This window comes from Adonisia turfae CCMR0081 (assembly GCF_011009555.1).
In the GTDB taxonomy this organism is placed as follows: Bacteria; Cyanobacteriota; Cyanobacteriia; order Phormidesmidales; family Phormidesmidaceae; genus Leptothoe; species Leptothoe turfae.
The window spans coordinates 6,204,574-6,262,244 of sequence record NZ_QXHD01000004.1; the positions used below are offsets into that span (position 1 = coordinate 6,204,574).

The window sequence follows — 57,671 nt, forward strand, 5'->3', positions numbered from 1 at the left end:
AGATGTGATTTCTCAAATCCATGATTTGGGGTGGAAGGCTCACTTTATTAAAACAGATGTGGCAAATTCTGATGAGATTCAATCACTGATCGAAAAAATAGCCGACCATCACGGTCGCCTGGATTTTGCCTTCAACAACGCTGGAACAGAAGGTAAATTTGCCCCCATCACTGAATTAACAGAAAGCGACTGGGAACACACAATCACGATCAACCTGAAGGCAGTTTGGCTCTGCATGAAGTATGAAATTGAACAAATGCTCCAACAGAAAAGCGGAGGCGCGATTGTCAATACATCGTCTTGGCTAGCAAAAGGTGGGTTAGTCGGTTCTACGATCTATTCAGCCAGTAAGGGTGGATTGGATGGCATGGTCAGACCTGCCGCCTTGACGTACGCAAGTCACAACATTCGCATCAATAATATCAATCCCGGCATCATTGATACGGCGATGTTTCGTCGCTTTGGCAATCCCGACGATCCAAATGATGCCGTTGTGCAAGCCTTCACTCACCACATTCCACTCAAACGGTTAGGTAGTTCTCAAGAAGTGGCAGAAACCGTATTGTGGCTCTGTTCTGATGCCGCCTCATACATCACTGGACAAACCATCTCTGTGGATGGTGGATATGCCATTCCCGGACATCGCGTCGCTTAAAACGGAGTAATAAGATGAAACGACGAGAATTTCTTTTGGGGTTGGGATGTGCGGGTACGATCGTGCTGTCCTCCAACCAACCGATTGCCACGTCTTCAAGAGAACTAGAGCCGATCGAACTACCTGCTAGTTTTCAGTATCCCAATGGTATTTCCCATGGCAGTGACGGCACACTCTATATTGGCTCCATTACCAGTGGACAGATTTTGCGAATCACGCCTGATGGCAAAACCGAGATAGTTTTCCCCGGTAATGGTGAAGTATTTGCCGCCACCGCATTACGACTAGATGAACCACGCGGTATTCTCTGGGGCAGTTCACCTGATTTCCTGGGAACCCGTAGCGCCAATGGGGAGACCGTTCATCGCCCACCGCGTATCTTTGCCATCGATGTTCGTTCTGGTAATGTGCTACAGGTCATTTTGATGCCGGAGGGTGGTTTCGGCAATGATCTGGCCATTGATCCAGACGGCGGCGTTTACGTCACCGACAGCACCCTGGCTCGGATTCACTACCTGGCTCCGGGAACAAGCCAGTTGCAGACTTGGGCAGTCGATGAGCGGTTTCGGGCCGAGCGCATTGGACTGGCTGGCATTGCACGGCGATCCGATGGTGTCTTAATTGTGGGACATTATTCTAACGGTACTCTCTTCAAAGTGATGCCTCAACTTGACGGATCTGCAACGGTTGAAGAGATTTCTTTGGAAAGATCGCTAGAGAATCCAGATGGCATGCAATTTGCCCCCGATGGTTCGTTGATTCTCACCGAAGGCGCAGCTACCAGCGGTAATGGTCATCTTTTACGTATCCATAGTTTTGCACCTGGCACAAATCCAACGCCAATTGAGACATTAGCCTCTGATCTTAAGTCACCCGTCAATCTGACGCTGGTTGGACCAGAGATTTGGGTTACTGAGTCCCAGATCCGTCATCGTCTGAGGCCGGGGCAAGAAACCCAAGTTCCCGATCGTTTCTTCGTGCATCGATTTAAGCTGTTGTAGAGATAGGCAATCGCCGCAGCACAATCGTAATCTATCGACGGCGATAACAGTCTGCGCGATCATCGTCCATTCAACCCATCAGTTCGCCACTGCCGCCACTGCAGTAGCAACCAAACTCGATGCTGTTTGAACAGCGTATAAAAGTAGATTGCCAGAATCGCAACAAGGCAGACTGTGCCCAACGTGTTATATGTGTTGATAATTTGCTGGTGGCTCCAGCCATGGCCATAGGCGAGCCTTTCCATGTCGCCATCACCGCCCCACATTGAGCCCCACGGAATCTCCTGCAAACCACGTCGCACTTGCCGCCAGTCCCATAGGCTGCCAAAAAATGTAAACGATGCACCAACAACAACAGGGTAGCGGTACAGTCCCCACTGAAAATACTGCGGGAGTGGAAAATAGTAGCCCACAATTAGCAGAGCACAAATCAAAAACTCGCCACCAATGCCACCGAAGTACAACAACATATCAAACGTATTGGCCGACATTAGCCAGGTCATGCCAAACTGTATGACTGCAAGAGAGATAGCTAACAGCCTGGGCCAGCGCTTCTGTTCCCGCTGCCCAGCCCAAAACAGCAATCCCAACAGGAGCAACACACCAACATACACAAAGAAAGATCGCTCCGGATTGACTGGCGTAAACCCAATGGGCAAGGGAATAGCACGCCGTCCAGACATCCAGGCTACGACCGCATGACCGAACTCGTGAAACCAGATATCAATGCCTTGCAACAGCCCTCCGATGGGCGCAAAGGCTTTCAGAAAAATACCGGTCAGTACCATTAATGGAAAATAAAACACCGCGCTAAAGCGGTTGTCAAAGGACATTAGATCAGTATCAGCCTTGGTCAGTGGCGCGATCGCAAACTTCTGTTGCCAGGCTGCCTGCTTTGGTGCCGTCAAACCATAAACATGCACCACCCGCACATCCGCCAGTCCCAGTTCAGCTAAGTCTATACGGTAAAGCAAAGTCCGTAGGGTATTGGTCGCAGGCTCCGGCATTGGCGCATCGGCTATCGTCAGACCGATATATAAATGCTCTCCGCGTACACTGACCTGGGCCGAGAGCCCAACCTGCGCGATCTCAGCTACCAAAGCATTGAAGCTATCCGGCTGCATAGGCTATTTCACCGTATGAAACTAATGCTAGCGTTCCCATTCTTGCAAGTTGGGCAGGGTGCAATAGACATCAAACTTATCGGTCTGATCATCAAGTAACTGGTACAAGTTTATCAGAATCAACCTGAATATGTTCCTTGGAAAACGTCCCGATTTGATTTGATACCCTATATTTCTTCTATTTTGTTTGGAGCACGACAGTGCGCATACTAGCCATTGAACCCCATCCTCAACTGCGACCCTATGTGCTGAGTTATAGGATGGTTGAAGACAAGCTGGGAGAAGTTGCAGGGACACCTATTTGGACCTGCCCGGAACCCATTGGTGTGTTGAGCGCAAACTTTGGGAAACGTTCGTACCATGAATCGGGCAAGATTCACCCTAAGGTTGGTTTGCTAGGGGTACAAACGCGCACTCGTAAATGGATCTCCCAGCCAGAGACTTTGTTTGTCATGGCCATCCTGACCGTCCCCGGCATGATGATCTTGTTTCCAGATATCGGCCAAGATTGTGCGGATAACCTGCTTGATGTGGCAGATTTGTGGGGTGAGCGAAAAGCAGGAGAATTTTGGCGCTGCCTTCCCCACGAATTGCCACCCGATGATGTCAAAAGTGCACTGGATGGGTGGCTCCTAAACTTGTTCAGGGCAGTGCCGGTTTCTGTTGTGCAGCGTCGTTTGCAGTTACATCAGGTGCTGACGTCCAATAGGCGCATTGATACAGCCTGTGAACAACTGGGAATAACTCCGAGATCGCTACAGCGTGAATTTCAACGCCATCTTGGCATCAGCCCCAAGCAAGTGATGAACCTGTATCGATTACAACGCAGCGTCAGGGCCAATGTGGAGACTATAGCCCAAAGGCCGCTGCAAGACTTTGCAGATCAAGCCCACGAAATACGCGCGTGGCGTCGATATCTGAGCCGAACGCCTGGCCGATATAGCACTGAGAATAGATCGATGCTGGCTGAAACGTTTGCGTCTTCAGCCCAGGGAGTCAGCCTGGATCCAACTATTTTCTACCTATAGATGCCGCATCTATAGATGTCGCATCGATGTCGCAAATGTTCAATACACTCAACAGTGATTGCTTGCCTTTATAACTGTCCCTTGGCTTTTACCTGCTCATACAACGTCTCCATTGCTTCAATAAACGAATTATCCCGATCCCAAAAGCCCGGAAAATCTCCTTGTTTTTTCACTGGAATGCCTGACACTGGATTATCGGGTAAAACCTCCATTGTTTGAGGCAAACGCTTGGCTCCATGCCAAAAGTCTCGCAACTCAGTTTTTGCAGGTACTTTGATTGTCTCTAGTGGCGCGTAGTAAGAGTCTACTGGTTTAGGAGGTTGCTGTTCTAACTGTAATTCCGCTGACAGCGCCTGTCCTAAGGGAGATTTTGCCAGTTCCTGTAATAATTCCTCCCGTGACAAGCCCCGCAGTTCAAACAATAAAAACGGATCTTGATCGAGTTCTGCCGCGACCAAATAGTAAACACCGGCAATATGTTTGCATGGATTACTGTAGTCTGGACAAGAACAGCTGGTTTTGAAGTCTCTGGCACTTGCTGGTAGCAGATTGAGGTTTAGCTGCTTAAATGTATCCTCAATATTGTCTGGAATCTCGTTGAGCAATAAACGAGAAATCAAACTTGCTTTGGAGGCAATCAGTGCGATCGCAGCTGACCACTTGGCCTTACTCAAAGGCTGGAACTCAATCGTGGTGAAATACAGTGGTTCCTTATACACCCCAAAGTAAGGATTCACTGAACCTCGGACCTGTGCAGTGACTCGCCCACCCTCAATATCAAAGCTTTTAACCTTATTGCCCCTGGCATAGGAGCGCCCACGACTGAGGCGTCCTGGGTCGGTTAGCTTTTCAATGGCTTGGATGAATTGTTGTCCCCACCAGCTGCGACTAAATTGGCTCATGATGCTTCCCTCCTACTCCATGATCGCACTCTTGTTCAATGAAATCAGCTGCCTAAACGCATCGTTATCCAGCTCCGTTAACCAGGATTCATCGGCCCCAACAATTGAACCCGCCAGCTTCTTCTTATCCTCGATCATTTCGTCTATGCGCTCTTCCAGGGTGCCCATGGCTACAAACTTGTGGACAAACACATTTTTCTTCTGACCAATTCGAAAAGCCCGATCTGTGGCCTGATCTTCCACCGATGGATTCCACCAACGGTCAAAATGGAAAACATGGTTAGCTTTGGTCAGGGTAATGCCTACACCACCAGCCTTGAGCGAAAGCACAAATACCGACGGTTCTGTTTCCGGATCTTGGAATTCAGCAATCATTGCTTCGCGTTTTTTTCGTGAGGTGCCGCCATGGAGATAGTAGGTATTACAGTGAAAGGTGTGACGCAGGTATTTCTCCAAGGCTGACCCTAGCTCGGTGAATTGGGTAAATACCAAAAGGCTATCCCGCTCCTCCATGGCCTCTTCCACCATTTCGGTAAGGCGGGTGAGCTTATGGGAGCGCACCGCCGTAAACTCACTATCATCCTGTAAAAACTGCCTTGGATGATTGCACACCTGCTTCAACTTTGTCAGCGTTGCTAAGATCAATCCCTTGCGGTGAATGCCTTCCGCGGCCTGTAGCTGAGTCTCCACATCTTTGACCACGGCTTCATAGAGCGATGCCTGTTCTTTCGTCAGGTTACAGAACAGTTTTTGTTCCACCTTATCCGGCAGGTCTTTGATGATTGATTGGTCTGTTTTTACCCGCCGCAGAATAAAGGGCTCCACCAGTTTTTTCAGGGTGGCCGACTGACGCGGATTGTTACTTTTCTGAATCGGTACCTCAAAGCTTTTACGAAACTGGGCCTGGGTGCCTAAATAGCCGGGATTTAAGAAGTTAAAAATGGACCAGAGATCCAATAGACGGTTTTCAATTGGGGTGCCGGTGAGGGCCAATCTGTGAGGCGCAGAGAATTTACAAATGGCTTTGGTTAACGCTGCTTTAGGGTTTTTGATGTTTTGCGCCTCATCTAGCACAATGCGGTGCCACTCGACACCATTAAACAGCTTGGCATCTTTGCGAGCTAGTGCAAAAGAGGTGATCAAGATGTCATGCTCTCGACAGGCTTTTTTGAAGGTTTTAGCATCCTTGGCACGGTCGCTACCGTGATGCACGGCGGCCTTAATTTGGGGAGCAAACTTTTGGATTTCCCGGAGCCAGTTGCCGACCACAGAGGTGGGGGCAATCAGCAGCGTAGGCGGTACTTTGATGGCTTCTGTTGTTTTCTTTTTACGGCCTTTTTTAGGTTTAGGGGGTTGCCGTTCTTGCACCATGCGGGCAATCACCTGGACGGTTTTACCCAACCCCATATCGTCGGCCAGACAGCCATTGAGACCCAGCTGTTCTAGATACTGTAACCAGGAAACGCCTCGCTTTTGGTATTCCCGCAGCTGACCTTGGAATGTATCGGGGTTATCCACGGGTTGGAGCTTATTTTTGTCGCCCAGTTTAGTGAGCATGTCGGCGAGGGTATCTTTGCGATCGCACTCCACCTCCAAATCATCCTCACCCGCCGCCGTTAGCTTCATAAAGTCCAACAGTGACAGCTCTGGATTCTCCTGCTGATGAGTTTTCCAAAACTCCAGCATCTGCTGCATCTTGTCCTGGTCCAGCTCCATCCATTGACCGCGAAACTGCACCAATGGCGTCTTAGCAGTGACCAGCTGGTTCCACTCCTGTTCCGTGATCTTTTCTTCGCCAATGGCTAGTTCATATTGGTACTCCACCAGGCTCGCAAAGGAGAAATAACTCTTGGATTTATCGTCACCTCCTGACAGGGACTTTCCTTTAGCCTTTAGCCGCACCTTCGCCCGCTGTCGTCCCTTGGGGGTCCACCATGCGGGCACAATCACCTTATAGCCCGCATTTTCTAACACCCAGGCCGACTCTTTGAGAAAGTTAAAGGCTCCATCCAGAGTGAGCTGAATGCCAACGGGCTGGTCGGTTTCCATGCCCTGCCAGAGATCGGGATAAATCCGAGCAGCATAGCCTAAGTTTAGCAACAGGTTTTGCTCAAACTCTCCCCCCAATTGGTCTTTTATCTGTTTCTGTTGCTTAGGTCCCATGCGCCAATAGTTATCTAAGGCTAGCTTGAGGGAGGGATCATCTTTAGGCGCAACCTGAAACTGTAGCTGCCAGGGGTCGTCTGGTTTGAATGGGTCTTGGAGATGAAAGTACAGATAAAAGGGCTGATCGGTCTGGGTACGGACAATGCGATCGCGCCAGGCCTGCCATTGTTGATATTGCTCTAACCCTTCAGCCTGGGGCCACACATCTAGATCTAAACAGTCCGTCAGCACTGAATCTTTGATGGTGTTTTCAAATGCTTTTGTAAACTGAGTATGGGCCACAATTTCAGTCAGTAAGCATTCTGAGAAATGCCGCAGGAGAGACAACCGATCGTAAAACTGAGGTGTTGTAAACGGTTCCGCAAATCCTGCTGCACACATCAGGGGCATGTGCTCCACAAATTCCTCCAGGGTAGTCCCATAGTCTTCACCAATAAACTCCCACCCTGAATAAATTTCAAAGTTGTCTGACCGCTTAGATGACTGACGTTTCTTGATGGGGTCTAGCGAACGGTATTTGAGGGCAGGAACGTAGTGATCTTTCCAAATAATCCGTTTTAACGCTTGGGTAAAATGGAACCAAAATAGCAGGTCTGCCCCTAGCTGGATCTCACTCAAATTGTGTAGGGCAAGAAAATGAAGCTCATTGAGTAAAGGAATAACAGAATTTGGACCTGCTTTACTTTTAACAGCGGCGGCAGCTGGGATAGAACAACAATCAATTTGCCAATATTCAAATTTAAACCGATCGGGTAAGTCAATCTCCAGGTAGCGCGATAGCTCTAAAGACGGCAGTGGCTGATTGTCAACCGTCGGCAATAGGAAGTAGCAGGGAGTGATCAGCTCCTCCAACGGATATCGATCGGGGGACTGAATCTTCAACTCATTCGCTAGTAGGTCAACTAAATCTGCCGCCACTAAGTGTCTAGGATGGCATGGCTCTGCCTCCCGAAACGCTGTTTCTGCAATAGTTTCAACCCATAGGTAAAATTCACCCGATAGAATAAAGTCAGTCCCAGATTCAGGAATCCAGGTACCGTGAAGGATTTGCATGGCAAGTCACGGAATAGAACGTAGATATGGCCCAAGTTAGCGCCCATACTATCGCGTTTGGCTTTGCTGTTACAGCTAATTGCTTGATGTAACGTAACACTATCTCCACATAAGCGTGTTCTTTGTTACATCATTTTTATGGATACTTAGGAAATACTGTTATGAGCGTTATTCCTTAATATCTAAGTCCCATGACCACCTATGAATGTCCTGACTCTGAGCTTTTGGCTAAACAGTAAACCAACATCACAGTTCACCATTTAAAATCCAATCAACCAGCTCTTCTACACCAGCACCGCGATATTGGGTGGTGACGCGGTCAGCCATATCCTTAACGGCTGGCAGAGCATTGGCGACGGCGACGCCCAAACCACAGCTCTTAAGTAAGTCAAAGTCGTTTTCCGCATCACCGATCCCGACAACTTGATTAGCCGTCAGCCCCAGCTCAGTCAATGCCACGTTGAGCCCCGTCGCTTTGGTAACGTTGGCAGGCAACACCATGACAGCCCGCTTATTCATAATCACTCGGGATGCTAATCCCATGGATTGAATGGTTTGCTGCACCACGGCTCCATGGGGTTGCCAGGTGGATACAATTACCTGTCCTGTGTTGATCGGGCTAACGTGCTGAGCCTTGAGGGTGGCGATAAATGCGTCAGGGGGTGGGTCCGCCAACAGTTGAAGCCGCTCACTGGCGGGGTGGTAGAAAACCGCACCATTCTCAACAACGACACCATCAAAAATGGCCAGGGCTGAAAAAGCGTTTTGTAGATCTGTCAACTCTCGCCCAGTTACCATTAATAGCAAGCCCCCTGCTTGCTGATAACGCTTTAGAGCCGCCAACGTGGTGTCGGCAACACGCCCCTCGGTGGCTAATGTGCCATCATAGTCGGTTGCGATCGCACGATATTTCATACCCCTCCTCCAAAAAAATATTCTCGTCAGTTGTCAGCCTATGTGCAAGCAATTCCAAGTTATTGGTGTAACATCCCTCAGCAACTGTGCCTTAGAACACGTCGCTAGATATCATCTATTGGTACCTGTTGGTATCTGTCATTTATCCTATTTTAAGAACACTTTTATAGGCTAACCCATTAAACTTCTAGGAAACATTCCCTGAAGTCAATTGAATACGTTATCATCCTAGTAATTGAAAACAAGCGTTATTCGTCCAATTTCACCTCTAAATTGACTGTTTCTGCGTGTGTTTGACCTCAACTGTTAGAGTGAATAGTCAAATGTCTAGTATTCTTCTATCTTTAGAACATTCCTGGCATTTGAGTCAAAATGTTGAGCGGTGGAATATTTAGTGGCAAACGCTAGAGTAGTGTAAGAGTGAACTCATCAATGAATAGAGTCTTGTGAAACTCTTTTCATTGCTTATGTCTACAAGGACATGTACAACTAAAAATAGCCAGTATTAACGATGTCAAGGCAATAGTTTCAATAAACTTTGAACTATTGCCAGGTACTCAATGGCACTGGGGGCATCTATGTTGTTGTTGTTTAGGTTTGTCTACTAGTAGGTTCAGCCTGCGTATTTTTGATGGATATATCCCTCTTTCGTTCACTTGCAGGGCAATACGACACCCTGCGCTTTACGCGCTCGGTTGCAATGATGAACGTGATCAGTCAGCAGATTGAAGATCAGATTCTTCAGCATCAATTGGCGGTTGATTTTTACGCAGGTTTCCAGCGCTTTTCAAATTTTCCCGAACAAATGCGCCGTTATAGCCGGTTAGGCTCAGTTTGTCGACGGGTCTATGTGTTCGGTGTGCCAGATTGTCAGCCACCTTCAATCCAAGGGGTAGAATTTATTGAGCTGAGTCCTACGTCAGCTCTGGCACAGGAATGGTTTTTGTTTGTTGACACGTCTGAGTTTTGGGCGACCTTAGTGGCTCAAGAAACTGAAAACCAGCCTGGTACCAGTGGGCGTCAATACGATGCGCTATGGTCCTATGACGAAGCTGTGGTAGATCGCATTGCCTTGCTCATGTCCCAGGTAATGGAATCCATGTATCGCCCCGTGAAGGAACGCCTCTACAGTCAGCAGTATATGCACATTGCTGAGATCAACAGTCGCATGCTGGAGTTGATTGAGCAAACTGACAAGGTGAGCCAGCGACGCTGGCAACAGCTTCGTACTGTGCACAATATTGCAGAAATGTCATCTAACAGCCCATCAAAACTGTTGCAGAATACAGCTATTATTTTGCAATCTGTCTTTGGGGCAGCTGGCGTAGCCATTTCGTTCAAACTTGATAACGATTACTACACCGTTCCGGTGCTTGTGGGTGAGGCCAATGGTAAGGGTCGCAAAATTTCCTTGGCTAAGGGTATCAGCGGACAGGTCATGTGCCAGGGACGTCTGGTGCAGATTCGAGATACTAATCAACGAACGGACGTAGACGTGGTGATGCCCACAGCCCAATCATTAATTGCGGCACCGCTCGTCTGTCGTAAAATTTCAGGGGCAATTTCCATTGGTGCACCTGAATCAAATCATTGGAATGATGAGGATGCTAAAACGCTGATGGCCATTGCCAAGGTTGTTGCGTTGCAATTTGAGCAGCTATTAGTTAAAAAAAATCAGCCTAATAGTACAAAAAACTCCAACTCAGCTCCTGTCCATGGGGTGCCGCACCGCATAGATATGGCTATTTAACGATTGACGCTGCTCATATCGGGATAACGTTTGGTGCCGGGAATGGGAACAATGGCATCGCCGTTTTCGAGTTTTCATGGGTTTATTCTCCAGTTAGGTGGATATTGCGCTCTGCAAAGACCTGCTTAACGGCGGTAATGCCATTGAGAGCAGCGGGGAATCCTGCATATACGGCCATCTGCATCACAACTTCAACAATCTCTTGGGCGGTACAGCCGACATTCAGGGCGGCGTGAATGTGAACTTTGAGCTGCGGTTGGGCATTCCCTAACGTTGTGAGGGCGGCGAGGGTGGCAATTTCTCGGGATTTTAGATCTAAACCCGGACGGGTATAGATATCGCCAAAGGGAAATTCGATGACGTAGCGGGCTAGATCGGGGGCGATGGATTGCAGACTATCGATTACTTTTTCTCCGGCTTCGCCGTCAATGGTTTTGAGCATTTGCCAGCCTTGCTGGTAACGCTCAGAGGGTGCAGACTGGGCAACGGAATTCATAATGTTCTCTGGGGTGATGTTTGCACAGGTGTTTCGGACAGTTTGGTTTCAATCTCTTTATAGTGTTGAATTTTCCAGTCGATTACGGTGAGGTTTTCTTGTAGCTCCTGTAGTTGTTGCACAACGGTTTGGCGATGGGCTTCTAGCAAGGCGCGCCGTTCTTGTACGGCGTCAGGATGTTGGCGTAGCAGTGTGGCATATTGCAGAATTTGACGAATGGGCATGCCGGTCATGCGCAGTTTGGTGAGAAACTGAATCCAGCGGATATCCTGCGCTGAGTAACGACGGTGACCGTTGCTGGCCCGATGGATGGGGGCAATTAGGTCACAGCGTTCGTAGTAGCGCAGGGTGTGGGTGCTCAGGCCGGTGGCTTGGGCGACTTGTTGGATGGTGAGTGCCTGGTCCATAAGCCTAGGTTAGGAGTTAGAGTGGGCTCTAAGTCAAGGGGGTATTTTGGGGGTATTGGTAGAGGGTTAGAGGGGGGCTCAGGGCTTTCCTCCTTTCCAGAAATTTCTAAGCTAGTCTACCTAGGCATACTGGGGTTTACCCTCCTAATGTGGGGGCCTAAACTCCCTTGTTCGAAGCCACATCAGCTACACCACTTAAGCAAGCTGGGGTTTCCCCCGACAGGGTGATCGCTTAGCGCAAACATTCTGGTGAAGGTTGGGTTACGGCGAGGTCCGGGTAAAAGGTATCTCTGTTGTACGAGATCTTCTTTGGTGTCAAGAATCTTTAGGTTCTCAGGTTGTTTCCAACATCTCTAACACCAAATGTGAATTATTCCCCTTCGTTTAAAGGAGATATCTCGTAGGGGCTGTGCCTTGTGCCAGCCCCTGCATCAAAGGCTAATCACTAACGGCTACACCAGAACACCATCACTCAAAACTTACATACGCCCCAATAACCAATCACCAATCACCAATCACCAATCACTCCCCCTTCCTTTAGCCGCCTACCCTGGCTCTAACCGAATAAGCCGCCCGTTGGGTTCATCGGTCAAAATATAAATCAGCCCGTCCGGCCCCTGGCGCACATCCCGCACACGCTGGCCAATGGGGATAGGTGTTTCACTGACAACCATGTCAAGATCGTCCAGGGCAATGTGTCGCACATCTTGCGAAACCAGACCGCCAGCGAATAGGTCACCTTGCCAATCAGGGAAGCGATCGCCCTGGTAAATGAGTAGACCAGACGGTGCGATCGCAGGTGTCCAAACCACCAGAGGATCGATCATGCCCGGTCGCGATCGCTCCGATGAAATTTCGCCACCGGTATACTCACGACTGTGGGTCACCACTGGCCAACCATAGTTCTCCCCTGGGTCCACCCGATTCAGCTCGTCGCCACCCCGTGAGCCATGCTCTGTGGCCCAAGCCTGACCAGTGATGGGGTCTACCATCAGTCCTTGAATATTTCGATGGCCATAGCTCCAAACAGCGGGATCAGCTTCTGGCGTATTGGCAAAGGGATTATCCTCTGGCACGGACCCATCGTCGTTAAGGCGAAGAACTTTACCCAAATGACTATCCAGCTTTTGCGCCTGATGCCGAATCAGCTCACCCTCTAGCTGTAGCGGTGGATTACCGCCATCGCCAATGGAAATCAGCATTGTATTATCCGGCAACCAGCTAATGCGCGAGCCAAAATGCTGGCTACCCTGTTTGGTCCGATTCACCTCAAAGATGACGGTCCAATCAGAGAGGGTATCACCATCAAATTGTGCTCGGGCTACACGGGTCTGATTTGCCCCCGAAGAACCAGCGGCATAGGTAAAATAGACCCACTGATTTTCAGCGAACTGAGGATGCACTGACACATCCATTAAACCGCCCTGGCCAGCGGCAAATACATCAGGCACACCCGATACGGGGGTGGGATCCAGAAAACCACCTGCCTTAATGAGCCGCACCCGTCCTGGACGTTCGGTCACCATCAGGGTGCCATCCGGTAGCCAAGCCATTCCCCAGGGATGCTCTAAGGGTTCTACCAGAATGGTTTGTTGTAGGCTCTCTGCCTGGACCTGGCTGGAAGGATCTGAGTTATTAGACAATGCAGCCTCTGCCGGAGCATCAGGTGAGGTCGCTGACTGCTCTGGATTAGACGTCGCACAGCTCAACACCATGGCCCCAGCCATGACAGCTCCAACGATGGAACTTAATCTATATCGGAGCATTGCCATCTCTCCTGTTTGTAATTACCTCAACGATAGACAAACATCTGCCGATTGTGTGTTTATTTGCGAGCCGCAAGTGCCATCTCAGGTGTCGCTTCTGTAGAAACCTCTGGTGGCATCGGTGATAGGTCACGACAGTTATCCTTAAACCGGCAAAAGAAACTGACAATGACGATATAGAGCACTGGCACAACAAACAGGCTCAACACTGTGGAGACGATCATGCCACCAAAAACAGCAGTGCCTAGAGATTGACGACTAGCGGATCCGGCTCCTGTGGCAATGACTAGAGGAAAAATCCCCAACAGGGTGGAAATGGCAGTCATGATAATGGGTCGCAACCGTTGCTGAGCAGCTTCTACAGCTGCACGTACAATGGATAAACCTTCATCTCTTAGCTGATTAGCAAATTCCACAATCAGAATTGCGTTTTTACTGGCTAAACCAATCAGCATTACCAGACCCACCTGGCAATAGACATCGTTTGGCAATCCCCGCATAGAAATCGCCAGCAGTGCACCCAACATGGCCAGCGGTACCGCCAACAAAATAATCACTGGGTCAATAAAGTTCTCATATTGGGCCGCCAGCACCAAGAAAACAAAAATAATGCCCAAACCAAAGATAATCGGAGCCTGGCCACCGGATTCTAGTTCTTCTAAAGAGATACCGGACCATTCAAACCCCATGGATGTGGGCAGGATTTCACTGGCGATGCGTTCCATAGCTGCGATCGCTTGTCCAGAACTGTAGCCTGCTGCTGGCGAACCATTGATTTCAATAGAACGAAACAGATTGTAATGATTGATGGTTTGGGGTCCCGTAGTGGGTGAAATAGTCACCAAAGTATCCAGAGGGATCATCTCCCCAGTCTCAGACCTTACATAGAGATTGCCAATATCGCTAGGATTCGAACGAAACTGGGCATCGGCCTGCATGTAAACCCGATAAGTACGGCCAAAGGCATTGAAATCGTTAACATAGCGCGACCCCAAAAAGCCCTGTAACGTATTGAGAATCTCATCAATATTCACCTGCATCGCTTTTGCCAAACTGCGGTCAATATCCACATCTAACTGCGGTGCATTGGCCGTGTAGGTAGTAAAAACATTCTGCAATTCTGGAGCTGCATTGGCTGCTGCCACAAGTTCATCCTTAGCCTGCATAAATGTTTGCAGATCGTTATTGCCCTGGTCCTGTAGCTGAAAGACAAAACCGCTAATGCTGCCTAATCCCTGAATAGTCGGGGGATTAAAGGCAATCACATTGGCTTCCTTAATCTGACCAAACTGTGGCCACACCTGACCCAGTACAGCCTGGGCCGATTGCCCTTCCCTCGGGCGCTCACCCCAGGGAATCAGGGGAGAAAAAATCACACCGTTGTTGGGAATATTACCGCTAAAACCAAACCCGCCTAAGGAGAAGGTACCCTCCACTTCAGGAATACCAAGATACGTTTGATCTACCTGTTCAATGATGTCACTGGTGTAGTCTACCGAAGAGCCTTCGGGTCCCTGCACCAGGCTAATTAAATAACCCTGGTCTTCCTCTGGCAAAAACGCTGTCGGTACTGAGGTATAAAGCCAGGCTGCCACACCCAGGGCGGCAACAAACAAAATCAGCACTGTTGTTTTTAGGCGAGTGAGGCGTCCCAAACTCACTTGATAGCCACGACGCATAGCATCAATACCGCTATTTACCCAACCAAAAAATCGCCCCAGCCAACCACCAGGCTGTTGCCCTGAACGAATTAACAGCGCCGATAGGGCAGGGGTCAAACTCAGAGCATTAAACGTGGAAATAGTAACAGCAAAAGCAATGGTTAGAGCAAATTGGCGATAAAGCTGTCCTGTCGTCCCCGGAAAAAAGGCCACTGGAATAAATACAGCTAACAGCACTAGCGAGGTGGCAATCACCGCCCCTGTCAGCTCACGCATGGCTTCAATCGCAGCCAGGTGGGGCCGCATACCCTTATCCTGGATTTTGCCAGCAATGTCTTCTACTACAACGATGGCATCGTCCACCACCATCCCTGTCGCCAGAATTAAACCAAACAGGGTGAGACTGTTGATGGAGAAATTAAACACTTTAATAAAGGCAAAGGTGCCGATTAAGGCCACCGGAATCACCACCGCAGGAACAATGGTGGCGCGCCAGTTTTGAAGAAACAAAAACAGTACCAGCACCACCAAAATAATTGCCTGAAGCAGGGTACTGACGACCTCTTTTCTAGATTCCACTACAAATAACGAAGGGTCGTAGGGGACTGCATAGCTCAACCCTGGTGGAAAGTCTTCTGCCAGATCAGCCATGGTGGCTTTAACCGCATTGGCAGCTTCTAGAGCATTGGTGCCGGGTGTTTGTACAATCTGATAGCCAATCGCCCCCTGCTGTCGATAGCGGGCAAACGTGTTGTAGCTTTCTGCCCCTAGCTCGGCTCGACCAATATCGCGAAAGTAGACTAGATTGCCATCATCTTCAGTTTTGATGACCAAGTTTTCAAACTCGCTCACCTCTTCTAAACGACCCTGGGTGCGCAGGGTTAGCTGATAGCTGAGGCCATCTTCCGTCGGCGGTTGACCAATACTGCCTGCCCCCACCTGCAGGTTTTGTTCTTGAATAACATCCACCACGTCCTCGGTGGTAATATCACGAGCCGCCATCCTAGCTGGGTCAAGCCACAGTCGCATAGCATAGCGCCGTTCACCAAACGGCTGTATCTGAGCCACACCTGGAATGCGTCGTAGGGCATCTAGCACGTAGAGATCAGCGTAGTTACTAATAAAGTTGTCGTCGTAAAGACCTTCCTCTTCGCTGTAGATGGCCATCCCCACTACCACGCTGCTGGATTGTTTACGCACCGTAACCCCGGTCCGCTGTACTTCCTGAGGTAGCTGGGGGGTGACAATGGAAACCCGATTGAGAACGTCGACAGCTGCAATATCGAGGTCGTAGCCCTGACGAAATGTGATGGTAATTGAACTCGTGCCATCATCACTGCTGGTGGAGTTCATATAGCGCATACCGCTAACGCCGTTAATCTCACGCTCCAGTGTGGTGGTTACGGTTTCTTCCACCACTTCGGAGCTGGCACCAATGTAGTTAGCGCTGACAACCACCTGCACCGGACTAATGTCAGGATACTGTTCCACAGGCAGCGTCGGAATCACGATGGCCCCCACCATAAAGATGATGATAGAGAGCACCATGGTGAGCACAGGGCGGCGAATAAAAGTTTCGACAAACATGGGGCGATCAGGGGAGGGGGGAGAAGGGGAAAAATCTTGTAGGGGCTGTGCCTTGTGCCTGCCCCGCTATGCCGAAATTTTCTTCTACATATCGCAGGTAATTAAACGATTGAGAAAGTAATTTGTCATCCGAGACCCGTAGGGAGAATTCCACCAGCGAGATGGATGGCACCCCTTAGGTGCGTTGAGAGAAAAATCCAATTCATCACATTTGCGCCAGCGATTCCCGGTAGGAGTTTGTTCACTAACGCCTTCACGCCAGCCCAAAGCAGCACCCCAGCGCTGGGTAAGCTGCAGGTCTTCACCGATGGTGCTTTCCAGGCTACCGCCTAACTCCTGGTAAATTTGCAGCTGCACACTAAAGCCAAAGTGTCCCTCGCTGTAGGTGGACCATAGACGGTCAATTACTTGCAGCTCACCACAGGAGAAGCTACGAATTTCGCGGGGGCTGAGGTCTTCTAAGTCGGAGACACCAGCAATATCGGCAATCAGCCGAACAGTTTCTTTGTCAGCAGCAAACCATTCCTGATTGGATAGCTGTTTGTGCAGGGTTTCGTATCGGTAGAGATCGCCCACCACCATTAAGCGACGTTCGATCTGGCGCACCTGTTGGGGCAGCTGGGATAGCTGACTGATTTCTTCACGCAGCGCTGAGATCTCACCCATCATTTTCTGAATGGCGAGGAGTTCTGGACTGGGTGAGCTGTCAACGGGGGTGGTTTGGGAGGGATCCTGTTGGGATTTGGGGGAGGTCATGGGGAGTGGGGGAGAGTTTTGAATTGTGAACGGGGGCTCCAGGCTAAGTGCCTATTAGTTGGCTGAGGTGGAGTTGTCCGCAGTGACGGGTGCGCCGTCGGATAGGCGTAAAATGCCGGCGGTGATAATGGTTTCTCCTGTGTCTACACCGCTGATGATGTGATAGCGATTGTTATCTATGGTGCCAAGCTGGACCGGGCGTTGAACGGCAACAAATTCGCTATCACCTTCTGTGGCCGACTCCATCACGAATACAAAGCTTTGGCCACCGACACGGGAGATGGCGGTGGTGGGCACCATAACGCCGGGAGATTCGTCCCAGATAACATTGGCGCGAACAAACTGTTCATCCCGCAGTTGTCCATCGGGGTTAGGGAAACTTGCCTTAGCCAGGATGGACTGGGCTCCTGCTTCCACCCGCTCGGAGACAAAGCTGATGCGCCCTGTTACTAAGGGGTCTAAACCTTCCTGGGTACGAAGTTCTACGGGTAAACCTGCTCGCAGTTCGCTGCTACGTTCTACCGGAATCGAGAGACGCAGATCCATAGTTTGATTGCTGGTCAGGGTTGTGATCATCTGTCCGATGTTGACGTAGTCACCGACTTTGACGGGTAAGTCACCAACAACTCCATTGATGGGGGCGACAACCTGATAGTCGGATAGGTCTTCAGTGGCAACAGCAGCATTGGATTCTGCTCGACTTAAAGAGGCACGGGCTTCTGCCAGGTTGGCACGGGCGGTTTGAATACGACGCTCGGCTGCTGCTAGGGCTGCGATCGCAACATCCCGATTTCGCGCCACCTGGTCCAACGACTGCTGCGCCAGAGCCCCCGCATCTACTAAAGATTGTGTACGCTGATATTCAGTGTCCTGCAACGCCCGTTCAGCGATAGCACTATCCCGATCCGCTTCTGCCTCTAAAATTTCTGCCTGGGCTGCACTGCGTGAGGCGCGAGCCACTTCAATGTCAGCAATAGCTCCACTGACAACCGCTGCGGGACGGTCTGGGCTGAGCTGCAAAATCGGCGTCCCCGCTGACACCCGATCACCTGCCACCACCAGTATTTGAGTAATACGGCCCTCGACTTCAGGCCGCAGCATTACCCGTTCCTGAGCTTCCAGCGCGCCAACAAATTCTGAGAATTCTTTTACGGGGGCAGAGCGCGCTGTTTCGGTTTCAACGGTGGTGGATTGGGCTGCGATCGCGCCAGGTACTACATCCTGCTGAAATCGGCTCCATAAAAACCATCCACCCGCCAGTCCTAGAAATCCTACTAATAACCAGAGCCATCCTCGATGACGGTTACGGCCAAGACCAGACGATGCGGTTGGTGTAATCGCAGATTGTGTTTCCATGACTGTCTTTGCTCTGAAAGGGTGGATAAAATTGCAATAATTTTGTTGTGAATGCAAAAAACACTTTCTTTGACAATTTTCGACAATTAGACAATTAAAGGATCTTAAACAACCTAAAGTAACGTTAGCAGATCTGAAGCAACTGTGGAGGAATCCCTCAATACATAGGTTACGTCCCTGACTGTAACCAGTAAGTGTGCAGTGTTACCAAGTTTTTATTACAAGAAAAGAAATATAAATTTGGCCAGATTTTTGACTATCACTCAAAACTGAGTCAGATCATTTCCATCTAAGTCATTACCAACTCAAGATACTAAGCGTTCTCGATCATGGATAGAAGATTCTTCCATAATTGCAATAAATGATGCGAGTGGTTGAGCCAAGAGCTTGGCATCGTGCTCAAACAGAAAGGCTTAGCTCTGACCCACACAATATCGAAGAATATCAAACCCTAACATCGAAGTCTTGAACATTCTTGCGGTTTTTGATCATTTTTGTCGCAAATAGCGGCCTGGCGTCACCTGCAAGAATCGCTTGAACTGCCGTGTCAGGTGACTTTGATCGGAAAAACCAGCATCTTCGGCCACTTGCCTGAGTGACAAGCCTTGGTGTAGCAACTGTTTCGCGCGGTTAACCCGAGCCTGGATCTGATATTGATGTGGGGCCATACCCACCTCTTGCTGAAAGATATGGTGCAGGTGGTAAGGACTGAGCCCAACCAGCTGGGCCAGTTGATCAAGCGATACATTTTCAGTTAGATGGGCCATCAGATAGTCCTGCACTTGCTGAACACGGTGGCGATCTCGCTTAGGTATCTGGGGTACAACGCGTTGTTCTGCATGCCGTTGGATCAGCTGATTGAGACATATCGATAGTAGGGTCGTGCGTTCAAGGGTGCTAGTCTGTTGTTGAAAGGTGCCAAAAAACTGCAAAAATTGGGTGGCTAAGGTGGGATCATAAATGACTGGGTTATCAAAAAAAGGTAAACCAGTAGAAGACCCTGATAAGGCCGTAAAAACCTCAGACAACCGATCAGGATGAATGTAAAGCATCCAATAGGTACGATATTGTTCGAGCCAGGTCTGTTTACGAGTGGTGGCATGTACCTCCCCCGAATGCAGGAGACTAAAGTGCCCCATCGGTACCGGATGTCCCTCGCCTCGATAGAAGTACCCTCCGTTGGTATCCTGACTAAACCCCAGTTGATACTCTGGATGACAATGTTTGGGAATGGGGCCAGCGGGTCCGGGCACCAAGTGATACCATTCCAGCAAAACTCCCTCAAACTGCCATGTTTTAATGGTGTGTTTCGCATTGGTAAGATTGGTTTCAAAATGGTTTTGATGCATACATAAATTTTCGAGAAGGGCATGTATATCATTCATCAAACCTAGCGTTGGGGAAATGTTCTAGACAGGAGTACCATGTTTTTACCTTTGCAGAATCGGGCAATCTGATGGCAAGCCAATGCTTGGCCAACTATTGTGATCTGAACAAAACCAATCTGTGGGTATGCAACATCTTTTAATTATCGAAGACGACCAGGGAAAGCGTGCCGTCAATTTATATGCTGATTCTGGATCCATTGGTCGCGATGTCAGCAACTCAATTGTTCTCCATTCTAAAGAAGTCTCGCGTCAGCATGCCATTTTATTGCGAGTGCCCCATCCTGGTGAAGATGACTACGGGTTTCAGATTATTGATGGCAATTTACAGGGAAAACCTAGCACTAACGGTTTGTTTATCAATGGCCGACGCTGCGATTCTCGTAATCTGCGCCACGGTGATGAAATTGTATTTGGGGCCAATGTGAAGGTGCGGTACCACACGGCTGCTGATAGTGAGGATGTGCAGTGGCTGCTCTCAGGCAGTGATGAAGCAGAAAAGTACATGGCCACACTCATTGCCGCCCCTGTGGATTCATCGCTCATGGCTGAATCAGATCGCCCCCAAGATGCTGTTATTGCTCGCCTGGCGTCGTTTCCTCAACTGTTCTCCCATCCAATTATTGAGCTTGCTCTAACAGGGGAGTTGACGTACCTCAACCCGGCTGCCGTTAGCCAGTTTCCTACCATTAGTTTGGCCAAACTCAGCCATCCGATTTTAGAGGGAGTGATTGATGCCGTTCAGGCCGAGGAAAAACAACAATTTGTCCGCCATATAGCGGTCGGCGATCGGATTTTTGAACAGGCATTTCACTATATTCCCCAGAGCGATCTAATTCGCTGTTATTTAGTTGATATTACTGAGCGTAAACGGGCCGAAGCTGAGCTTCAAGCACTCCACGATGGCTTAGAAGCTCAGGTCAAGGAGCGTACCAGCCAGTTATGGGCAACCGCTGAGCATCTAAAACAAGAACAAAAAGCTCTACAGGCCAGCTATGCCACTAATCGAGCCTTACTCAATGCCATTCCAGATCCCATGTTTCGCATTAGCGACAAGGGTCAGATTGTGAACTTTAGTGAACCCAAACACCATACGTTGCCCTTTTCTCCCAGTGCTTGCTTAAAGCATTATTTAGCTGATGTGCTGCCCCAGCCAGTGGCCGCAGCTATGCAGCAATGTATTACTCGGGCATTAGCAACTGAAGAAATTGAGGTACTGGAGTTTCAGCTAGCCCTTGACAGTGAAAATCGTGATTTCGAGGCACGTATTGTTAACAGCTCCCCGCAAGAAGTCATGGCAATTATTCGTGACATTACGAAGCGAAAACAGATTGAAACAGAAATTCGCCACACCCTGGAGCGAGAACGAGAACTCAATGAGATGAAAACCCGATTTGTGTCGATGACATCCCATGAGTTTCGCACACCTCTGACAACAATTTTGTCATCGGCAGAACTATTGAAATATTATGGTGAACAGTGGGAGATTACCAAGCAACATCAGTATTTACAAAAAATTCAAACAGCTGCCACCCATATGACTGAGCTATTAAATGATGTGCTATTAATCAACAAAGTGGAGGCTGGTCGGATGGAGTTTAATCCGCAGCCGCTGGTGCTTAGTGAGTTTTGTCAGGAAATTATTGAAGAATTGCAAATTACGACGGATCGCCACAGTTTGGTGTTGCGATCGCACCTGCCCAACACATCCCATCACATTGACCGTAAACTCATGCGCCATATTCTGACTAATTTGTTGAGTAATGCCATCAATTACTCCCCTAGCGGTGGTGAAATTCTGGTTACCCTGGAGACCACAGACCATGATCTGACCCTATCGGTGCAAGACCACGGCATTGGTATTCCAGAAGCAGCGCGTCCGACACTATTTGAATCATTTGTCCGGGGGCCTAACGTTGGCACAATTTCAGGGACCGGTCTGGGGTTGGCCATCATCCAAAAATCCGTAGAATTGCACCATGGACAGATCACCTTTGACAGTACCGTTGGTCAAGGAACGACGTTCGTGATTACGCTGCCTGTGATTTCTCTGAGTAACCCAACCACATTCTCGGGCAACCTAATAAATGCCTAGGGCTCTGTATTTATCTATCCATCAGTCGAACATATTAGGTCTACCCGAGAAAACGTAATGATTAAAATTTTAGTAATCGAAGACGAAGTAGAAATTCGTTCAAACCTTTTAGAATTACTGACATTAGAAGGCTACAATGTTGTTGGAGCAGACAATGGCATGACTGGCTTACTAGGAGCCTTTGAGCATTTGCCAGATTTAATTATCTGTGATGTCATGATGCCTGAACTTGATGGCTATGACGTGCTACGGGCCCTACGTCAGGAACCTAAAACCATAGCAACTCCCTTTATTTTTCTGACCGCCCTGGCAAACAAAGGAGATGTGCGTCAGGGGATGGTGCTGGGGGCAGATGATTATTTGACCAAGCCCTTTACCCGTGCAGATGTGTTAACTGCCATTAAAAGTCGTTTGCAAAAGCAGGCTGCTTCACAAGCTCAATTGTTAAAGTTGCAGCAAGAGATTCAGCTATTCCGTGAAGGTCTTAGTGGCAATCAGGTAGAATTACTGACCAATATACGGCAACACATGAAGGAGGCAGCCACCAAATTAGAGATTGTTGTCAATATCCTGAAGGCATTACCCCCTAGTGAGCAACGAGAGCGTAGCATTGCCCTTGTCCAGAATGTCTGTGCTTCCGACATTAAAATATTGTCTCAAATTCCAAATTTTGAATATTTATTAGAGACAACATCAATGTAATGTACATCAACAATGTGTTGATCCCTGTAGTTAAAATATTCAGCTAAACTTAGCTCCAATAATAGCAACAACAACAATAACAATGATTAATGCAGCTATCATCAAAAATGCAGTTGTATACATAGGACATTAAAAGATAAACTGTATCGGATCACACACTTTATCACCATATCAGTATTTTGTTCGATTTTCAGGAAAGGTGGTAAAGTTCACCTTTTTTTGACAGTTCAGAGTTTTGAGTTCCCTTGAGGTCGCAGACAACTAGGTATTCTCTTCTCCAAAAGAGGCAAAATGCTCAAGCAAGAGTCGATGCATAAATATATACCCACCCCCCACTTTTTGGAGAAAAATGCTATCAGCAGCGTAATCCAGGAACTTACGGTAGTTCCAGGGAGTCGTGCCACTCAGTGTCAGAATTATTCGGAGCAGGGTGTGTTTGATCAAGGCTTCACCGCCACCCGCAGCAAAGCCAAAAGCCAAACCGGTCGCAGCCCAAAATGAAGCTTTGGTATTGCCAATTAGAACACCAGGTACGTACAGCGTAACCATGGATATCAGGGCAAATAAGGTGGAATTGCGGGCTGATTGCCAAATGCCATCATTGGGACGACTGGTATTGCCGATGCGTTTGCCGCTGAAGCCACGAATCAGGCCAAATGTGAGACCCAGGGTGGCCCCAAACGCCAGACCGATCAAGCTATGGTTGGCGAAACAGGTGCCATTACGAAGGCAAGCGCTATCGCCAAATATAAACCCGAAGCCCACTTTGAGACTCCAGCCAATTAAGGGGCCTAAACTCAGCCCCAGCAATAAGTTATTGCGAGCTTGTCGCCAGGACCAGCGCAATGTCTCAGCAGGGGTAATGCGATAAACACCAAAGATGCGGCTACAAATCAGGCTACCTAAGCCAACGGCCAACAGTAGTCTGTCCCAAGCGAGCACCTGAGTACCCAGGAGAGTGGCGATCGCAAAAAAGCTACACCACAGTCCAGCCACATAACAACGCCTCAGTTTTGGGGCCAGCCAATCGGGTTGAATCCGTTCTATGAGAAGAACAGTTTGGGATGTGAGCACCAATCGCTGTGCCAGAGACGTTAACCAGCCCTGGATTTGGGCCGTGCTGTAGAGAGGGTGCCCAGGACGATGGGTCAACATCCGCTGAATGTAGGCATCAAACAACTGATGTTGATAATCTCCATGGTGCGGCTTATGGCCCAATCGCAGAATCTCATCAGATGATACCCCCTGATAGGTGAGCACCATAATATTCAAAATCAGTGGCGAACGGGCCAACTCCATTAGAGACGTTGTGGCATCTTGAACAGCGGCATTTTGTTCTAAAAGAGATTTTAAGCCAGTTAACCCCTGCTCAGGACGATTTAGATACGCTAAAATCTGTTCATCGGTGAGGGGGCGCAGGTAAAGAGCAGCCTGAAATTCCAGCTTTTGGGGTAGTTGCTCATAGTCACGAATGCGACAACAAACCACCATTTCAGGACCATAGTCTCGATGGAATTGGTTTAAAGCCTCGATACAGGCGGTGCGACGGTCAGGTGCCACTTCATCCAGGCCATCTAACAGCAATAACAACTGTTGTTGATCTACCCAGCGTCGACCAATGGCCTGAGGTACCTGATATTTGCTGTTGAGTTCTTTAACCAGCCATGGAGCAATTGCGCCACTGCGCCATGACGAGAGATTGAATATCACCGGTAACCGCTGTTGCTCTTCAGCCCGATCGAGCAATTTGCGGGCCAAACTCAGCAGTGTGGTGGTTTTGCCAGCTCCTGGTTCACCCAAAATTAAGAGAGTGCGACCTTCGCCAATGGCATCAAAAACATGGCTGACCTGGGTACCTGCTGGCAACGGTTGGGGCGACTGGCCAGGAGTCGCGTAGGTAATTTGCCAGGGAAGTGAGATCGCATCGGGTCGTTCTTCTAACCCTAAATTCAACAAAACTTGACCGTGGAGAGAGCGATCCAGAACACCTTCGATCCAGAAACGGCGCACCTTATTGAGTAGAGCCTGACGATTCCGATGGGTTTGTTGGGAGTACGAATTGGCGAGAGCGAAGTTAGACGTGCCCTCCACCGAACAATGAGAAAGCGACGTAGGTTGGGTTGCCCCCAAGAAACCCAACGTGCCTGCTAATGCCTCCTTTCCTGGCAAAGGGCTCGTCGGCAACACTGTCGGCCCAGACCCAGACGCTACCTCCGATGTTTCTAGCCCATCAAATAGCGTTTGAAACACCTGTAGCGCTTCCCCCGCAGTCCCATACCGTTCACGATGGTCCAAATGCACCAACCGGTCGATAAACTGGGCCAGCTCCTGGGGGACACTGACCCCCACACGGGCACAGGTAGCAGGGGTGCCAAAGCCCATAGGATGCCGTCCGGATAGCGCCTGGAGCATCACCATCCCCAGGCCATATAAATCACTGCCAAAGCAAGGATGGGCCGCTTGCTGCTCTGGAGCCATATAGCCCAAAGAACCAATGGCAACGGTCAAGTCTGGGTTGGGTGATGCTTGCAGTGCTTTGACCGCACCAAAGTCAATCAGCACTAGCGGACCTGCGGGTTGATCCGGCTCCTGTCGCCGCAAAATATTGCTAGGTTTAATATCGCGGTGAATGACCCGCTGGCTATGGACGGCAGCCAATACCGTCAGCAGGCCTTGCAGATCCTGGATCACCTGCTCCACCGCCATGGGGCCAAGGGCAAATTCGTCCGCCAGGGACTGCCCTGGAATATATTCTTGTACCAGGTAAAGTTCGCCCGCTTCTTCTATGTGGGCAAGTAATCTTGGTATCTGGGGATGTTCCCCCAGCCGATAAAGGGTTTCAGCCTCCAGGTTAAATAGCCGCTTAGCAACCTCAAGGGCATCCGTGTGGATGGGATTGAGCTGTTTAACCACACAGATAGGATGGCCGGGCAATTGCTCATCGTGGGCCAAGAAGACTGTACCAAAGCCGCCTTGACCCATAGGTTTATCGATGTGATAGCGATGCGCTAGGCGCTGCACCATAGTGATTTGTGGCGTTGCTGAGCCACGATGGTAGTCAATCTGTCAGCGTCTGACAAGTAGATACCATATCAGCTATAGCGCCCTTGTCTATGCGCCTACGCCCCGTAGGGATTCATAGTGCAGCTGGAACCAGTCGTAGGTTTTGGCAATGCCCTCCTGTAGAGAGGTTTGGGCCTGCCAGCCCAGGTCAGTAAGCTTAGAGGGGTCCATGAGCTTACGGGGCGTGCCATCGGGTTTACTGCTATCAAAGACAATTTCGCCGCCGTAGCCCACTACATCCTTGATGGTTAGGGCCAGCTCTTTAATGGAAATTTCCTTGCTGCTACCGATGTTGACAAACTCAATGCCCTCATACTTGTCCATCATGAATAATAGGCCATCGGCCAGATCATCCACATAGAGAAATTCCCGTAGGGGGTTACCGCTGCCCCACACATCTGCCGTGGGTTGGTTGGCGAGCTTGGCTTCATGGAACTTGCGCATCAGGGCCGGTAGGACATGGGAGTTGGCCAGGTCAAAATTATCGTTGATGCCATACAGGTTAGTGGGCATGGCGGAGATAAAGTTGATGCCGTACTGACGGCAGTAGTTTTCACACAGCTTGAGACCGGCAATTTTTGCGATCGCATAGGGCTCATTGGTGGGCTCCAGAAAACCCGTGAGCAGAGACTCTTCGCGCATGGGCTGGGGCGCTAGCTTGGGATAAATACAGGAAGAGCCCAGGAATAATAGCTTTTTGACACCCGTTTTATAGGCACTATGGATAACATTGGCCTCAATCATCAGGTTATCGTAGAGAAACGAGGCACGATAGGTGTTATTCGCATGGATACCACCGACCTTCGCCGCCGCCAGAAAGACATAATCTGGTTTAGTCGCTTCAAAAAAAGCTTCAACATCAGCCTGTCGGCAAAGATCCAGCTCCTTACTACTCTTAAGCAATAAATTTGTATAGCCCCGATCTTTGAGAGCACGGACAATAGCACTACCCACAAGGCCATTATGGCCAGCGACGTAAATCTTGGCGTTAGTTTCCATAATGGTTAAGTATGCGAAAAAAAATAAAAGTGTCTAAAGTGTCTATCGTTCTAAGTGTATCCTTAGCAGCTTAAATAACTTTAATCAACGCCAAGGAAACGGCACCCAGTTACTTTATTCACCCTTCACGCTTATGACTAAACTTCAGAACATTTTTATAACCAGACTGGCGTTCTAATGAAAAGAAATTGATTGGAAGATGGGCGTTTTTCACCCGTGCTGAATATACCCCACTCATCTTTCACTATTCACGTATCCCCATAGCGATAATCTGATAAATCTCATTTCTGTTGGTATTTCTGTTGCTGTGATATCACCACAAACAACAAAATTTGCGATTGCTGATTGATGGGATGAATCGGTCTAAAGCCATTGCTATTTGGCGGTATCTCACAACTAAAGTCATCCCGAGGATCAGCAATGCCACAAAATTTAAAAACCCAGTTAGCCTTTAATACAAGAGGCTAACTGGGTTTGAAGCATGGTCAGATTAAACCAGACCAGATCTCAAAACCTGGACCGTATTCAACCTTAGTACTTGTAGCTATCGGTCTTGAAGGGACCGTCTACAGACACATTGATGTAGTCAGCCTGGGTTTGAGTCAGCTGAGTAATCACACCGCCAAAGCCTTCAACCATGTAGCGAGCAACTTCTTCATCCAGGTGCTTAGGTAAGACATCTACCGTAATGGCATTGGCCTTATCTGCATCGGACAGATCAGCAAACTTACGCTCAAACAAGAACATTTGAGCCAGCACCTGGTTAGCGAAGGAACCATCCATAATGCGAGAGGGGTGGCCAGTGGCATTACCCAGATTCACCAAGCGACCCTCTGCCAACAAGAGCAAAAAGTCTTGGGGGTCATCGCTACGATAAATCTTATGTACCTGGGGCTTTACTTCTTCCCACTGCCAGGTTTTACGCATGTAAGCAGTGTCAATCTCGTTGTCAAAGTGACCGATGTTGCAAACCACTGCGCCGGGCTTTAACGCTGCCAGCATGCTAGCGTCACACACATTGACATTCCCCGTTGCGGTTACCAACAAATCAGTGGCTGCTAGCAAATCTTTGTTGAGGTTAGCGCCTGTGCCATCGTTGACACCGTTATTGTAGGGTGACACAACTTCAAAGCCATCCATGCAGGCCTGCATAGCGCAGATGGGGTCAACTTCCGCCACCTTAACAATCATGCCTTCTTGACGCAGAGAGGCCACTGACCCCTTACCCACATCGCCATAACCAATCACCAATGCCTTTTTACCAGCCATCAAGTGGTCAGTACCGCGCTTAATCGCATCGTTTAGACTGTGGCGACAGCCATACTTATTGTCGTTTTTAGCTTTAGTGACAGAGTCATTGACATTGACAGCAGGAATCTTGAGTTCGCCCTTCTCTAACATTTCATAGAGGCGATGAACACCTGTCGTGGTTTCCTCGGTCACACCGTGGACATTGGTGAGCATTTCAGGATAGGTCTCGTGGATGTAACCGGTCAGGTCACCGCCGTCGTCCAAAATCATGTTGGCATTCCACAGCTGACCTTCAGGGGTCCGGCAGGTCTGCTCAATGCACCACATATATTCGTCTTCGGTTTCACCTTTCCACGCGAAGACGGGAACACCCGCTTCAGCAATGGCAGCGGCGGCATGGTCCTGGGTAGAGAAAATATTGCACGATGACCAGCGCACCTCGGCACCCAATTCAATCAAGGTCTCGATGAGCACGGCTGTTTGAATGGTCATGTGAATACAGCCGATGATCTTAGCGCCTGACAGGGGCTTGCTGTCGCTATATTTTTTGCGAATAGCCATCAGAGCTGGCATTTCGCCTTCTGCGATCGCAATTTCTTTGCGGCCCCAACTGGCCAGACTAATATCAGCTACTTTGTAGTCTCTTGTAAGTGTTTGTGCGCTCATGGGCTTCCTTATGGTGAGTGACAAGTTTATCTGACCAACCTATTCATTATGCCGTTAGAGGATGTTCTAGGCATTCTACTTTCCAAATGCTGGCTTAAAGCAGATATTCTCCTTTTGGAGGGGGCCTGATTCTTTTGCAGAAGCTAATTTCTATGATTAAGCGACTGTCAAAGTGGCTAACGGTTGTTCAGGCCCCCTTTTATGGAACTATTTGCATTTGCCTAATTAGGCATACTGGGGATTCCCTCAAAATCCGTCTCCCTAGGGAGACGGATTTTGAATGTAGACGCCAAAGCGGCTTCTCGCAGAGTGGGCTCAACTTTCCGAGTGATCTATTCGGTAACCTTGAGCAGCAAAGGACAGCCTATGCCAGGCTCGCATTTCAGGAAAAGCAAGCTTACCTAAAGTGCGGCTTTTAGCAAATCAGCCTTATCGGTTTTTTCCCAGGTAAAGTCAGGCAGTTCACGGCCAAAGTGGCCATAGGCAGCCGTTGGTCCATAGATCGGTCGACGGAGGTCGAGCATATCGATCAGACCCTGGGGGCGCAGGTCAAAATGCTCGCGAATGAGCATGGCAATTTTGTCATCCTCCAGCTTGCCAGTGCCAAAGGTATTGACTGAAATAGACGTGGGTTCAGCGACACCAATGGCATAGGAAACCTGGATTTCGCACAGTTCTGCCAAACCAGCTGCAACAATATTTTTGGCCACATAGCGACCGGCATAGGCCGCTGAGCGGTCTACCTTAGAGGGATCCTTACCGGAGAATGCGCCTCCACCATGACGGGCCATGCCGCCGTAGGTGTCAACAATAATCTTACGACCGGTGAGGCCACAGTCACCGACAGGGCCACCAATGATGAATTGTCCGGTGGGGTTAATGTGGTACTGCGTTTCAGCATGTAACCATTGATGGGGCAGCACGGGCTTGATGATTTCCTCCATGACGGCTTCACGGATATCGCCCAGGGAAATGTCCGGATCATGCTGGGTAGAAAGAACTACGGCATCAACAGCGACAGGCTTACGGTTTTCGTAGCGCAGGGTGACCTGGCTCTTAGCATCAGGGCGAAGCCAGGGCAGCACCTTATTTTTGCGTAGATAGGCCTGGCGTTCTACTAACCGGTGGGAGTAGTAAATAGGGGCGGGCATCAGCACATCAGTTTCGCTGGTGGCGTAGCCAAACATTAGACCTTGGTCGCCTGCACCAAGATCTTTGTTTTCGCCTTCGTCGACGCCCATGGCAATATCAGTAGATTGCTTACCAATAGCATTGACAACGGCGCAGGAAGCTCCATCAAAACCTAAGTCTGAACTGTTATAGCCGATGCCGATAATGACATCACGGACGATATCTTCAAGATCAACATAGGTGCTGGTGCGAACTTCACCTGCGATGATGGCCATACCGGTTTTTACCATGGTTTCCACGGCAACACGGGAGTGGATGTCATCTCTTAATAGGGCATCTAAAACGGCATCGGAAATTTGGTCGGCCATTTTATCGGGGTGGCCTTCTGAAACTGATTCTGAAGTGAAGGTGCTATATAAACTCATGGCAAACGCTAATCGCAGATACGAAAACTACCTAGGGCGAGCAATAGGTATAATGGCTTAACTATATTAGTTGATATGCATACAATCGTTAATGCTGTCTAAGTAGCGATGTTTTTGCTGCACTATTAGGGACATGCAGATAAATAGTCCCTCTATAGAACATCTAACGATACTTGGTTCCCTTGAGCAAATTAATCAAAGTCCAGGGTTGATTAACGGCTGCTCTATAGTTCGAGAGAAGGCCATGAACAGCTTTCTCTCAATTTTGCAAGAAAGAGATTATTGTTCTACAGAAATATTGATGCAGTATCGGGGATTTGTTCAAACCCTGTTGAACTGTAATACATAATTCTAGTAGTTCACACGTCCATTGTTGTAAATCCTGAATCACACAGTATTTGGATTAATTCCTTGAGATCGCAACATTTCAGCCAATCGCTCAGCCCGTTGGTGCTCTTGTTCAGCTCGTTGCCGTTCCTGGTCAGCTTCCTGGGTAACTGCCGCTACTTTTTCTACGGACCAGGGAAGTAACTGTCCATTGGCATCCCACCACCGTAGCCAATAGCCATCTCTTTCTTCTTTTTTGCCGCGCCAGGTTCCTAAAAAGAACCCCATGGCTTCTAACCAATTTTGACCTTCTGGGTTAGGTTGTTCTAGTTCATAGCGTCCATTGGTCAGATGATAAACTTCTAGAAGTCCACCTTCTGGTTTAAAAATCACATAGGTAGGTACCTTTAAAATCTGTTCATAAAAGAACCACTTGCCGGGTGGAAATGTTTGCTTAGATGAATATTCTTTGCCATCTTCATCTGAGAGAAATTCCATCACCACGGCTGGTGCCTCACCGTCTAAATTAGGTGTATAGGCTTTGCGTGTCTGTCCGGGTTGATTCACTCGGGCAACATAGAGCCAGTCGGGGGCTTTAATTACCAGGTTTTCGTTCATCGTGGCACACAGGCCAAAATTAGATGCTATCAGCATCTCTGGTTGAATCCAGCTACTGAGTTCTAGGGGTTCGCGTAATGCCCCTGCAAGCAGTGGTTGACTAGTACTTTCTAAAGGTTTTTCGTCCAGATTGAAGTCCTCTGGTAAGGGGTTCCAGGTAATATGCAGCTCTGCTAGTTTAATTGAGGCAGCAACCATCACATTTTCCTTAGGAACTATCGCTTCTTATATTAGGATGGCTTACCGAAATAAGGGCTTGTAAAAATTAAGCTCATGGTTTTGACTATGGCTCTTTTGTCTAAAAGCAAATGGGATACCCTCTCCTTTTAGAATTTTGGCACACTGCGTAAAATTCTAAACCACCTCACCCAATACCTAATACGCTATGGTATTTCTGGGGTTAAGCGCTGAGAGGAGTATGTTGCTGGCTTGCATGGCTATCGCCATATCCTGTATGTGGTCGAACTTCTGGTGACTGTAAACCTAAAACGATGTCTTTGGCAGGAATACCTATTTCTACTAATTCTTCTGCTATGAGGCGATCTGTGTTGTTGGCTTGAATCCAGACTTGGCCATCAATAATGTCAATGTGCATGACTATATGATGTATGCGCTGTCCTTTTGACCAGCCTAGAGACAAAAGTATGTAGCGGTTGTGTGTGTTATCGAAGAGAACCTCGTTATGAATGTCGATTTCATTGGCTATGGGAATGTTTGCATAGTCATTGAGCAAATCCATAACTATTTGCTTATAACGCTCTAGGGAATCCATTGCACAATCTCCTGATTTTGTGGGTCAAAAATAATTAGCTTGAACCGGTCGTTGTCTAAGAGAATTTTGGCAAATTGGTCTTCTTCGAAAAGTTCTTTATAGGCGACTAATGGCATTGCCAAATATAGGGTTCTGTCTGGTTCAACTTGTTTCAGAATGTCATCATATAAGATGAATTGCCCTAACGCTTGCTGTAAATCGGCTACTCTTGATTCTCTAATAAAGCTTTTGATTTCGACAGCGATTTTACGACTCGCTTGTTGGGCTGCTAAAAGTTCTTCTGCACCTAAATCTACTGACAGAGTACGTTTTGCCCATTTAAGCTGATAAGGGTCGTGGGTGATTGTCCAGCCTGCATTGATGAGGAGCTTTTTAACGACTTGATGATATAAATCTTTAGCAGGCATTGTTGGCAGTCTTCAGCTTATTTAGACTTATTTACTCTTAATTATAGTCGACATGGATGCTGGTACGAATTAGAAAAGCCCACAGAGGAAGGCCGTGCTGCAATTACGTTATCGCCAAAAGTTGGTCGCTGCAAAGGAGGCAATGCTGATGGAATCAACAATGTGTTCTAAGCATTAGGCTGTGATTTTTTAGATGGTCTAGAGGGAGGGTCAGGATCGAGGCTGGAACCAGTGCGGCCAGTGACTAGCCATAGCCAACTGCGGGCGATGTCTCTCACAATTTTATGATGAGACTCGGACGGTGTGTTGGAGGGAACAGAAATTGGGGTGTAGGCGATGCCGCGACTGCCAAGGACCCAGAAGGCGATGGCTTTGGAGCGGGGCATATGGAAGTCTGAGGTGACTAAATAGATGTGGCGGATGTTGTGGGCTTGTAGTTGGGCTACCAGGGTGGTGAAGTTGGTGACGGTATCGGTGGCGCTATAGTCCAGGTTGATTCGCGTTAGGGCGACGTTTTGAGCTGAGAAAATTTTATGGGCTTGGGTGGGGTCTAAGCCGCTGGATACCCACACGGCTAGTTTTGGGTTTCGGGTGGCTAGTTGGGCGGCGGCGGGCTCTCGGGTATTGCCGCCGCCGAGGACTAAAATGGCTTCGGGGTCAGGGGATTGATGAGCTGAAACTATTAGCCTGGCTTTGATGGCTAGGATGATTAGAAGGCTGGTGATTGTGAGTGCGATCGCGCCATAAAATATCCACTGTTGCCGAAACTTAACCATGACTCCGAATACCGCAACAGTCGATGTACACAAATGTACTTTAACCCAGACAGTGTGTTAGTGGCTCCTGATCAACTGCTGAAAGCTAAAATGCAGTGTATGGGCTGCTTTGTCTAAGTAACCGTGTAATCTAATATGCTGGCGACTATGGAGAGTGCGTATTTCGGCATCGAAAATTCAATTCCAGTCTCTATCCTTATACTATCTAAACTGTAACTAGGCTGGAATTATGGTTGCTCCAGATTATCAGCACACGGGCTTGACTCCAGGTTTTAAGTTAGATAACCTTCCTACCATTGAGGAAGTTGATTTCCTTAATCCAAAAATCAAGCAACTCTTGGGCGAGTTCAAGCAATTGCTCAAAAAATTTTACGGACAGCGCTTAGCAAATTTAGTGCTTTTTGGTTCTTTTGCCCGTCATGAGGAAACGAAAGATTCTGATGTAGATGTCTTGATCGTTCTTAATGGTATTGATGTTTCTACGGGTGATGAGATTTGGCGGCTGGGTGATGCTGAAATCGAGCTGTTATTAAAATATGGTGAGTTGATTTCGGTGCTTCCTATATCAATCTATGATTTCTTGTATCGTGATTCTCCATTATTGAGAAATATTCGCCAGGATGGCATTGTTATATGAGTGATGCTTCTCAGTTTCTAGATCTGGCTGAGGAAGAGTTAGTGGCTTCACAGCTTCTGTTACAGAATACATACTACCGTGCTTGTATATCCCGTGCATACTATGCAATGTACTATGCTACACAGGCTTTACTGACTACCAGGGATATAGAAAGTCGCACTCATAAAGGCGTTCTTCAACAGTTTAGTCAAAGTTTTGTCCAGTCAGGTGATTTACCTGTCAGTATGGCTCAAAATCTGAAAAGGACCTATGGTTTACGTCAGCTGGGCGATTATGAAGCTGACGTGGTTTTGACTGAGGAATTGGCAACGCAAGCGTTAGAGGCTGCTGTTGAGTTTGTTGAACAGGTGAGAAGGTATTTGGGGAATAGTGATTAGGTGTTTCTCCAAAAGAATTTTGGGGCTACTGTCGTCGAGTAACAGGCTGGCTGAATTGACAGGCTGCAATTACCAAGCCTGGGGTTGATCCATAGGATGATTCAGAAGGCTGGTGGGTGTAAGTGCGATCGCGCTGCGAACTAGCCACTGTTGCCAAAGCTTAACCATGATTCTGAATACTGCAACAGTAGATTGACACTACTGTACTTTAATCCAGACGGTTAGTTAGTTGCCACCGTGGAGTTGGAATTGATTGGCTAAACGAACGTCTTCGGGCAAGCAATTGTTGGTTCTTTGCTTATGCTTCTTTTTCAATCAACCGTAGTGATACGACACAAATCTATTATCTCAAGTTTCAACCTAAACGTTCTCGCACAAAATCTAAACGGCTACTAGCAATAGCAAGAATATTGTTGCCTTCTTTCTGGTTTGGAGTAATCATTTGTAACTGGTTATTATCTGCATCGTAGCTGTAGAGTTCATAACCAAAGTTACGCAAAAAATTAACAACCTCATCCTCAGTGTGTTCAAAGTGATTAATCGTGTTATTAAGCTCTAGAATCCAGACATAAGGTAACTGTTGCTTCAGTAAAGATGTAGCTCCCTTAAATGCTAAAAGCTCTGCACCTTCAATATCAATCTTAGCTAGGGTTAGCTGTTTCAGTGGCTTATCCTCAAGGAGATTATCTAACGTATTAGTAGCAACAATAATCGAATTTTCATTATCAAAGTCTGAACTAACAAAAGGCATAGAATCGCCTTCGGCTAAATTCAGTGCGATACTACCTTCAGTATCTGAAACAGCTATTGAATAACTTTTTACCTGATCAAAACTATTTAACTTGATATTTTCTTCCAGCCTACCGTAATTCTTAGGAAGTGCCTCGAAACTATAAATCTTACCAACACTGATTTTAGATGCAGCCAGAAGAGAATAAACGCCCACATTAGCACCAATATCCAGAAATGAATCTTCTGGCTGCAAGTAACGGAGCAAAAAAAACATTTCATTATAGTCATAAAGACCACAATAGAGTACAGATGCAGCTGAATACCCGTTAGGATAACAACGAATTTTGAGGTTTGGAATAATCTCAATATCGAGAGGCTTTTTCAATATTCGTTTGCGTAGCTGCCAACCCAAAAAACTTAAAACTCTCTGGATTCTTTGATCTTTACAATTTGGATGTGTCCAAATATATTTAAGAGTACTAATAGCTAAAAAATTAGACATAGTAGAAGAATACAAAAATTCCTAGGAAACTTACAAACTACATTGATGTCAATTGTCTCTAATAGATCAGGCTTCGTTTAAATTAAATCGTATAGGATCTAACTTCTAGTCGTACACACTACCTGAAAAGTCCCAGAATCATTGAATCTTAAAGATTCAGCAGGATACGCCAAGGTATTGAACCCACATTTCTCTATATCGAACCTTGATGCTTGAGGAAGACTACTATCGAAGATTTTGTAGTCAGCAGCCCGAAATATTTCTGTAATTTCTGCTCGATAGGGCACACCAACTTCACAATAGATTACGGGGCGAACATCCGATAAGATTTCTTGAGCCCCCTGGAGAACATTAACTTCAGCTCCTTCAACATCGATTTTGATGAAATTGGGTTTTGCGGAAATTTTCAGCAGATCATCTAAGCTGAACATAGGAACAAGATTTTTTTCACGGTAACCTCCCATTTGACAACGGCCTCCAGTTTTAGCCAAAGCATTTGAGGCTCTTCCTCGATCAGCCACTAGAAAATTTGCAATACCACAACTGTCAGCAATGGCTGCTGGCAGCACATCTACAGATAGGTTCTGATTAGCCTGGAGTCTAGCTGATTTCTGCAGTAGGTTAGCTAGCCAGATATCAGGTTCAACAGCTAATACATGACCATTTCTACCAGCAATACTAGCTGCAGCAAAAGCAAACACACCCACATTAGAACCGATATCCCACACAACGTCACCTTTACTAATATACTCTGAGACTATATTAAGGAGTTCTTTATCAAATCCCTCTACACCTGGCTTAAGATACTTCAACTGAGCATCAGGACTTACAAATAAGGGTGTTCTTGAAAACTCAGAAGGCAAGTTTCGAATAAAGTACTTTTCACGACTTAAACGTTCAACTAATTTACGGATCATAATAGTTTCCTTCTTACAAGGTATTACGTTAGAAAAATGAATACAAAATTTGGAGACGTTAAACCCTGAGTTAATTAGTAATCTAAATGATCACCTGTCAACAGATCTAAATTTAGAGGTGAATAGGTATTTCCAGCAATATTTACTTGGTTTTGTTCTATTGTGCTAGCATTACTTGCTGTTCGTTGAAGTTTCCTATGCCTAAAAATCTCATATAGTTTGGCATCAACCAAGAAACGATACCAAAAACCTTGTAAAAAGTGAAAGATCAATCCTTCGGTACCATCGAGAAAGCCAAGACCAAGGGTATAACGCAGAAGCCAGTAGATAAATGCTCTGAGAAACAATGGAAATCGGCTGTAGAGGGTAGTTTTAACCCAACGTCGCTGCCTAGCTTGAGAAAACTGCTTAACAGCTAACGCATCACCTAGCTCTCTAGATTGAGCTGAAAGGATATCTTGTACTTCGCGATCAGCATATCGATTATGTTTATCAACCCAGAAGCTTAAGCCTTTTTGATTTTCATCGATAATATCGTGCTTGAGATTTGCAATTCGACCTTCAGAAAGGACAATATGTTCATCCATTAAACGTTGTTCACAGGTGCCATAACCTGTTCGCCATATACGCATTAGCCAGGTTGGGTAATAACCACCATGACGTATCCAACGTCCCATGAAAAAGACACGACGTTTCACCTGATAACCTGCTACATCTTCTGGAACATTTGCCAGGACTTCTGTGAGCTCTTTCGCTAATTCAGGCGTAAGACGCTCATCTGCGTCAAGACGCATTACCCATGGAGTAGAGATAGGCAAATTTTCTAATGCCCAGTTAACTTGCTTCGCATGACTTTCAAAAGGATGTTGATAAACTTGACAGTTAAAGTGCTTAGCAATGTCTATAGTTTTATCGCTGCTGTTAGAATCAACAATATAAACCGGAGCATCTAAGCTTTGTAAGCTTTTCAAAGAGCATGGAAGATTCTTCTCTTCATTTAAAGTAAGTATGATAAATGAGATAAGTTGACTTGCCATCTCGTTTGTCCTCATTTTTTTGCTAATTGCAATAAACCTATTAACTATGCGTAAGGGCGTTATTCTTAAAAGCAGAAGAATTTATTTGTGGTTGTATTGTTCTATAAAGAGCCATCATTTTCTCCGCAACTTTATCCCATGTATAGTTTTCTAGGATAAAATGCCGAGCATGTTTACCCACCTCACTAGCTGAAGCTGGATTTTCAAGACATTTTGTGAGTGCTTCAGCAATCGCATTAGACTCTATATCAACTACATAAGCGGCATTAGCAACATGCGCTTCAGGAAAATTACATCCCTTCGTGATAATGCACGGCAGACCAGATGCCATACCTTCGAGGATAGACATGCTAAATCCTTCAGAATATGAAGGAGCAACATAAATATCGGCAACAGCTAATGCTGATTCTTTAAGAGAGCCTGTTAACATTCCAGTAAAAGTCACAGCCTGCTCACAACGTTGTTCTTTGAAGAATTTCTGAGCTTCAGCAAGAAATCCGATATTATCAGGACCAGCAATAATAAGATGGGAATCTAAAAAATGTGGATGTATACGTCCAAATGCTTTTGCCAATAAATCTAATCCCTTTTTTGGATCAATTCGACCAAGAAAAAGGATATTTTTTTTATCGCGAAGCTCAGGATACTTTTTATAGAACAGTTCTGGCCCTTTTGAAGATTCAAAATCATGTTTGTGAATTCCATTAGGGATAACGGATATAGGGGAATCGACGTTCAATCTTTTTATGTGTTCAGCTTCTGGTGTAGCAAGCGCTTGAATTGCACTAGCCCTATTGAGTGCAGGCTTTTCTAAAAGATTATAAAAAAGTTTTTTCTTCCAAGCCTTATAGGACAATGCCCATGGTTCTAACATACCGTGCGGAGTTATGACATAAGGAATTCGATATTTTTTGCAAGCCAGATAAACCGGTATATTAGGCAATGAGAAAATGGCATTAGTATGAACTACATCATACTGAGAGATATTGGAATCTAGCCAACTTGCAAAGCTATTACTCCACTTGTAATCACCACAGCTAATATATGGAAAGTATTGAATTCGATACCCTGACTTAGATATCCACTGTTGTAGAGGTTCACTCAGATTTCTATTACCGTTAGCATTAGTTGTGACAATATCTACTAATACATCATATTTTTGATTTAGTGCTTGCGCCAAATCAATAACAGTCTTGGATGGCCCACCATAAACACTACCGATAGAAGGTATGGAGAATAAAACTTTCATCACCTTAATTAGTGCTCAATGCATAGTTAACAGCTTGTTTGAGACCTTGTGCAAAATAACCAGGAGAATATTTTGAAATATGAGCTAGAGATGCTTCTCTCATACTTTTCAGATCAATGCTAGTTGAACTAATTTTAAGCATTAAATCTGTAAGTTCCTTTGAGTTTTCAGGATCGAATCCAAACCCATTGACTCCTTCAATTACCAAATCCTCAAAACAGCCACAGCGATTTGAAACTAATACTGGTAAGCCTGCAGCCATAGCTTCATTGACAACTAGCCCCCATTGCTCCTGCAAGCTACCATGAATAAAACAACTAGCATGAGCGAAGTATGGTAGTAATTGAGACTGTTGTAGAAATCCAGGGAGGTGAACATGGTCACCTATATTAAGTCGCTTAATTGTAAGCTCGATCTCAGATAGTAGTTGTCCACTACCACATAAAACTAAATCCCATGCATAATTAGTTGCAGTTAACCGATATCTTGCATAAGACTCTAAAATAAAAAATAAGTTTTTCTTTGGGATAAATCGGTTTATCGCTAAGAAATATGGTTTTTCTATAGGTTTCTCAAAGTTTTCTTTGCCATTTTGAAATACCTCATTGCCAACAACGTTATACCCGAATGAAATAGCCTCCGGCTTCATCCCAAGCTTGATGAGATATCTTTTATGTGGAGAGCCACCAACTAAAGCGGCATCATAGTTACTAACAATTAGAGATTTAAGCTTTTCAGAAAAACAATTCCGAATAAAATCATCTTCCTTGGATTCAGAAAGTAATATAGTTGAAACTTTATGAAGCTTACACCATAAGAATACTGCAAATATAGATGGTCTAGAATATCCTGCAATTGCAACAATATCTGGCTGTATTTTATGAAGATTCAAGAATAGTTTTCTAAGTAAATCATGGAAAGAAACTTGTTCCAATGATCGTTCACCTAACACAGACAGTATAGGCGTACTGTTATTGTTAATCTGTGTTTTCCACTCATAAGAAATTCCTGAACGCGTTAATTCAAGGGGGATTACCTCCCATCTTATTTTTTTGCATAGCTTGAAAAAGCCTTCAAGACGAGATAAATGATATGGACCATAGTTAGCAAACAATATGGCGATTCTCTTATTTTCAAAGTAACTCATACTCTTAATTAATACAATAACTAATTACTAGATTGAGCTCTAGGTAGAAAACCATACTTCTCTTGATAGTAATTGAACTCTCTACAAATAGCTTCAGGTAGAACTATTTGCGTACTACTGTAAGACTTTGCAGAATGGATTCCAGAAATCACTTTCTCTAACCATATAGGATCGAGCTCTATTTCTAGGAAGCAGGCTATTTCTGTAAGCTTTTCAAGCGGATACTCTACAAGCTGTTGGTAAGTAATTGCCAGAAAACGATCACCAAGCTTAGCTTGCCATAGCTCTGCTTCTTTTAAGCTTAAACTCCATTCATATGCAGCTTTGGATATGTGAGTATCTAGTAAGTCGATTTCTTTCAATTCATGATATTTCATAGAGACACTATCTTTGCGTAGAGTTTTCCACTTGATATTGTTATTTCCCCACCACTGATTTAGATTTGGTTTTCCGAAAATCTTATACGAGTTAGTAGTTGCCAGTCTTTCAATAGATTTTGCTACATCAAATCCATCACGAACGATATGAATAAACTTTGCACCAGGATATATCTTCTCAATCCACCCAATTCGAAATATGTTGAGAGGAGTCTTTTCAATTAGCAAGTTTGCTTTCTTATTTTGAATAAACTTAGTTAAACAACGTTCGAATCTATGCTTATGTTCTGCTAGAAAAAAAGAATCGTCTAGATAGAGTGAAGGTTCAATATCAGCAAAAAGATTTAGTATATCTAATCTAGGATCAATAGCTGCCCATAAATAATATGGTTCAAATAAATATGAAACTTCATTGTGAGAAGATAATATATCGCCAAGCAACGTAGTGCCTGAACGACCACAACCGACAATAAAAGCACCTGGCAAAGCTACAGGGGAAATACTATTATCAGCTGCATGTTTACAAGCAGACTTATATAAATAATTATATTTGACAGATCTAAGCCATGGCTTCAAGAATGGGAAAAACATTGAAATATGTGTAATGAGAATAGTAGAAAAATTAAGATAAGAAGCTTATATAAGGCCAATCATCAATTAGCATAGGAACTTAACATTTTAATTTTTAACTTTTGAATAAAGAATGGCAGGCCCTAAAAAGGCTATCAATCTAGGCCATAGCATAAAAAAACGATCAGTATTATGGGTGATCGCTTCTAATGATCCGGGAAAAACTAACATCAAAAGGACTTGTGCCAAAAAATGGCCTTGATTACCTGCACGAAAAAAACTGCGCATTATATATGAAATAATTAGAAATTTAATGGCTCCAAAATACCAAAAAGATTGAAATGAGTCGGATATTCCTGTAGCAGTTGAACCTGTATGAGCTTCATGGTAGAAAAGCTCAGATGCTGAATCATTAATTTGAATTTTGATACTTTCTTTAGTGTCAAAACCAATAAGCTGTCCTGGTATATAAAGATGAACAAATCTATTCCAATGACTGACACCTAGATCAAAATTTCCCCTGCTGTCAAAAGCTGCAATATTGTAAGTAGCATTGGCCATCTCATGTCCACCCTCTGTCAATAAATTTTGTAGGTTTCCAACAAAATCTATCTGATTAATTGCATTAACTTTTCCAGGAGTATCAGACATAACAGCAGCACGATAGTCTCCGATACTATTAATCCAAAGTGCTCCTGCAATTAGAGCTGCTATAACCATTAATCTTGGAGGCAGCTTGCGATAGCGAAACCAAAGCGCTAAGCCAATCATAAGGACTAATTCAACTAGAAACCTTCGACGTCCCCAAAAAACAATACGGTGGAGATAAAAGGCTACATCAAAAATAATAATTGCTGTTGACCAACGAGAAGGCTGACGAATATGTATTGCTAATGAAAGTGCCAAACCAATACTCAATAAACTTGATAGAAAAACAAAAATAGTAATAATTCCTGTCCAAAGACCTACCGTTTCATCTGCGAGAGCACTGACTCGATAAAAGAAATAAGAGCCTCCTAGAGAGAGAAGGGTAGCAGCAATGAGTAATCTTTGACGGTTAAACGACCAATGAAATTTGCTGAAAGGTTTTTTGTTTAAATAATGGCCAACATAACAGGCCCCTACACAAAGTAGTGTCATAAAGATAGTTTTATCCAAAGCTTCATGTGGAAAACTATCAGGATTAGTACTGAGTCCCAAGAGTTGGGGAAGTACCCATCCCGCAAAGACCGCACCTGATAAGAACGGATAGTGTAACATCCGCTGTTTCTTTTGTAGGCCCCAAGTTAAAAGCCCTCCGCAAACTAAAGTTAAAAGGACTAGTAATACATATGTCATAACTTGTTTCAAGTTAACTGTAGATTTAGTATTGCTTGCCGAAAATCCGATATGGCTTTAGTTTCAGTTTGTTTAAGCATATCTTTTAACTTTTCTGAAAAGTTTTGCCCGTATCCATATTGGAAAAGTTCAAGGATAGAAGCTGAAATTGCATCTGCATTCTTAATTGGTACAATCCATCCACCTAAGCCATTACGAACAATAGAACCTGTATTGTTTGTTGTTATTACAGGCAAGCCATAATTTAATGCTTCGTATATAACCATTGCGGATCCCTCGCATAATGAAGGCAACACGAAAACATCAGCCCAATTGTAAAGACTAGCCATCTCAGAACGAGGGACTCGCCCTAAAAATTGGCAAACGTTACTATACTCTTCTAAGGGTTTAGAACTCAATTCTATAGAGCCTGCTGCTTTACAAACAAAGGGAATTACCCCTTCGAGTTGACGTAATGCTTGAAGTAGATAAGGTATTCCTTTCCGTAAACCTACTGAACCGGCAAACAAGATATGCAGACCGTCAGAACGTTCTTTCCAAGGGAACAAAGCTCTTTTCGAGTTCGGTGTGTTGAAAGTTAATGAAGTTGAATCTTTGACCCGCCCCAATGGAATCACAGTAATTTTTTCTGGAGAGACATTACGCTCAATTAGTGAGTTTTTCACAAACTCAGAACCACAAATAATCTGATCAGCAAGGTCTTGTTCCTTCTGCTCTCGCTCAACTAGCTCTTGATCTGCATTTGTTATCGTAAACGGACTTTCTGACCAACCTGACCAGCATGCTTCTTCAATCATTAAAGTACGGTGATAGTAAGATCGCTCAGCTAGGGTTTGATCTAAGATACACAAAATTCCTTGGCTCTTGGCATATTCGAATAGTTCTAGACAAGCACTGTTAAAACCATAAATTATATCGGTATTATCTAAACCATGCTGAATAATCCGCTGACAAAAAGACTTTCCAGTTTCAACGAAAATCGTAGTAGGATTCTGTTTATCTGATCGCCTTAATGCTTTAGCGTATTGGTAGCCAAGCATAGGAAAATGAACAATTTTTGCATTTTTTAACCTTAGCGTGTAGCGATCGATCATACGCTTCATGGCAGCAGGAAGATGTGGATTGAATCTGGGATGACGTAACACTCTCATTGGAAGATTATCCCCTGCATACAGGTCTGTGTACAAGGTATTGAGAATCCCCCACTGGTGAAGCAAAACAGGTTGTTGGTAATGTCTTCTTGCACCTAGCTGTGCCACTACCACCTTTGGAGATCCTGTTTTCTCTACTAGGTATCTAGTCATTTTTGGTTTAAAGCTTTGATAAGTAAGCAGAATAATTAAATAAATTTTGACGTTTCCTAAACTGCCAAAGCTAAATGGTGCTGACAGATATCCCGTAATGGCATTAGGATCCAGGCTTAACCCGTAAGTATCCTAATATTTACCTCAAGCCAACCCAAAACATTGGTCTCGCATAATATATGACAATAGTAAGTGCTGCTAAACCTCTCAGGGCATCAATGGCATTGCTAAGTTGCGCAATTCTGGGAGTAGAATTTTTCTGAAGTAGTTTATCCATTGTTTCTGAAGTGCATTGTAGGAATAATGATTAATATAAAACTGCTGTAAACGATTCTGATTAGTCGTTCCTGTTTCAAGAGAATCAATAATCCTTTCGAGCCCCAAGAAAAACTTATTGTTATCTGGAGCAACAATAAAAACATCTGGATTATTAGTTCCATAATCAGGAATACCACCAACACCATAAGCTAGAAATGGAACACCACATGCCATGGACTCAAGCAGCACTAACGGAGCACCTTCTGCACCAATAGTAGGTAGTAAAGTTAGGTCATAACTACTTAATAAATCAACGTAAGCCTGTCCTTCTGGGTAACGTCCATAGCATTTAACTCTATCCTCAATACCATTTTCAGCAATATGATTTCTAATCAGCTCTTCTTCTGGACCAGAACCATGGATATGGAGTTCAGATAAGTACTCTTTTAGAGTATGCCACTGCCGTACAAGCCAAAACGCTTGCTTATGTGGTGCTAATCGACTAAATAATGCAGCTTTTATTTTCCCCTTTGCTACTCTTTTGGATTCTGCCTTAGGTAAGTCTGCTGTAATTTCTAAAGGCTCTGGTAGTGCCGGTAAGGCAGACACTTGCTTTTTCCAACCAAACTCTTTAGAAAAAGTACGGGATACTATTTCTGACTGACCTATTACTTCATCAAACCAAAGTTTGACGCACCAACGTGAGTCTTTCCATCCATTGGGAACACCTGACATAACCTCATGAAAAATCCGAATTGGCTTAGCACGGGCTAATAGTGGAGGAAGGAAAAGATTCCACCCAGTACCTATTGCCAAATAGATGTCAGGATTAAACTCATCAATTACCCTGACAAGTTCTTGAAGACGACGAAACCTTTGAAAATGTTGATTTGTATGATTGCTCTCATGAATAGTACAACAATGTAGTTGTACATTTTTATTCCAAAATGTTTTTAAGGATACTTCATCAACTGGTAGTCCATGAGGACTACCTAATGACACTGCAAGAACTTGAAACTTCTCTTCACTCAAAGCTTTTGCCAGCCATCTTATATGGCTTTGAATGCCTCCATTACCAGCTAAAGTACCTGCAATCAGAATCCTCATTTTAACTATCCTTACCAGAAAAAATATTAATCTAAAATCTCATATCCCATACATACCAGCTCTTTACCAGCATTTTTTTGAAAGTACTGAATCTCATCAGAAGTAAGATCTTTTTTCCACTTACCAATACTTGTAGGTTTTATTGGCTGACTAAGACGCTCATGGCCTTTATCACCTCTGAATATTGTTGATTTAGAATATGTCGCTGGGTCTAATTGTTCTGGATAAAAATCTTCACCAAGGAAACTCATAACCCTCTCCAAAGTTTCAGTTGGATTATGAGTAAGATCTTCATATCTAACATCAATTATTTGAGAATGTTTCCCCATGGTCTGTCTTGCACGAATAGAATCTCGCCATAATCGAGTAGCTTTCTTTAAAGGTTTATGATAATAGTCTGCCAACCTCTTGTTAGATCGATAGCAATCTCGCCCATCACGAATCATATTTACGAACCTTGCATTGGGAAAATGTTTAACAAGGTACTTCAAATACAAAACATGGAAGGGAGTTTTTTCCAGAAAACGAACTTTATCCTCATCTCTTAATATTTTTGAGGCTAGTTTATCGTAAAACTCTACTATATCTTTTGAATCTTCCAAAGTAATCTCTATATCTCTCATCTCTATATTTTTATTTTTTTCTAACCTCGAATAAGATGAAAGATTGAAGTTGTCACGTGGTACAAAGAAAAAAGTTTCACAATCAATAGAAGCAAAGGATGGATGAGCGCCAATAATTGTAAACATCAATGTTGTTCCGCTTCTTGGTGCACCTACAACAAAAACATGTGAGCTATTAGAGATACTTGCACCATATCTCCATTTTATATTCTTAGCTATTTTAACTGGGTTAACTAAGCTAGAGAAACGTCTAGGAAAATCTAATAATTCCATTGGATATCACTTTCGAATAAACAATATTGATGTATTTTAGCCTCAATTAAAATCCAGGTATAAATTTGATTGAGGCCAGAATAGATTTTCTCTGAATCTTACTTAATATAATTTTCCATACAAATAAGGCAAGAGAAAAGCTACATACAAAAAATGTGGCAGAAACTATCAAGTACTCGGAAGAACCTTGACTCACCAAAAATCTTTTTACTATTAATGAAATAGAAAAAGATGTCATGAAAAGAAACAGCCATCCTAAAATGACCTTTCTAGCATAATACTTAAAATCTATTCTCAATCTTTTAATAGGATCATAGACACCGTACCAACTATTGGTTAGCAATTGAGCTATCAAGGTACCAAGAGCTACACCCAATAATCCAAACTTATCAATCAATAGCCAAGTAAAAATAATATTTAGAACTCCAGCTATAATATTAACTGTCGCGTAATTCTCATTTTCAGTTGCTCTCGATGCAATGACTAATATTCCTCGTTGGGTTTGTAGTGTTAGGAGTATGCAAAAAACTGTAAACACGCCATAGCCAATGAATGTATCTTTACCTAGCCAAAGTGTTATAAATTCTTGACCAGATACACTCAAAAAAGCTATGCCTGTGGCCATAATTGATAGACCAACTCTCACATTTCTTATGGTGATCTTCTGAACAACCTTGAGATCACCAGCTTGCCATGCCTGGCTTATAAATGTCGAAGATACTGTACCTAGAGTAACGGCTAATTGCCAAAGGTTGGAAACAAGCTGATAGCTAGCATGATATTGGGGAATATTATCTGTTCCCTTGAGAATGGCAATAAAATAAGTATCGGTCCGAAGAATTAAAAATGCTCCTAATGTTGTTAGCCAAGCATGAAACGCAGGTTTTAGCATCTGTTGTGCATATTTAGTATTCCACTTACCATTTAATTTAAGTAAGCTAGGCTTCCGCCTTCGAATATATAAAAGGAATAAAGTTCTTTGAAAAATAAATGAAAACATTGAGATTATAGATAGCTCAAGCAGTCCTCCACCTAAGACAACTGCAACTATATTTGCAACTAATGTTAGTAAGAAAATTACTGTATTTATCAGTTGCTCCCAGCCTACATATCCTATTCCTATAAGCCAGCAATTAAGATACGAGATAAAAATCCCTAAAGAATAACCTGCACACATACAGGTCCATGCGATCATAATCTCGACAATAGAAACTTTTTCTAAATTTATTTGAGACAACAAGCCATACCCAGATATCCAAGCAATAAAGAATACTGCAATAGCCAGCCACCTTAATATGGTTCGACCTGTAACAACTAGATCAGCGATATGTTGCTTACTTTCATTAGTAAGTGAGACACTTGGGTCAGCGCCACTTTTTCCCTTTGCTAGTGCAATATGACGGGTCAGTGTCGGTACGATTCCAAAACCTAGCAAACCTAGAAATGCATTACTGCCATTAAGCATTATCCAAATGCCTAATTCTTCTCTCTCCATCAAGCGAAATAAGATTGGCAGTAATACCAAGTTCGCTAAAATTGTTGTAAACCTACCTAGCCAGGAAATAAATACGGCGAATGCAATCCTTGAGGAAGCCGACATAGTTTTTCTTTTTTCCTTCTTTTGTAGACTATGAATTCCTCTTTAGTCTCTGTTTAAAACTTAGGCCTAGTTAAAAAATCTTCCTATATATTTTTCAAGCTCTACTATTTAATATCCTAGAATATAGATATCCAATTACCTGAGGTGTAAAATCTCTTTCCAACTTCTGGCGACATTGAAAACCTATCTTTTGAGTCATTCTTCGATCAACTGATAGTAACTTAAGAAAATTAGCTAATGATTGATGTTCCCCATTTCTAAAAGTAGAGCCATAGTCGCCCTCCTTCACTAACTTCTCCAAATAAGCTCCTTCTGGACAAATCACCGCAATCGGCCTCCCCACTGCCAATGCTGGGTATAACTTACTCGGAGCCACCAAACTCTCCATCCCCTCACTGACACTCACCAATGACACATCACAGGCCGTCATCGAATACGGAAGATCCTTCTTATCCTGATACGGCAAAAACAAAAAGTTCTCCTCCAAACCCTCCGCCTTTACATCCTCAATCAACTTCTCACGTTTCGCCCCGCTCCCAATACATACAAACTTAATCGGCTCATTCCGTAACAGTTTTGCCGCCTCAAAAATCGTCGCAATATCATGGCAGCGACCCATATTCCCCGAATACAGCACCGTAAACGTATCCACTAAACCATGCTTACGGGCAAACCAATTATCCTTCTTTTCCATCGGCTTAATCAAGTCTGGGTCCGCCCAACTATGGATCACCTCCACCCGGTCCGCAATATCCGGACAATGACCCACCACCCGATCCTTCATCGAAGGACTCAACACAATTAATGCCTTTGCCCGTCGCCATACTCGCTGATTTACCCAACGCCAAAGCTTAGCCACCGGATGATTGTAATCTACTACACCCAGCTCCACCGCAATGTCCGGATACAGATCATACAAAATCACCACATAGGGCGTATTAAACAACAGACTAATCAAATAACCAACCACCGGCAAAAACGGCGGAGCCGTCGTCAGCAAAAGCACCCTATCCTTTTGCCAACCATGGCGCAACAAATGCAAAAAAGCACGAATTACAAACAACAAACCATTCAGCGCCTTACCCCGCAACCGATTAGACCACAGCTGCGTCATGCGCGAACGATGGATATCTAAATTGTGAGTTTTCTCCCTGCGGGGAGCCTCAGCCTCACCATAGGCATAGCCCGGCTGGCCCGTAAACACCTCCACCGGCATGCCTTGCTTTGCTAACTGTCTGACTAGCTCATCCAGCAGCTGCCCCGTGGCAGCATAGTCAGGGGCAAAAAATTGAGTAACAAGTTTAACAGTTTGCTGCGTCGACTGAACGCCAGATTGGTCGTCAAAGGAAACTGCTTGAGTAGGTGGGTATAGTTTTCCAGGAACCATAAAGCGTGAGCACTAGTAAACGATAGAGCAGTGAAACAAAACTGTTGCCAAAAATTAGTAAGTAGGTAATCTCAGATCTTGCACTAAGGTCGGTTGTGAAGCTCAAATCCACGTTGGGTTCAAAACCCAACGCTAATTGAGGGCTGTCCACTCAAGGGACAAGATTGGCTGGGCAGCTCTAAATATCGAGCTTTTAAGGATTCTTTAACCGCTTGAGCGGTTTTGAGCCAGTTAGCCTTGCGACTTTGAGTCCAAGGTGGGTTAATGCTTCCTTGCCAGGTGCAAGATCTCAGTAATCGTAAAGATCTATAGCGTCTGAAGACCATCTTTTTCCAATACTAGGAGAGACTGAATCCAAGCCCCCAAGGTTGGGGGTTTGGGGGCCTGAACAATCTGAAACCACTTGGGCAGCTGCTTGAACATAAAAGAACCTTTTAATAGGCGAATTCACCCTACCCAGGCTTCGACATGAGGCTTCGACGTGACCTCAGCCAAGAAGCCCTGTGAATAACAGTTGCATTTCTAGGAAACCTGCGCCACTCGCCAGGCTCGCCAGGAAGCAATGCCAAGGATGGGTGTAGAAATCACCATTGCCAAAATGCCATTGGGAATCGGAGCCAGAGTAAAGGCCCAGCTACCAATCCAAAGGCTGAGGGCATAGATAAATAACACAGCACCACGATGGGAAAAACCAATCTTCAATAACCGATGGTGTAAATGGCTTTTATCAGCAATGAAAGGAGACTTACGCCGCAACAACCGTGAAATGATCACCAGTGTCATATCAAAAATTGGCACCGCTAATACAATCAATGGAATTGTAACGGCAGTTGCCCCCTTTACCAGACCGGTCACGCTAATCACCGCCAACATAAACCCAATAAAATAAGATCCCCCATCACCCATAAAAATACAGGCCGGGTTAAAGTTATAGACCAAAAAACCACACAGGCTACCCACCAAACACATGGCCAGCAACGCCACCGACGGTTCGCCAATAAATAAACAAATCCCCACGGTGATCAGGGCAGCAATGGCGCTCACCCCCGAAGCTAAGCCATCTAAACCATCAATCCAGTTAATGGCATTCACCATCCCTGCAATCCATAACAACGTGATTGGCAAGCTTAACAATCCTAGATGTACCAGACCTATGCCTGGCACATTAAAAAAGTCAATGCGAATGCCGTTTTGCCACACTAGGGCTGCGATCGCTAACTGACAGACTAAACGAAACTTAGGCGAAAGTCCTTTTAAGTCATCGCAAAAGCCCAATAGAAAATAACCACTACCCCCCAGCAAAATCATTGCTATTTCTCGTTGGGCCATTGGCAATAAATAGCTAAAGCCACCTAATCGCCAGAGACAGATGGCGGCTGTCAGCGTACCCAGAAAAATACCAATCCCTCCCAAACGTACCATTGGAACTTGATGAACCTTGCGATCGTCGGGCAAATCCACATGGCTGCAACGAATTGCTAATGTCCTAACAATGGGGACACTAACAACAACAACAACAAATGCACTGATAAAAGCAAAAAAATAAAAACCGTAGCCAAAAAACAACGCTGACAAATCAAGCATCACATTAATGCCAACATAGATCTAACAAGTAATAGATGTTGGTATTCGCAAACAGCACGCTCTTCAGGTCTTAAATCAATAACCGTCAAGCAATTTCGATGCAACTTCTCTTAGTCAAGGCGTTTTCTTGAAAAGACTATACCGGTTAAAAGCCCCCAGTCAGACAGAATCGTGATATTCCCCCTAGGCATGCTAGATTTTTCTAAATGCTAGGAGAAATAAACCTCAAAGCTTCCCAATGGTGGAGGGTTCAGGGGCATAAATAATAGGTAGCTTCTTTATCAGAAATATCCTCAGTAAGTTGCAGATAACATTCTTGGTAGAGCCCGCTTTTTGCTGAAATACAGCAGATGCATTGACGTAGGAAGCGGCAAATAAATAAAGTTCCCATACTACAATTTGTCACAGGCACTTTTGTCAAGCATATCCCTGATGTGGACACGTTATCCATAAAAAACAATTATCGATAACATGTGGTTTCTAAAGACTGTTCGTAAGAAAGAGCGCATCGTCAGCTAGAAAACCTATGAAAAAAATACTGCTACCATCCAACAGCCTCGGGAGTAAGAGGCCATTAGACATAGAAAATAAACAGACAGTTCAAAGAAACAATACTTTACACCAACCGACAAGATCGTATTTTTCCATCACCTACCTAAACACACAATTGAAAAAATATAGCATTGTCTCAAGGTAAGCGATTACTGATTTAGAGGATGAACCGGTCTAGAGGCATTGATACTTGACGATATCTCACAACTAAAGTCATTCCAAGGATCAGCAATGGCCAAGTTAAATAGCCTTGATGACGTACTGAGCAGATCTACTTGATATTTCCCAATTAAGTTACTGGTAACATTGTCATATTCCGGATGAAATAACCACCTATTTTTGATGGAAATCCTTTCCTAATAAAGGATACAGCCACTCAGTATAATCACGGACAGGGGTAGTTAATCAAACGCAGCATGGGGGAACCCCCAGTATCCTAATTAGGCGAATGTAAATAGTTCCACAAAAGAGGGTCTGAACAATCTGAACCCACTTGGTCTGCTGCTCACCCACAGAAATATCCTGAGAAGGAAACTGTCCTACAAGATCATCTCATGCTGTTTTTTTGTTATAAAAATAGGGCAAACTCTAAAATGCCAGGTTCCTACTATCAGTGCTTCAGAGCTAAATATTTATATATAATCAGCAAACTCAAGCATTGAGTAAATTTTCACAGAACGATAGACTAAATCAAAGCTATTATGCGGAGATAGCCTCCATAATCTCGAATAATAATACTATCAGGTTATATTTTTGTCAATCGACCATTATCGACTGGCCGATAGTCTCAATTCTCTCTCAGCCATTGAATTTTCCTTTGGCAAACGATTGAATATTAATAAGATTCCAATCGTGAAATTGTGTAGCCCCCTCCCTTACCAAGGTCTACGGTGTATACATAAGTCAGAGAGAATGGCTAAAACCCTTAAAAATCCTAGGTTTCAATATGGCCTGCCAGGGGTTCCCCTGACGAAGGGGAACCGTCAGGGAGGGGTCTGGATAACTAGCGCTAACACCTGTAGACCACTCCGTTGGTTCCCCCTTCGTCAGGCTACAGTGTCCACACAAGTACTGGAAACTAGCGTTCGCGGTTGCCTCACCCCCTCTAACTCCCCCTTAGTAAGGGCAGGGTTGTTTCGTGTTCACCAGAGAAAATCTGTAAGGCTTATTACTTCATTCATACTGAATCGAGAGATGATCGGAGGGAGCCAAAACCGGTTGCTTGGGGTCCCTCCGAGTTCACGTTCGGCTGAGCTCACGTCGAAGCCCAAACCCCCATGGTTAGGGCCGGGAGGCCGCCCTAAGACCCAGCCTACTAGGTTGTCCTCAATGGCATTAAAGTAGGGGTTACGGCGGGGTCAATTAATCAGGTTATCGCATTGTTCTTTGGCCCACCTCCAAGTAGGGCATGTCTTTCCTCAAATGAGCTTTCAATACCTTCAGATTTTCTGTCTAGACAATGAAACAGACCTACTCCTGGGAGGGGACAAGGTATTCCCCTCAGCCTAAAGAGCAGGCTTCGCCAACTTAAGGGAACAGACCTCCAACATGTCTCAAAACAGTACATTCTTTTCATGCAAAAGTCTTAGTCCTACAGTCCAAATTCTTGATGAGGACTCGTAAAAAACTATACTCATCTCTCCGTCTTTCTACTATTTGCTAACTATATAAAATAGATATGTAGCAACGCCATAAAGTTTAGGATTTTCCGGATATTACGGGCCATCGACAGCATTTCTCTAGAGGGTGATAACGGCTTCTCTGACTATTGTCTGCGGTGTTCAGGTCTACCTACATTATTGTTAAACGTTTCAGTATTTGCCATTGCTGATTTAAAGGATAAACCAAACTGTTAAAAGCGGCATATCTCAGCATTTTTCGATAACGCCATCGTTTGGTTCAGCAACGCCCAGTATTATCTTGCATCGTTTTTAGCCTTCTATATGTCCTGCAATGACTAGCTCCAGATATTTGAAAACGGTAATTCGGACAGCCCTAATAACAGGGTTTGCCCTGGGAACTGCTGTCGGTAGCCCAGCCCTGGCCGTACTGCCCGACATAACAGTTTCTGCTGCATCCGTTTCATCCCTCAATGATATTTATTTATTGGGACCGGGGGATTTGATCACCGTTGATGTGTTTAATGTACCTGAGTATAGCGGTGAGCAGCGAGTGTTGGCCAATGGCAACATTAATTTACCCGCCGTTGGCCAGGTATCGCTAAGTGGTTTGACCCTGGCTCAGGCGGAATTAGCTATTAGCGAGAAATATCGATCAGAAGTCCGTTATCCGCAAATCACTGTAAATCTTTTAACACCCCGTCAGCTCCGTATTGCCCTCACAGGAGAAATTCATGTGCCCGGTCAATATACCCTACCCGTGGGTGGCGAAGGGCAGTTTCCTAGCCTGATCGAAGCGATTAAGGTAGCAGGCGGGATTACCCAGGCAGCTGATTTAAAGCGAGTGGAAATTCGACGCCGGGTGGAAAATGGTGGCACGCAACGGGTAGTTAGTGATTTATCTGCACTGCTCACCCAGGGGGATCTGACTCAAGATTTTCCTTTGCGTGATGGTGACTCCATCACCATCATTGAAATGGATGAGATTGACGTGCAAATGTCAAGACAGATTGCCCTGTCTAATATTGGCCCCGACGAGGAAGAAGCCATTAGTGTTGCTGTGGTTGGTGAAGTCTTTCGCCCAGGCACTTACAACTATGCCTCGCGCTCTGGGTCGGGTCAGTCTATCACTAGCAATAATGCCACTGCCACCAGCGTGCAGCAGCCGGGTCGGCTGACGGTAACCCGTGCCTTGCAACTGGCGGGTGGAGTAAAACCCCTGGCAAATCTTCGCCAGGTAGAGGTCAAGCGAACAACCCGTTTGGGTGAAAGTCAAACGATTTCCCTCGATTTGTGGCAACTGGTGGAATCTGGTGAACGAGAACAAGATTTAATTTTGCAAGAAGGTGACACCATTGTGGTGCCAACTAACCTGACGGCCAACTCAGAAGATATTAGTCTACTCACGGCTACAAATCTGTCGCCAGATTCGATTGCGGTCAATGTGGTGGGTGAGGTCGAAAGCCCTGGCCCTGTTGCTGTGGCGGCTAGCACCACCCTCAATCAGGCTGTTCTGGCGGCGGGTGGTTTTAATCGTCGTGCCAAAGAAACGGTGGCACTGATTCGCTTAAACCCTGATGGGACTGTTACCCAGCAGTCGTTTGAGGTGGATTTAGCCCAGGGGCTTAATGCTGACGGGAACCCCATACTGCAACACAACGATATTGTTGTTGTTGACCCCAATGCGGCGGCTCGCCTATCGGATGGGCTGAGTAATTTTCTTGGTCCCTTTCTCCAGATTCTACCGTTTGGCAATCTGTTCTAACCGGCTCAATATACTCATTTTTCCTACTCTTTTATCCTCATTAGACTCCTAGTTTCTTTGTAACCGCCCTATGGATAATCTTGCTTCAGCCAACGGTGCGTCTGTTAACAGCCTGGCCAAAGCGTACCAACTACCTCAAATGCCATGGGCTCAGGATGACGATGAGCTAGACCTGGCTCAACTGCTCACAGTGCTGCGGCGACGATCCCTGCTGATTACGGGGGTGGCTGCCGGTGTGATGGGCACGGTCATGTTCAATACCCTGCGCCAGGAACCGGTTTATGAAGGGAGCTTTGAAGTTCTGGTAGAGCCGGTTAATGCCGATGATAATCTCTCGGACTTAAGTGGTCTTCTGGCAGAAGCTGCCCCGGTCAAACAGTCAGGCCTGGATTATGAGACTCAGGTGCAGGTGTTGCGTAGCCCTGAATTGATTGCTCAGGTGATCGCAGAGCTAGAAACCATTGATCCAGATCTTAATTATGAACGTCTGTTAAAAAACCTCACTATCAGACGGGTGGGGGAAACTAAAATTATTGAGGTGAGCTACAAGGGTAATGACCCGGTCGAGATCCAGGCGACATTGGATGCGCTTTCAACGGTTTATTTAAAGTATAGTTTGGATGAACGCCAAACGAATCTGCGCCAGGGGATTCATTTTGTTGACCGGCAGTTGCCTGAGTTAAAAGAGCGGGTTAATGAGCTACAAAGCCAGCTGGAAAGATTTCGTCAAACCTATAATTTCATTGATCCAACGACGCAAAATCAACAGATTACCACACAGGCTCAGCAACTTAGCACCCAGCGTCTGGAAATTGATCGACAGCTGGCTGAGGCGATCACTAACTACGAGCTATTACAGAGTGAAGGGGGCAGTGAAGTTGCGCTGCAAAACGCACCGGTTTATCAACAGCTGATTCAAGAGCTGCGCCAGGTGGAAACAGAAATTGCCACTGAACTGACTCGTTTTCAACCGGGAAGTCTGGCTATTCAAGTTCTTGAAGATAAGCGAGAGAGAATACTTCCGGTCATTGAGGCAGAGGCCCAGCGGGTATTAAATGCAAAATATGCTGAAGCTGAAAATGCCATCGAATTGTTATCCACTCAAAATGTCACCATTGCGGCGGCTGAAGCCCAGTTGCAAAATACGCTGACTCAGTTACCGACCCTGGCACGAGAGTATAGCGATCTACAGCGTGAACTGGAGATTGCCGTTGGTGCCCTCAGCCGTTTTTTGGAAACGCGCGAACAATTACAGATTGAGGCGGCCCAAACCGAAATTCCCTGGGAAATAATCGAAGCACCCAGTCGGCCAGAAACTCCCATATCGCCTAATCCAAGACGTAGTTTTGTGTTGGGCATTGTTGCCAGTCTGTTGATTAGCGTTGGGTCAGCGTTGCTGCTGGAAAAAATAGATACTGTTTGCCGCGCCGTTGATGAGATTGAAAAGGTCGTAAAACTGCCGTTATTAGGCACAATTCCCTACCATGGGGAATTTGACACTGCTCCACAACAATCTAATGGGGCGGGCCAGTGGCTACAGCAACGTCTCAGTAAAAAGGGTACGGGGGCCACCGATGGATACTATGGCTATGGTGGCTCGCAGTTTTTGGAATCAATGCGGTTGTTGCACACAAATCTGTCGTTGATGGGGGCCGATCGTACCATTCGCTCAGTAATTATCAGTTCGTCCATGCCCAATGAGGGTAAGTCCACCGTTGCCCGCCATCTGGCGCAAACCGCTGCCACCATGGGCAAACGAGTCTTGCTAGTGGATGCAGATCTGCGGCGACCTACGGTTCATCAGCGTCTTGGGTTAAGCAACAAAACAGGTCTTAGCGATCTGCTCTCGGGCAATGTTACGAAGGGCAGTGGGATACTACAAAAGGTCATGCCCTTTCTGGATTTCTATGCCATTACAGCCGGTACTGCGCCACCCGACCCGGTTAAACTACTAGCATCTAAGCGGATGCGACTGTTGATGAATCAGCTAGAAAAACAGTTTGACTTGGTGGTTTATGATACGCCACCGCTGGTGGGTCTGGCGGATGCCACATTGATTGCGGCTAACACCGATGGTCTGATCCTGGTTTCTCGGTTAAATGGTTGCGATCGCAACATCCTCCAGCATGCCATGGACAACATCAGCTTCACTAAGATTCCCGTCCTGGGTCTGGTCGCCAACGGTGTCTCTTCCAAAGGTAATGGGTACAAGTACTATTCCTACGGCGACTACGGAGCCCAGCCAGACAAACCCCCAACGGCTGACACCACCGATGAGGGGGCCAACGCCCTGGCCGCCGCCGCCAGTAAAAATGGCAGCTCACCCCACCAAAATGGCCTCAGCATATCCGACTTCTTAAATGTCAAGAAATAGCAAGACAACCCCTAAAATAGTCAAAAAACAAACTCACCTAAAGCAACGACAGTTGCTGAAACCCCACCGTTTCAGCAGGCACCAAATTTGCGATCGCCACCCCCAACAGTCTCACCTGCGGTTGAGGCTCAAGGTGATGCTCCAACAAAGCCTGCGCTAACGGCCCCATGTCAGTAGCCCGCTGCATCGGCACATCCACCGTACGACTGCGGGTAATTTGGCGATAGTTCGCATATTTAACCTTAAGGGTGAGGGTATAGCCCATCTTTTTTGCCTTGAGCAGCCGTGCTTCCACCTCATCCACAATCGTAGCCAGCGCCTGGCTCATGGCCTCTAAAGACCGCAGATCTTCAGCAAAGCTGCGTTCGGCCCCAACCGATTTACGAATACGGTTAGGATCAACTCGGCGATTATCCTGGGCATTGGCCACACGAAAATAGTGGCTACCGACTTTGCCAAATTCTGCCACCAGATCAGTCTCACGCCAACGTTGTAAATCGGCTCCCCTGGCAATACCCAGCTGTTTCATTTTGCGGGCAGTGGCCGGACCAATGCCATGAAATTTTTCGATGGGCAACGTGGCAATAAAGGCCATGGCCTCGTCGGGCAAAATCACATACAGTCCATTGGGTTTATTCACATCCGAGGCCATTTTGGCCAAAAACTTATTGATGGAAACACCGGCAGAGGCTGTCAGCTCAGTGGTCTTCTGAATACGCTGTTTAATGACTTTAGCCGTTGCGATCGCCGATTCACAGCCAGTCACATCCAAATAAGCTTCATCCAGGGACAGGGGTTCAACCAACTCTGTATAATCCCGAAAAATTGTCCGAATCTGCTCGGATACTGCCCGATACACATCAAATCGAGGTCGCACAAAAATCACATGGGGACACCGCTGCACCGCAATGCGTGACGGCATTGCCGAATGAATTCCATAGCGCCTAGCCTCATAGCTAGCGGCGGCTACAGCCCCTCTCTGTTCTGGACGACCACCCACCACCACCGGCTTGTCCCGATACTCAGGATAGTCCCGCTGCTCAATGGATGCATAAAATGCATCCATATCAACATGGAGGATTTTACGATGGTCTACCATCTC

At 45.7% G+C, this 57,671-nt stretch carries 43 protein-coding genes; 10 read left to right on the plus strand and 33 right to left on the minus strand.

The genetic code is table 11. The features are described 5' to 3' along the window. Both DXZ20_RS30410 and DXZ20_RS30415 read left to right on the plus strand, forming a co-directional pair. Positions 1–655, plus strand: a 655-nt coding sequence (locus DXZ20_RS30410; protein WP_163703667.1) for an SDR family oxidoreductase, incomplete at its 5' end; no start/stop codon positions are given. A 14-nt stretch (positions 656–669) separates the two neighbouring features. Next, complete coding sequence (locus DXZ20_RS30415) at positions 670–1,656, plus strand: Vgb family protein (RefSeq protein ID WP_163702669.1); 987 nt, start codon at positions 670–672, stop codon at positions 1,654–1,656. Positions 1,657–1,715: 59 nt separating this feature from the next. Here the strand turns inward: DXZ20_RS30415 and DXZ20_RS30420 are convergent, their stop codons facing one another. After that, positions 1,716–2,780, minus strand: a complete 1,065-nt coding sequence (locus DXZ20_RS30420) for a M50 family metallopeptidase (protein ID WP_163702670.1) — start codon at positions 2,778–2,780, stop codon at positions 1,716–1,718. Positions 2,781–2,980: 200 nt separating this feature from the next. Between DXZ20_RS30420 and DXZ20_RS30425 the strand changes: the two genes are divergently transcribed. Continuing rightward, a complete protein-coding gene (locus DXZ20_RS30425) occupies positions 2,981–3,808 on the plus strand; it encodes a helix-turn-helix domain-containing protein (RefSeq protein ID WP_163702671.1) in 828 nt (275 codons plus the stop codon). Positions 3,809–3,876: 68 nt separating this feature from the next. Here the strand turns inward: DXZ20_RS30425 and DXZ20_RS30430 are convergent, their stop codons facing one another. The 3 genes from DXZ20_RS30430 to DXZ20_RS30440 form a co-directional block, all read right to left on the minus strand. After that, positions 3,877–4,710, minus strand: coding sequence for an SWIM zinc finger family protein (locus tag DXZ20_RS30430; protein WP_163702672.1), 834 nt, complete (start codon positions 4,708–4,710; stop codon positions 3,877–3,879). Positions 4,711–4,722: 12 nt separating this feature from the next. Then, positions 4,723–7,929, minus strand: a complete 3,207-nt coding sequence (locus DXZ20_RS30435; RefSeq protein ID WP_163702673.1) for a DEAD/DEAH box helicase — start codon at positions 7,927–7,929, stop codon at positions 4,723–4,725. 246 nt (positions 7,930–8,175) lie between these two features. Beyond that, positions 8,176–8,844 (minus strand): HAD family hydrolase, encoded by a 669-nt coding sequence (locus tag DXZ20_RS30440; protein ID WP_163702674.1) that lies wholly within the window; start codon positions 8,842–8,844, stop codon positions 8,176–8,178. Between the two features lie 631 nt (positions 8,845–9,475). Here DXZ20_RS30440 and DXZ20_RS30445 point away from each other — a divergent pair. Beyond that, a complete protein-coding gene (locus tag DXZ20_RS30445; RefSeq protein ID WP_163702675.1) occupies positions 9,476–10,594 on the plus strand; it encodes a DICT sensory domain-containing protein in 1,119 nt (372 codons plus the stop codon). 82 nt (positions 10,595–10,676) lie between these two features. On the opposite strand, the gene DXZ20_RS30450 is transcribed toward DXZ20_RS30445, so the two are convergent. From DXZ20_RS30450 to DXZ20_RS30480, 7 genes are all read right to left on the minus strand, one after another. Beyond that, the gene (locus DXZ20_RS30450) at positions 10,677–11,090 is read right to left on the minus strand and encodes a carboxymuconolactone decarboxylase family protein (RefSeq protein WP_163702676.1); all 414 of its coding nucleotides are present in this window, start codon (positions 11,088–11,090) and stop codon (positions 10,677–10,679) included. Next, positions 11,087–11,497 (minus strand): MerR family transcriptional regulator, encoded by a 411-nt coding sequence (locus DXZ20_RS30455; RefSeq protein ID WP_163702677.1) that lies wholly within the window; start codon positions 11,495–11,497, stop codon positions 11,087–11,089. The genes DXZ20_RS30450 and DXZ20_RS30455 overlap by 4 nt, the downstream gene beginning before the upstream one ends. A 545-nt stretch (positions 11,498–12,042) precedes the next feature. After that, positions 12,043–13,263 carry a PQQ-dependent sugar dehydrogenase gene (locus tag DXZ20_RS30460; RefSeq protein WP_163702678.1) on the minus strand — a complete coding sequence of 407 codons (1,221 nt, stop codon included), beginning with the start codon at positions 13,261–13,263 and terminating at the stop codon, positions 12,043–12,045. Between the two features lie 59 nt (positions 13,264–13,322). Beyond that, a complete protein-coding gene (locus DXZ20_RS30465) occupies positions 13,323–16,511 on the minus strand; it encodes an efflux RND transporter permease subunit (protein ID WP_163702679.1) in 3,189 nt (1,062 codons plus the stop codon). A gap of 84 nt (positions 16,512–16,595) precedes the next feature. Next, positions 16,596–17,267, minus strand: a complete 672-nt coding sequence (locus tag DXZ20_RS30470; protein WP_163702680.1) for a GUN4 domain-containing protein — start codon at positions 17,265–17,267, stop codon at positions 16,596–16,598. 54 nt (positions 17,268–17,321) lie between these two features. Continuing rightward, positions 17,322–18,623: an efflux RND transporter periplasmic adaptor subunit gene (locus tag DXZ20_RS30475; RefSeq protein ID WP_163702681.1), complete on the minus strand. Its 1,302-nt coding sequence runs from the start codon at positions 18,621–18,623 to the stop codon at positions 17,322–17,324. A 488-nt stretch (positions 18,624–19,111) separates the two neighbouring features. Further along, positions 19,112–19,972, minus strand: coding sequence for a helix-turn-helix domain-containing protein (locus tag DXZ20_RS30480; protein WP_163702682.1), 861 nt, complete (start codon positions 19,970–19,972; stop codon positions 19,112–19,114). Between the two features lie 163 nt (positions 19,973–20,135). Between DXZ20_RS30480 and DXZ20_RS30485 the strand changes: the two genes are divergently transcribed. After that, entirely contained in the window at positions 20,136–22,103 is a 1,968-nt protein-coding gene (locus DXZ20_RS30485) for an ATP-binding protein (protein WP_163702683.1), read from the plus strand. A gap of 57 nt (positions 22,104–22,160) precedes the next feature. Beyond that, positions 22,161–22,805, plus strand: a complete 645-nt coding sequence (locus DXZ20_RS30490; RefSeq protein WP_163702684.1) for a response regulator transcription factor — start codon at positions 22,161–22,163, stop codon at positions 22,803–22,805. Positions 22,806–23,066: 261 nt separating this feature from the next. Here the strand turns inward: DXZ20_RS30490 and DXZ20_RS30495 are convergent, their stop codons facing one another. The 8 genes from DXZ20_RS30495 to DXZ20_RS30530 form a co-directional block, all read right to left on the minus strand. Beyond that, the gene (locus DXZ20_RS30495; RefSeq protein WP_163702685.1) at positions 23,067–25,829 is read right to left on the minus strand and encodes a protein kinase domain-containing protein; all 2,763 of its coding nucleotides are present in this window, start codon (positions 25,827–25,829) and stop codon (positions 23,067–23,069) included. A gap of 87 nt (positions 25,830–25,916) precedes the next feature. Continuing rightward, positions 25,917–26,867 carry a GDP-L-fucose synthase gene (fcl, locus tag DXZ20_RS30500; RefSeq protein ID WP_163702686.1) on the minus strand — a complete coding sequence of 317 codons (951 nt, stop codon included), beginning with the start codon at positions 26,865–26,867 and terminating at the stop codon, positions 25,917–25,919. Positions 26,868–27,398: 531 nt separating this feature from the next. Further along, positions 27,399–28,784, minus strand: coding sequence for an adenosylhomocysteinase (gene ahcY, locus DXZ20_RS30505; protein WP_163702687.1), 1,386 nt, complete (start codon positions 28,782–28,784; stop codon positions 27,399–27,401). A 401-nt stretch (positions 28,785–29,185) separates the two neighbouring features. Next, a complete protein-coding gene (gene metK / locus DXZ20_RS30510; protein WP_163702688.1) occupies positions 29,186–30,340 on the minus strand; it encodes a methionine adenosyltransferase in 1,155 nt (384 codons plus the stop codon). 387 nt (positions 30,341–30,727) lie between these two features. Next, complete coding sequence (locus DXZ20_RS30515) at positions 30,728–31,483, minus strand: Uma2 family endonuclease (RefSeq protein WP_163702689.1); 756 nt, start codon at positions 31,481–31,483, stop codon at positions 30,728–30,730. A gap of 202 nt (positions 31,484–31,685) precedes the next feature. Beyond that, complete coding sequence (locus DXZ20_RS30520) at positions 31,686–32,057, minus strand: XisI protein (protein ID WP_163702690.1); 372 nt, start codon at positions 32,055–32,057, stop codon at positions 31,686–31,688. Beyond that, the gene (locus tag DXZ20_RS30525; protein ID WP_163702691.1) at positions 32,045–32,464 is read right to left on the minus strand and encodes an element excision factor XisH family protein; all 420 of its coding nucleotides are present in this window, start codon (positions 32,462–32,464) and stop codon (positions 32,045–32,047) included. Before DXZ20_RS30525 ends, DXZ20_RS30520 begins: the two co-directional genes overlap by 13 nt. 167 nt (positions 32,465–32,631) lie before the next feature. Beyond that, positions 32,632–33,240 (minus strand): YdcF family protein, encoded by a 609-nt coding sequence (locus DXZ20_RS30530; RefSeq protein ID WP_163702692.1) that lies wholly within the window; start codon positions 33,238–33,240, stop codon positions 32,632–32,634. A 229-nt stretch (positions 33,241–33,469) separates the two neighbouring features. On the opposite strand from DXZ20_RS30530, the gene DXZ20_RS30535 reads away from it, so the two are divergent. Continuing rightward, on the plus strand, positions 33,470–33,877 hold the full coding sequence (locus DXZ20_RS30535) for a nucleotidyltransferase family protein (protein WP_250565984.1): 408 nt from the start codon (positions 33,470–33,472) through the stop codon (positions 33,875–33,877). Then, positions 33,874–34,254 carry a HEPN domain-containing protein gene (locus tag DXZ20_RS30540; RefSeq protein WP_163702693.1) on the plus strand — a complete coding sequence of 127 codons (381 nt, stop codon included), beginning with the start codon at positions 33,874–33,876 and terminating at the stop codon, positions 34,252–34,254. The genes DXZ20_RS30535 and DXZ20_RS30540 overlap by 4 nt, the downstream gene beginning before the upstream one ends. A 355-nt stretch (positions 34,255–34,609) precedes the next feature. Here DXZ20_RS30540 and DXZ20_RS30545 read toward each other — a convergent pair whose 3' ends face one another. From DXZ20_RS30545 to DXZ20_RS30605, 13 genes are all read right to left on the minus strand, one after another. Then, positions 34,610–35,488 carry an FkbM family methyltransferase gene (locus DXZ20_RS30545; RefSeq protein WP_163702694.1) on the minus strand — a complete coding sequence of 293 codons (879 nt, stop codon included), beginning with the start codon at positions 35,486–35,488 and terminating at the stop codon, positions 34,610–34,612. A 98-nt stretch (positions 35,489–35,586) separates the two neighbouring features. Beyond that, positions 35,587–36,405, minus strand: coding sequence for an FkbM family methyltransferase (locus tag DXZ20_RS30550; protein WP_163702695.1), 819 nt, complete (start codon positions 36,403–36,405; stop codon positions 35,587–35,589). Positions 36,406–36,479: 74 nt separating this feature from the next. Further along, complete coding sequence (locus tag DXZ20_RS30555) at positions 36,480–37,442, minus strand: glycosyltransferase family 2 protein (protein WP_163667217.1); 963 nt, start codon at positions 37,440–37,442, stop codon at positions 36,480–36,482. A gap of 40 nt (positions 37,443–37,482) precedes the next feature. Continuing rightward, positions 37,483–38,691 carry a glycosyltransferase gene (locus tag DXZ20_RS30560; RefSeq protein WP_163702696.1) on the minus strand — a complete coding sequence of 403 codons (1,209 nt, stop codon included), beginning with the start codon at positions 38,689–38,691 and terminating at the stop codon, positions 37,483–37,485. 4 nt (positions 38,692–38,695) lie between these two features. Continuing rightward, positions 38,696–39,838, minus strand: coding sequence for a glycosyltransferase (locus DXZ20_RS30565; RefSeq protein ID WP_163702697.1), 1,143 nt, complete (start codon positions 39,836–39,838; stop codon positions 38,696–38,698). Positions 39,839–39,858: 20 nt separating this feature from the next. Continuing rightward, positions 39,859–40,806 (minus strand): sulfotransferase family protein, encoded by a 948-nt coding sequence (locus DXZ20_RS30570; protein WP_163702698.1) that lies wholly within the window; start codon positions 40,804–40,806, stop codon positions 39,859–39,861. Between the two features lie 87 nt (positions 40,807–40,893). Then, the gene (locus DXZ20_RS30575) at positions 40,894–42,123 is read right to left on the minus strand and encodes a hypothetical protein (protein WP_163702699.1); all 1,230 of its coding nucleotides are present in this window, start codon (positions 42,121–42,123) and stop codon (positions 40,894–40,896) included. An 8-nt stretch (positions 42,124–42,131) separates the two neighbouring features. Next, positions 42,132–43,382, minus strand: coding sequence for a glycosyltransferase (locus DXZ20_RS38620; RefSeq protein ID WP_163702700.1), 1,251 nt, complete (start codon positions 43,380–43,382; stop codon positions 42,132–42,134). A 252-nt stretch (positions 43,383–43,634) separates the two neighbouring features. Continuing rightward, positions 43,635–44,792: a glycosyltransferase gene (locus DXZ20_RS30585; protein WP_163702701.1), complete on the minus strand. Its 1,158-nt coding sequence runs from the start codon at positions 44,790–44,792 to the stop codon at positions 43,635–43,637. Between the two features lie 26 nt (positions 44,793–44,818). Continuing rightward, a complete protein-coding gene (locus DXZ20_RS30590) occupies positions 44,819–45,688 on the minus strand; it encodes a sulfotransferase family protein (protein WP_163702702.1) in 870 nt (289 codons plus the stop codon). A gap of 46 nt (positions 45,689–45,734) precedes the next feature. Further along, the gene (locus DXZ20_RS30595; protein WP_163702703.1) at positions 45,735–47,288 is read right to left on the minus strand and encodes a lipopolysaccharide biosynthesis protein; all 1,554 of its coding nucleotides are present in this window, start codon (positions 47,286–47,288) and stop codon (positions 45,735–45,737) included. 94 nt (positions 47,289–47,382) lie between these two features. Continuing rightward, positions 47,383–48,675 carry a glycosyltransferase family 4 protein gene (locus tag DXZ20_RS30600; protein ID WP_163702704.1) on the minus strand — a complete coding sequence of 431 codons (1,293 nt, stop codon included), beginning with the start codon at positions 48,673–48,675 and terminating at the stop codon, positions 47,383–47,385. A 522-nt stretch (positions 48,676–49,197) separates the two neighbouring features. Beyond that, positions 49,198–50,259, minus strand: coding sequence for a glycosyltransferase family 4 protein (locus DXZ20_RS30605; RefSeq protein ID WP_163702705.1), 1,062 nt, complete (start codon positions 50,257–50,259; stop codon positions 49,198–49,200). A gap of 2,505 nt (positions 50,260–52,764) precedes the next feature. On the opposite strand from DXZ20_RS30605, the gene DXZ20_RS30610 reads away from it, so the two are divergent. Continuing rightward, positions 52,765–54,195: a polysaccharide biosynthesis/export family protein gene (locus tag DXZ20_RS30610; RefSeq protein WP_163702706.1), complete on the plus strand. Its 1,431-nt coding sequence runs from the start codon at positions 52,765–52,767 to the stop codon at positions 54,193–54,195. Between the two features lie 70 nt (positions 54,196–54,265). Continuing rightward, entirely contained in the window at positions 54,266–56,569 is a 2,304-nt protein-coding gene (locus DXZ20_RS30615) for a GumC family protein (RefSeq protein ID WP_163702707.1), read from the plus strand. Positions 56,570–56,606: 37 nt separating this feature from the next. On the opposite strand, the gene dinB is transcribed toward DXZ20_RS30615, so the two are convergent. Beyond that, a complete protein-coding gene (gene dinB / locus DXZ20_RS30620) occupies positions 56,607–57,668 on the minus strand; it encodes a DNA polymerase IV (protein ID WP_163702708.1) in 1,062 nt (353 codons plus the stop codon). Between the last annotated feature and the right edge of the window lie 3 nt (positions 57,669–57,671).

Excerpts from the sequence above, each read along its gene's own strand:
- DXZ20_RS30415 (WP_163702669.1), top strand. The coding sequence starts at position 670 with ATGAAACGACGAGAATTTCTTTTGGGGTTGGGATGTGCGGGTACGATC.
- DXZ20_RS30420 (WP_163702670.1), bottom strand. The coding sequence starts at position 2,780 with ATGCAGCCGGATAGCTTCAATGCTTTGGTAGCTGAGATCGCGCAGGTT.
- DXZ20_RS30430 (WP_163702672.1), bottom strand. The coding sequence starts at position 4,710 with ATGAGCCAATTTAGTCGCAGCTGGTGGGGACAACAATTCATCCAAGCC.
- DXZ20_RS30435 (WP_163702673.1), bottom strand. The coding sequence starts at position 7,929 with ATGCAAATCCTTCACGGTACCTGGATTCCTGAATCTGGGACTGACTTT.
- DXZ20_RS30440 (WP_163702674.1), bottom strand. The coding sequence starts at position 8,844 with ATGAAATATCGTGCGATCGCAACCGACTATGATGGCACATTAGCCACC.
- DXZ20_RS30445 (WP_163702675.1), top strand. The coding sequence starts at position 9,476 with ATGGATATATCCCTCTTTCGTTCACTTGCAGGGCAATACGACACCCTG.
- DXZ20_RS30450 (WP_163702676.1), bottom strand. The coding sequence starts at position 11,090 with ATGAATTCCGTTGCCCAGTCTGCACCCTCTGAGCGTTACCAGCAAGGC.
- DXZ20_RS30455 (WP_163702677.1), bottom strand. The coding sequence starts at position 11,497 with ATGGACCAGGCACTCACCATCCAACAAGTCGCCCAAGCCACCGGCCTG.
- DXZ20_RS30460 (WP_163702678.1), bottom strand. The coding sequence starts at position 13,263 with ATGCTCCGATATAGATTAAGTTCCATCGTTGGAGCTGTCATGGCTGGG.
- DXZ20_RS30465 (WP_163702679.1), bottom strand. The coding sequence starts at position 16,511 with ATGTTTGTCGAAACTTTTATTCGCCGCCCTGTGCTCACCATGGTGCTC.
- DXZ20_RS30470 (WP_163702680.1), bottom strand. The coding sequence starts at position 17,267 with ATGACCTCCCCCAAATCCCAACAGGATCCCTCCCAAACCACCCCCGTT.
- DXZ20_RS30475 (WP_163702681.1), bottom strand. The coding sequence starts at position 18,623 with ATGGAAACACAATCTGCGATTACACCAACCGCATCGTCTGGTCTTGGC.
- DXZ20_RS30480 (WP_163702682.1), bottom strand. The coding sequence starts at position 19,972 with ATGCATCAAAACCATTTTGAAACCAATCTTACCAATGCGAAACACACC.
- DXZ20_RS30485 (WP_163702683.1), top strand. The coding sequence starts at position 20,136 with ATGCAACATCTTTTAATTATCGAAGACGACCAGGGAAAGCGTGCCGTC.
- DXZ20_RS30490 (WP_163702684.1), top strand. The coding sequence starts at position 22,161 with ATGATTAAAATTTTAGTAATCGAAGACGAAGTAGAAATTCGTTCAAAC.
- DXZ20_RS30495 (WP_163702685.1), bottom strand. The coding sequence starts at position 25,829 with ATGGTGCAGCGCCTAGCGCATCGCTATCACATCGATAAACCTATGGGT.
- fcl (WP_163702686.1), bottom strand. The coding sequence starts at position 26,867 with ATGGAAACTAACGCCAAGATTTACGTCGCTGGCCATAATGGCCTTGTG.
- ahcY (WP_163702687.1), bottom strand. The coding sequence starts at position 28,784 with ATGAGCGCACAAACACTTACAAGAGACTACAAAGTAGCTGATATTAGT.
- metK (WP_163702688.1), bottom strand. The coding sequence starts at position 30,340 with ATGAGTTTATATAGCACCTTCACTTCAGAATCAGTTTCAGAAGGCCAC.
- DXZ20_RS30515 (WP_163702689.1), bottom strand. The coding sequence starts at position 31,483 with ATGGTTGCTGCCTCAATTAAACTAGCAGAGCTGCATATTACCTGGAAC.
- DXZ20_RS30520 (WP_163702690.1), bottom strand. The coding sequence starts at position 32,057 with ATGGATTCCCTAGAGCGTTATAAGCAAATAGTTATGGATTTGCTCAAT.
- DXZ20_RS30525 (WP_163702691.1), bottom strand. The coding sequence starts at position 32,464 with ATGCCTGCTAAAGATTTATATCATCAAGTCGTTAAAAAGCTCCTCATC.
- DXZ20_RS30530 (WP_163702692.1), bottom strand. The coding sequence starts at position 33,240 with ATGGTTAAGTTTCGGCAACAGTGGATATTTTATGGCGCGATCGCACTC.
- DXZ20_RS30535 (WP_250565984.1), top strand. The coding sequence starts at position 33,470 with ATGGTTGCTCCAGATTATCAGCACACGGGCTTGACTCCAGGTTTTAAG.
- DXZ20_RS30540 (WP_163702693.1), top strand. The coding sequence starts at position 33,874 with ATGAGTGATGCTTCTCAGTTTCTAGATCTGGCTGAGGAAGAGTTAGTG.
- DXZ20_RS30545 (WP_163702694.1), bottom strand. The coding sequence starts at position 35,488 with ATGTCTAATTTTTTAGCTATTAGTACTCTTAAATATATTTGGACACAT.
- DXZ20_RS30550 (WP_163702695.1), bottom strand. The coding sequence starts at position 36,405 with ATGATCCGTAAATTAGTTGAACGTTTAAGTCGTGAAAAGTACTTTATT.
- DXZ20_RS30555 (WP_163667217.1), bottom strand. The coding sequence starts at position 37,442 with ATGGCAAGTCAACTTATCTCATTTATCATACTTACTTTAAATGAAGAG.
- DXZ20_RS30560 (WP_163702696.1), bottom strand. The coding sequence starts at position 38,691 with ATGAAAGTTTTATTCTCCATACCTTCTATCGGTAGTGTTTATGGTGGG.
- DXZ20_RS30565 (WP_163702697.1), bottom strand. The coding sequence starts at position 39,838 with ATGAGTTACTTTGAAAATAAGAGAATCGCCATATTGTTTGCTAACTAT.
- DXZ20_RS30570 (WP_163702698.1), bottom strand. The coding sequence starts at position 40,806 with ATGTTTTTCCCATTCTTGAAGCCATGGCTTAGATCTGTCAAATATAAT.
- DXZ20_RS30575 (WP_163702699.1), bottom strand. The coding sequence starts at position 42,123 with ATGACATATGTATTACTAGTCCTTTTAACTTTAGTTTGCGGAGGGCTT.
- DXZ20_RS30585 (WP_163702701.1), bottom strand. The coding sequence starts at position 44,792 with ATGAGGATTCTGATTGCAGGTACTTTAGCTGGTAATGGAGGCATTCAA.
- DXZ20_RS30590 (WP_163702702.1), bottom strand. The coding sequence starts at position 45,688 with ATGGAATTATTAGATTTTCCTAGACGTTTCTCTAGCTTAGTTAACCCA.
- DXZ20_RS30595 (WP_163702703.1), bottom strand. The coding sequence starts at position 47,288 with ATGTCGGCTTCCTCAAGGATTGCATTCGCCGTATTTATTTCCTGGCTA.
- DXZ20_RS30600 (WP_163702704.1), bottom strand. The coding sequence starts at position 48,675 with ATGGTTCCTGGAAAACTATACCCACCTACTCAAGCAGTTTCCTTTGAC.
- DXZ20_RS30605 (WP_163702705.1), bottom strand. The coding sequence starts at position 50,259 with ATGCTTGATTTGTCAGCGTTGTTTTTTGGCTACGGTTTTTATTTTTTT.
- DXZ20_RS30610 (WP_163702706.1), top strand. The coding sequence starts at position 52,765 with ATGACTAGCTCCAGATATTTGAAAACGGTAATTCGGACAGCCCTAATA.
- DXZ20_RS30615 (WP_163702707.1), top strand. The coding sequence starts at position 54,266 with ATGGATAATCTTGCTTCAGCCAACGGTGCGTCTGTTAACAGCCTGGCC.
- dinB (WP_163702708.1), bottom strand. The coding sequence starts at position 57,668 with ATGGTAGACCATCGTAAAATCCTCCATGTTGATATGGATGCATTTTAT.